This is a genomic window from Type-A symbiont of Plautia stali (assembly GCF_059731155.1).
Genome location: NZ_AP035891.1, coordinates 1,656,903 through 1,714,573, shown reverse-complemented (window position 1 = coordinate 1,714,573; position 57,671 = coordinate 1,656,903). Strand labels below are relative to the sequence as shown.

General features: G+C 57.3%; 46 protein-coding genes and 5 pseudogenes (1 of these 51 only partly in view). 35 read left to right on the top strand and 16 right to left on the bottom strand.

What is annotated here, in order from left to right; translation table 11 throughout:
• The 12 genes and pseudogenes from aroA to AC6I8M_RS09180 form a co-directional block, all read left to right on the top strand.
• On the top strand, nt 1-805 hold the 3' portion of the coding sequence (gene aroA / locus AC6I8M_RS09235; protein ID WP_010618278.1) for a 3-phosphoshikimate 1-carboxyvinyltransferase. It extends 482 nt beyond the left edge of the window; the window shows 805 of its 1,287 coding nt (coding positions 483-1,287); its start codon lies beyond the left edge, outside the window; it ends in the stop codon at nt 803-805.
• A 198-nt stretch (nt 806-1,003) separates the two neighbouring features.
• Nucleotides 1,004-1,684 (top strand): (d)CMP kinase, encoded by a 681-nt coding sequence (cmk, locus tag AC6I8M_RS09230; RefSeq protein ID WP_010618277.1) that lies wholly within the window; start codon nt 1,004-1,006, stop codon nt 1,682-1,684.
• A gap of 122 nt (nt 1,685-1,806) precedes the next feature.
• Nucleotides 1,807-3,480 carry a 30S ribosomal protein S1 gene (rpsA, locus tag AC6I8M_RS09225; protein ID WP_498013803.1) on the top strand — a complete coding sequence of 558 codons (1,674 nt, stop codon included), beginning with the start codon at nt 1,807-1,809 and terminating at the stop codon, nt 3,478-3,480.
• 86 nt (nt 3,481-3,566) lie between these two features.
• The gene (ihfB, locus tag AC6I8M_RS09220) at nt 3,567-3,851 is read left to right on the top strand and encodes an integration host factor subunit beta (RefSeq protein WP_010618275.1); all 285 of its coding nucleotides are present in this window, start codon (nt 3,567-3,569) and stop codon (nt 3,849-3,851) included.
• Between the two features lie 232 nt (nt 3,852-4,083).
• Complete coding sequence (locus AC6I8M_RS09215) at nt 4,084-5,553, top strand: DNA internalization-related competence protein ComEC/Rec2 (RefSeq protein ID WP_318285128.1); 1,470 nt, start codon at nt 4,084-4,086, stop codon at nt 5,551-5,553.
• Complete coding sequence (locus AC6I8M_RS09210; RefSeq protein WP_318285127.1) at nt 5,480-6,343, top strand: DNA internalization-related competence protein ComEC/Rec2; 864 nt, start codon at nt 5,480-5,482, stop codon at nt 6,341-6,343. The genes AC6I8M_RS09215 and AC6I8M_RS09210 overlap by 74 nt, the downstream gene beginning before the upstream one ends.
• A gap of 3 nt (nt 6,344-6,346) precedes the next feature.
• Nucleotides 6,347-8,095, top strand: coding sequence for a lipid A ABC transporter ATP-binding protein/permease MsbA (msbA, locus tag AC6I8M_RS09205; protein WP_010618274.1), 1,749 nt, complete (start codon nt 6,347-6,349; stop codon nt 8,093-8,095).
• Entirely contained in the window at nt 8,092-9,093 is a 1,002-nt protein-coding gene (lpxK, locus tag AC6I8M_RS09200; protein WP_010618273.1) for a tetraacyldisaccharide 4'-kinase, read from the top strand. Before msbA ends, lpxK begins: the two co-directional genes overlap by 4 nt.
• Before the next feature lie 20 nt (nt 9,094-9,113).
• Nucleotides 9,114-10,308, top strand: a pseudogene (locus tag AC6I8M_RS09195) (winged helix-turn-helix domain-containing protein).
• A gap of 105 nt (nt 10,309-10,413) precedes the next feature.
• Entirely contained in the window at nt 10,414-10,596 is a 183-nt protein-coding gene (locus tag AC6I8M_RS09190; RefSeq protein WP_010618270.1) for a Trm112 family protein, read from the top strand.
• The gene (gene kdsB / locus AC6I8M_RS09185; protein ID WP_010618269.1) at nt 10,593-11,342 is read left to right on the top strand and encodes a 3-deoxy-manno-octulosonate cytidylyltransferase; all 750 of its coding nucleotides are present in this window, start codon (nt 10,593-10,595) and stop codon (nt 11,340-11,342) included. Before AC6I8M_RS09190 ends, kdsB begins: the two co-directional genes overlap by 4 nt.
• 109 nt (nt 11,343-11,451) lie before the next feature.
• Nucleotides 11,452-12,357, top strand: coding sequence for a YcbJ family phosphotransferase (locus AC6I8M_RS09180; protein WP_022547565.1), 906 nt, complete (start codon nt 11,452-11,454; stop codon nt 12,355-12,357).
• Here the strand turns inward: AC6I8M_RS09180 and elyC are convergent.
• Nucleotides 12,337-13,123 (bottom strand): annotated as a pseudogene (gene elyC / locus AC6I8M_RS09175) (envelope biogenesis factor ElyC). The gene AC6I8M_RS09180 and the pseudogene elyC overlap by 21 nt on opposite strands.
• A gap of 124 nt (nt 13,124-13,247) precedes the next feature.
• On the opposite strand from elyC, the gene cmoM reads away from it, so the two are divergent.
• The 7 genes from cmoM (at nt 13,248) to AC6I8M_RS09140 (ending at nt 23,920) form a co-directional block, all read left to right on the top strand.
• On the top strand, nt 13,248-14,018 hold the full coding sequence (gene cmoM / locus AC6I8M_RS09170) for a tRNA uridine 5-oxyacetic acid(34) methyltransferase CmoM (RefSeq protein WP_010618783.1): 771 nt from the start codon (nt 13,248-13,250) through the stop codon (nt 14,016-14,018).
• A gap of 11 nt (nt 14,019-14,029) precedes the next feature.
• Nucleotides 14,030-15,352 (top strand): chromosome partition protein MukF, encoded by a 1,323-nt coding sequence (gene mukF / locus AC6I8M_RS09165; protein ID WP_010618782.1) that lies wholly within the window; start codon nt 14,030-14,032, stop codon nt 15,350-15,352.
• On the top strand, nt 15,333-16,061 hold the full coding sequence (gene mukE / locus AC6I8M_RS09160; RefSeq protein ID WP_041387086.1) for a chromosome partition protein MukE: 729 nt from the start codon (nt 15,333-15,335) through the stop codon (nt 16,059-16,061). The genes mukF and mukE overlap by 20 nt, the downstream gene beginning before the upstream one ends.
• On the top strand, nt 16,058-20,524 hold the full coding sequence (mukB, locus tag AC6I8M_RS09155) for a chromosome partition protein MukB (protein ID WP_058948798.1): 4,467 nt from the start codon (nt 16,058-16,060) through the stop codon (nt 20,522-20,524). The genes mukE and mukB overlap by 4 nt, the downstream gene beginning before the upstream one ends.
• 156 nt (nt 20,525-20,680) lie before the next feature.
• Entirely contained in the window at nt 20,681-22,513 is a 1,833-nt protein-coding gene (gene ldtD / locus AC6I8M_RS09150; protein WP_498013766.1) for a L,D-transpeptidase, read from the top strand.
• Nucleotides 22,514-22,702: 189 nt separating this feature from the next.
• Nucleotides 22,703-23,254: a peptidoglycan L,D-endopeptidase MepK gene (gene mepK, locus AC6I8M_RS09145; RefSeq protein WP_010618778.1), complete on the top strand. Its 552-nt coding sequence runs from the start codon at nt 22,703-22,705 to the stop codon at nt 23,252-23,254.
• A gap of 36 nt (nt 23,255-23,290) precedes the next feature.
• Nucleotides 23,291-23,920, top strand: a complete 630-nt coding sequence (locus AC6I8M_RS09140; RefSeq protein ID WP_010618777.1) for an MBL fold metallo-hydrolase — start codon at nt 23,291-23,293, stop codon at nt 23,918-23,920.
• Between the two features lie 32 nt (nt 23,921-23,952).
• Here the strand turns inward: AC6I8M_RS09140 and AC6I8M_RS09135 are convergent, their stop codons facing one another.
• The 4 genes from AC6I8M_RS09135 to pncB form a co-directional block, all read right to left on the bottom strand.
• A complete protein-coding gene (locus AC6I8M_RS09135; protein ID WP_010618776.1) occupies nt 23,953-25,143 on the bottom strand; it encodes an amino acid aminotransferase in 1,191 nt (396 codons plus the stop codon).
• A gap of 200 nt (nt 25,144-25,343) precedes the next feature.
• Nucleotides 25,344-26,456, bottom strand: a complete 1,113-nt coding sequence (gene ompC, locus AC6I8M_RS09130) for a porin OmpC (RefSeq protein WP_010618775.1) — start codon at nt 26,454-26,456, stop codon at nt 25,344-25,346.
• Between the two features lie 301 nt (nt 26,457-26,757).
• Nucleotides 26,758-28,158, bottom strand: coding sequence for an asparagine--tRNA ligase (gene asnS / locus AC6I8M_RS09125; RefSeq protein WP_010618774.1), 1,401 nt, complete (start codon nt 28,156-28,158; stop codon nt 26,758-26,760).
• 155 nt (nt 28,159-28,313) lie between these two features.
• Nucleotides 28,314-29,519 (bottom strand): nicotinate phosphoribosyltransferase, encoded by a 1,206-nt coding sequence (gene pncB, locus AC6I8M_RS09120; protein ID WP_041387460.1) that lies wholly within the window; start codon nt 29,517-29,519, stop codon nt 28,314-28,316.
• A 245-nt stretch (nt 29,520-29,764) separates the two neighbouring features.
• Between pncB and pepN the strand changes: the two genes are divergently transcribed.
• Both pepN and AC6I8M_RS09110 read left to right on the top strand, forming a co-directional pair.
• On the top strand, nt 29,765-32,380 hold the full coding sequence (gene pepN / locus AC6I8M_RS09115) for an aminopeptidase N (RefSeq protein WP_022547572.1): 2,616 nt from the start codon (nt 29,765-29,767) through the stop codon (nt 32,378-32,380).
• Between the two features lie 256 nt (nt 32,381-32,636).
• Nucleotides 32,637-33,521 carry an IS110 family RNA-guided transposase gene (locus AC6I8M_RS09110; protein ID WP_498013404.1) on the top strand — a complete coding sequence of 295 codons (885 nt, stop codon included), beginning with the start codon at nt 32,637-32,639 and terminating at the stop codon, nt 33,519-33,521.
• Nucleotides 33,522-33,654: 133 nt separating this feature from the next.
• Here the strand turns inward: AC6I8M_RS09110 and ssuB are convergent, their stop codons facing one another.
• The 6 genes from ssuB to ssuE form a co-directional block, all read right to left on the bottom strand.
• Complete coding sequence (gene ssuB, locus AC6I8M_RS09105) at nt 33,655-34,446, bottom strand: aliphatic sulfonates ABC transporter ATP-binding protein (protein ID WP_010618037.1); 792 nt, start codon at nt 34,444-34,446, stop codon at nt 33,655-33,657.
• Nucleotides 34,443-34,880 carry an ABC transporter permease subunit gene (locus tag AC6I8M_RS09100; protein ID WP_318285177.1) on the bottom strand — a complete coding sequence of 146 codons (438 nt, stop codon included), beginning with the start codon at nt 34,878-34,880 and terminating at the stop codon, nt 34,443-34,445. The genes ssuB and AC6I8M_RS09100 overlap by 4 nt, the downstream gene beginning before the upstream one ends.
• Before the next feature lie 183 nt (nt 34,881-35,063).
• Nucleotides 35,064-35,234: a hypothetical protein gene (locus AC6I8M_RS09095; protein WP_010618035.1), complete on the bottom strand. Its 171-nt coding sequence runs from the start codon at nt 35,232-35,234 to the stop codon at nt 35,064-35,066.
• 10 nt (nt 35,235-35,244) lie between these two features.
• Nucleotides 35,245-35,823 carry an LLM class flavin-dependent oxidoreductase gene (locus tag AC6I8M_RS09090; protein WP_010618034.1) on the bottom strand — a complete coding sequence of 193 codons (579 nt, stop codon included), beginning with the start codon at nt 35,821-35,823 and terminating at the stop codon, nt 35,245-35,247.
• Between the two features lie 11 nt (nt 35,824-35,834).
• On the bottom strand, nt 35,835-36,794 hold the full coding sequence (locus AC6I8M_RS09085; protein WP_022547576.1) for a sulfonate ABC transporter substrate-binding protein: 960 nt from the start codon (nt 36,792-36,794) through the stop codon (nt 35,835-35,837).
• Nucleotides 36,795-36,804: 10 nt separating this feature from the next.
• Entirely contained in the window at nt 36,805-37,359 is a 555-nt protein-coding gene (gene ssuE, locus AC6I8M_RS09080; protein ID WP_010618032.1) for an NADPH-dependent FMN reductase, read from the bottom strand.
• A 732-nt stretch (nt 37,360-38,091) separates the two neighbouring features.
• On the opposite strand from ssuE, the gene AC6I8M_RS09075 reads away from it, so the two are divergent.
• The 7 genes and pseudogenes from AC6I8M_RS09075 (at nt 38,092) to AC6I8M_RS09045 (ending at nt 43,330) form a co-directional block, all read left to right on the top strand.
• Nucleotides 38,092-38,520: a hypothetical protein gene (locus AC6I8M_RS09075; RefSeq protein ID WP_153005950.1), complete on the top strand. Its 429-nt coding sequence runs from the start codon at nt 38,092-38,094 to the stop codon at nt 38,518-38,520.
• Between the two features lie 3 nt (nt 38,521-38,523).
• A complete protein-coding gene (locus AC6I8M_RS09070; RefSeq protein WP_010618030.1) occupies nt 38,524-38,886 on the top strand; it encodes a hypothetical protein in 363 nt (120 codons plus the stop codon).
• 102 nt (nt 38,887-38,988) lie between these two features.
• Nucleotides 38,989-39,816 (top strand): oligosaccharide flippase family protein, encoded by an 828-nt coding sequence (locus AC6I8M_RS09065; protein ID WP_010618029.1) that lies wholly within the window; start codon nt 38,989-38,991, stop codon nt 39,814-39,816.
• On the top strand, nt 39,780-40,505 hold the full coding sequence (locus tag AC6I8M_RS09060; protein WP_010618028.1) for a hypothetical protein: 726 nt from the start codon (nt 39,780-39,782) through the stop codon (nt 40,503-40,505). Before AC6I8M_RS09065 ends, AC6I8M_RS09060 begins: the two co-directional genes overlap by 37 nt.
• A pseudogene (locus tag AC6I8M_RS09055) lies at nt 40,502-41,506 on the top strand (glycosyltransferase family 2 protein). Before AC6I8M_RS09060 ends, AC6I8M_RS09055 begins: the two are co-directional and overlap by 4 nt.
• A 120-nt stretch (nt 41,507-41,626) precedes the next feature.
• Nucleotides 41,627-42,637 carry a quinone-dependent dihydroorotate dehydrogenase gene (gene pyrD, locus AC6I8M_RS09050; RefSeq protein WP_010618025.1) on the top strand — a complete coding sequence of 337 codons (1,011 nt, stop codon included), beginning with the start codon at nt 41,627-41,629 and terminating at the stop codon, nt 42,635-42,637.
• Between the two features lie 150 nt (nt 42,638-42,787).
• Nucleotides 42,788-43,330: a cell division protein ZapC gene (locus AC6I8M_RS09045; protein WP_010618024.1), complete on the top strand. Its 543-nt coding sequence runs from the start codon at nt 42,788-42,790 to the stop codon at nt 43,328-43,330.
• A 3-nt stretch (nt 43,331-43,333) separates the two neighbouring features.
• Here AC6I8M_RS09045 and AC6I8M_RS09040 read toward each other — a convergent pair.
• Nucleotides 43,334-44,443 (bottom strand): annotated as a pseudogene (locus AC6I8M_RS09040) (YcbX family protein).
• Nucleotides 44,444-44,539: 96 nt separating this feature from the next.
• Here AC6I8M_RS09040 and rlmKL point away from each other — a divergent pair.
• The 6 genes from rlmKL to rmf all read left to right on the top strand — a co-directional run bounded on the left by rlmKL (nt 44,540) and on the right by rmf (nt 52,483).
• On the top strand, nt 44,540-46,657 hold the full coding sequence (rlmKL, locus tag AC6I8M_RS09035; RefSeq protein WP_010618023.1) for a bifunctional 23S rRNA (guanine(2069)-N(7))-methyltransferase RlmK/23S rRNA (guanine(2445)-N(2))-methyltransferase RlmL: 2,118 nt from the start codon (nt 44,540-44,542) through the stop codon (nt 46,655-46,657).
• 5 nt (nt 46,658-46,662) lie between these two features.
• Nucleotides 46,663-48,570 (top strand): ABC transporter ATP-binding protein, encoded by a 1,908-nt coding sequence (locus AC6I8M_RS09030; RefSeq protein WP_010618022.1) that lies wholly within the window; start codon nt 46,663-46,665, stop codon nt 48,568-48,570.
• 16 nt (nt 48,571-48,586) lie between these two features.
• On the top strand, nt 48,587-49,870 hold the full coding sequence (gene pqiA, locus AC6I8M_RS09025) for a membrane integrity-associated transporter subunit PqiA (RefSeq protein WP_022547584.1): 1,284 nt from the start codon (nt 48,587-48,589) through the stop codon (nt 49,868-49,870).
• Nucleotides 49,842-51,485, top strand: coding sequence for an intermembrane transport protein PqiB (gene pqiB / locus AC6I8M_RS09020; protein ID WP_010616568.1), 1,644 nt, complete (start codon nt 49,842-49,844; stop codon nt 51,483-51,485). Before pqiA ends, pqiB begins: the two co-directional genes overlap by 29 nt.
• Nucleotides 51,482-52,048 carry a membrane integrity-associated transporter subunit PqiC gene (gene pqiC / locus AC6I8M_RS09015; RefSeq protein WP_010616567.1) on the top strand — a complete coding sequence of 189 codons (567 nt, stop codon included), beginning with the start codon at nt 51,482-51,484 and terminating at the stop codon, nt 52,046-52,048. The genes pqiB and pqiC overlap by 4 nt, the downstream gene beginning before the upstream one ends.
• A 267-nt stretch (nt 52,049-52,315) precedes the next feature.
• Complete coding sequence (gene rmf / locus AC6I8M_RS09010) at nt 52,316-52,483, top strand: ribosome modulation factor (RefSeq protein WP_013508548.1); 168 nt, start codon at nt 52,316-52,318, stop codon at nt 52,481-52,483.
• 64 nt (nt 52,484-52,547) lie between these two features.
• Here the strand turns inward: rmf and fabA are convergent, their stop codons facing one another.
• Together fabA and AC6I8M_RS09000 are read right to left on the bottom strand one after the other, a co-directional pair.
• On the bottom strand, nt 52,548-53,066 hold the full coding sequence (gene fabA, locus AC6I8M_RS09005; RefSeq protein ID WP_498013765.1) for a bifunctional 3-hydroxydecanoyl-ACP dehydratase/trans-2-decenoyl-ACP isomerase: 519 nt from the start codon (nt 53,064-53,066) through the stop codon (nt 52,548-52,550).
• A gap of 67 nt (nt 53,067-53,133) precedes the next feature.
• Nucleotides 53,134-54,997: pseudogene (locus AC6I8M_RS09000) on the bottom strand (AAA family ATPase).
• Nucleotides 54,998-55,050: 53 nt separating this feature from the next.
• Between AC6I8M_RS09000 and matP the strand changes: the two are divergent.
• Entirely contained in the window at nt 55,051-55,518 is a 468-nt protein-coding gene (matP, locus tag AC6I8M_RS08995) for a macrodomain Ter protein MatP (RefSeq protein WP_022547588.1), read from the top strand.
• A 69-nt stretch (nt 55,519-55,587) separates the two neighbouring features.
• On the opposite strand, the gene ompA is transcribed toward matP, so the two are convergent.
• Nucleotides 55,588-56,658: a porin OmpA gene (ompA, locus tag AC6I8M_RS08990; RefSeq protein WP_010616563.1), complete on the bottom strand. Its 1,071-nt coding sequence runs from the start codon at nt 56,656-56,658 to the stop codon at nt 55,588-55,590.
• A 349-nt stretch (nt 56,659-57,007) separates the two neighbouring features.
• A complete protein-coding gene (sulA, locus tag AC6I8M_RS08985) occupies nt 57,008-57,499 on the bottom strand; it encodes an SOS-induced cell division inhibitor SulA (protein WP_498013764.1) in 492 nt (163 codons plus the stop codon).
• Between the last annotated feature and the right edge of the window lie 172 nt (nt 57,500-57,671).

Genomic DNA, 57,671 nt, shown 5'->3' with positions numbered 1-57,671 from the left:
CGAAGTCAGTGTCGATGGCAGCGTTTCCAGCCAGTTCCTGACGGCGCTGCTGATGACCGCGCCGCTGGCACAGAACGACACCACGATCACCATTAAAGGCGAGCTGGTTTCCAAACCTTACATTGATATCACCCTGCACCTGATGCGTTGCTTTGGCGTGGACGTTGATAATCAGCACTACCAGCGCTTTGTGATGAAAGGTCAGCAGCAGTATCAGTCGCCGGGTGATTATCTGGTGGAAGGCGATGCGTCGTCAGCGTCCTATTTCCTTGCCGCTGCGGCAATCAGAGGCGGCACGGTGCGCGTTACCGGGATTAGCCGCAACAGTGTGCAGGGCGATATCCGTTTTGCCGACGTGCTGGAGAAGATGGGAGCGGTGATCGAGTGGGGCGACGATTATATTGCCTGCACGCGCGGTGCGCTGAACGCCATTGATATGGACATGAACCATATTCCGGATGCGGCAATGACAATCGCTACCACCGCGCTGTTTGCTAAAGGCACCACGCTGATGCGCAACATCTACAACTGGCGCGTAAAGGAAACCGATCGCTTGGCGGCCATGGCAACCGAGTTGCGTAAAGTCGGGGCGGAAGTGGAAGAGGGGCACGATTTTATTCGCGTCACACCGCCTGCGCAGTTACTGCACGCCGATATCGGAACGTACAACGATCACCGTATGGCGATGTGTTTCTCGCTGGTTGCACTGTCCGACACGCCGGTAACCATTCTCGATCCCGGCTGTACGGCAAAAACCTTCCCGGATTACTTCCAGCAGCTGGCAAAAATCAGCCACGCATCCTAATCCGCCCGTCCGGTACCGCTGTGCCGGGCTTCTGAACCCTCTGCTGGCCTCACTGGCGGGAAATTGTTCTGAAACTGTCGAAATTTCTGGCACTGTCTACGCTAAAGGGTAACCAAGCGGACGCGGGCAGCGTATAATGCCGCGCAATCCAGACAGCCAAGAAGGCTGATCATCAGCACGCAGCAACAGGAGAGAACAATGACGGCAATCGCCCCGGTAATTACCATTGATGGCCCAAGCGGCGCGGGTAAAGGGACTTTATGTAAAGCGATGGCGGAGTCGTTGCAGTGGCACCTGCTGGATTCAGGGGCTATTTATCGCGCACTGGCTCTGGCCGCGCTGCATCATCAGGTGGATATCGAGTCCGAAGACGCGCTGGTGCCAATGGCGGCGCACCTTGACGTGCGCTTTCTGTCGGTAGACGGTGAAATGCAGGTAGTGCTGGAAGGTGAGGATGTCACCGGCGAAATCCGCACCCAGGAAGTGAGCAATACGGCGTCGCGCGTGGCGGCATTTCCGCGCGTGCGTGAAGCCTTGCTGCGCCGACAGCGTGCTTTCCGCGAGGAGCCGGGTTTAATCGCCGATGGACGTGATATGGGCACCGTGGTTTTCCCGGACGCGCCCGTTAACATTTTCCTTGATGCCAGCTCCGAAGAGCGTGCGCATCGCCGTATGCTACAGTTGCAGGAAAAGGGCTTTAGTGTTAACTTTGATCGCCTTTTATCCGAGATAAAGGAACGCGATGACCGCGATCGTAACCGCGCCATCGCGCCTTTAGTGCCAGCCGCTGATGCTCTGGTGCTGGATTCAACCAGCATGACCATTGATCAAGTGATTGAAAAGGCACTAGATTATGCCCGCCAGAAGCTGGGCATTTGATCTTTTCGGCGACCGAATTGTAGTAACCCTGTGCCAGGGAAGCGGTGCAGGGCATGTGAAACAACCCCATCCGACAATGACGTCAGGTGGACGTTAAATTGAAGAATCCTAAGATTATCAATATGACTGAATCTTTTGCTCAACTCTTTGAAGAGTCCCTGAAAGAAATCGAAACCCGTCCGGGTTCCATCGTTCGTGGTGTCGTTGTTGCTATCGACAAAGACGTCGTGCTGGTTGATGCGGGTCTGAAATCTGAATCTGCTATCCCTGCAGAACAGTTCAAGAACGCAGCCGGCGAACTGGAAATCCAGGTGGGCGACGAAGTTGACGTTGCTCTGGATGCAGTAGAAGACGGCTTCGGTGAAACCCTGCTGTCCCGTGAGAAAGCTAAACGTCACGAAGCTTGGATCACGCTGGAAAAAGCTTACGAAGACGCTGAAACTGTTACCGGTGTTATCAACGGCAAAGTTAAAGGTGGCTTCACAGTTGAGCTGAACGGTATTCGTGCGTTCCTGCCAGGTTCACTGGTTGACGTCCGTCCGGTCCGCGACACGCTGCACCTGGAAGGCAAAGAGCTTGAATTCAAAGTAATCAAGCTTGATCAGAAGCGTAACAACGTCGTGGTTTCTCGCCGCGCGGTTATCGAATCTGAAAACAGCGCTGAGCGCGATCAGCTGCTGGAAAACCTGCAGGAAGGCATGGAAGTCAAAGGTATCGTTAAGAACCTCACTGACTACGGCGCATTCGTTGACCTAGGTGGCGTTGACGGCCTGCTGCACATCACCGATATGGCGTGGAAGCGCGTTAAGCATCCAGGCGAAATCGTCAACGTGGGCGACGAAATCACTGTTAAAGTGCTGAAGTTCGACCGCGAGCGTACTCGTGTATCTCTGGGCCTGAAACAGCTGGGCGAAGATCCATGGGTAGCTATCGCTAAGCGTTATCCGGAAGGTACCAAACTGACCGGTCGCGTGACCAACCTGACTGACTACGGCTGCTTCGTTGAAATCGAAGAAGGCGTTGAAGGCTTGGTACACGTGTCTGAAATGGACTGGACCAACAAGAACATCCACCCATCTAAAGTTGTCAACGTAGGTGACGTGGTTGAAGTTATGGTTCTGGACATCGACGAAGAGCGTCGTCGTATCTCCCTAGGTCTGAAGCAGTGCAAATCTAACCCATGGCAGCAGTTCGCAGAGACCCACAACAAAGGCGATCGCGTTGAAGGTAAAATCAAGTCAATCACTGACTTCGGTATCTTCATCGGCTTGGACGGTGGCATCGACGGTCTGGTTCACCTGTCTGACATCTCCTGGAACGCGACTGGCGAAGAAGCCGTTCGTGAGTACAAAAAAGGCGACGAAATCGCTGCCGTTGTACTGCAGGTTGACGCAGAGCGTGAGCGTATTTCTCTGGGCGTGAAGCAGCTGGCTGAAGATCCATTCAACAACTACATCACCCTGAACAAGAAAGGCGCAATCGTGACTGGTAAAGTCACTGCAGTTGACGCTAAAGGTGCTACAGTAGAATTAGCTGACGGCGTAGAAGGTTACCTACGCGCTTCTGAAGCTTCTCTGGACCGCATCGAAGACGCCACTCAGGTTCTGAGTGTAGGCGACGACGTTGAAGCGAAATTCACCGGCGTTGACCGTAAGAACCGCGTTGTGAGCCTGTCTGTTCGTGCTAAAGACCAGGCTGACGAGAAAGAAGCTATCAACACTGTTAACACCAAACAGGAAGATGGCAGCTTCTCTAACGCAATGGCTGAAGCGTTCAAAGCGGCTAAAGGCGAGTAATCGACCCGAAGCACCGGACGGTCAAAATCGTCCGGTTTCGGTAAAAGCTGTCATACCTTTCCAAACAGGGATTAACCGGAGGTTACATGACCAAGTCAGAACTGATTGAAAGACTTGCCGGCCAGCATACTCATATCCCGGCGAAAGTCGTTGAGGATGCGGTCAAAGAGATGCTCGAGCACATGGCCACTACGCTGGCCCAGGGCGAGCGCATTGAAATCCGGGGATTCGGCAGCTTTTCTTTGCACTACCGCGCACCGCGCACTGGTCGTAACCCGAAAACGGGTGACAAAGTGGAACTGGAAGGTAAATACGTTCCCCACTTCAAGCCAGGCAAAGAATTGCGTGACCGTGCAAATATCTACGGCTAAGCCGTTACCGAACGATAAAAACGACACCTTTAGGTATCGTTTTTTTTTGCCTCGCGTTCAGGTTTGCGATCCTGCTTCCATGTTGCTGTTCATCCCCTGCAACAACCATAAACTGCGCGTAATCCCTCTCTGAAATCGAAATTTAGCCGCATGCTTTTGCCTCTGCCAGCACGCACAATCCGGGGCAATGACAGAAGAGGGCGTGCGCGTGACAATAACAGTGGTAGCCAGAATGATGCTCCTCGCGGCGCTGCCGCTGGGTATGCTGCCGCAGATCCCCGCTTACAGCACCATTGTGCTGCTGTTAATAAGCGCACGGTTGCTGGCATGTACGTCAGTAATGCTCTTGCGCTACGCTGGCCTGGGCTTGCTGCTGTTGAGCTGGGCATTGATCGAGGCGCGTCAGACGGTCGATAACCTTGAGCAACTGACCGTGGCACCGGTGGCGGCCACGCTCAAGATAACTGCAGTGAATCCCGCGAAGAACCAGCTCACGGCGCAGATAATCCGGGCAGGTGATCGCTACATCTTTCCACCGTTGTTTGTCACGCTGCGTAATGTCAGTGATGAGGTCGTCTGGTGTGCGGGACAGCGCTGGCAGATGCAGCTGCGGCTACGTGCGGTGCACGCCCGGCTCAACGAGGGCGAATTTGATCTGCAACGTTTTGCCATTGCTAACCACAGCGCGCTGCAGGGGCGTATTGTCAGCCAGCAGGCTGAGTCTCTGCGCTGCAACTGGCGGACGCGTTTTATCGATCATCATCTGGCTCGTTTCACCGGATTAACGCAGCCCGCGATAATACAGGCACTGGCCTTTGGCGTGCGTGATGCGATGACCCCGGCCCAGCGAACATTGCTGCGCGAAACCGGTACCGCGCACCTGATGGCAATCTCCGGCATGCAGATCGCGCTGGCGGCCAGCGTAGGCTGGCTACTGGCGCGCGTCATCCAGTTAGTGTTACCTGCCAGGCAGATCGGCTATCTGATGCCGCTGCTGATCAGCGGGTTAACGGCGGCAGCCTATTGCTGGATCTCCGGCAGTCATCCGCCGGCACAGCGCGCGATGCTGGCGTTAACGCTGTGGCTGGCGACGCGTATAGCTGGCTGGCAACTGAGCAACTGGCAGGTGTGGGCGCTCTGCGTGGGGAGTTTGTTATGGCTTGATCCGCTGACGGTGCTGTCAGAGAGCTTCTGGCTGTCGGCGCTGGCCGTGGCGATGCTGATACTGTGGTTTCAGTGGTTTCCTCTGCCGCCGCGTTTCCGCCAGCCGCGCCGCTGGCTAGTGCTGCGACTGCTGCACCTGCAATTGGGCATGATGATTCTGATGGCGCCGCTGCAGATCTTTCTGTTCCACGGGCTCAGCCTGAGCGCACTAGTGGCCAACCTGCTGGCGGTGCCGGTGGTGTCGCTGATTACCGTACCGCTGATTCTGCTGGCGATGCTGTTGCCGCTGCCTGCAATCGCCATTCCGCTATGGCAGCTGGCCGATCTGTCGGTCAGCCTGGTGATGCAGGGGCTGGCGTGGCTGCCCGCCGGCTGGTGGCGCTGGAGCGATACGCTGCCGGCGGTGCTGCTGCTCTGGGCCGGGCTGGCGCTGTGGGCCCAGCGGCTTGCTCGCGAGGGCGCTGATGCCTTGCTGCGCGCTGTTGCTCTCGCTGTGGTTCTGGCGCAGCAATGCCCAGCAGGACGACTGGCAGATTGACATGATCGATGTCGGACATGGTCTGGCGGTGGCGATCAGTCAGGGAAATGAGGTGATGCTGTATGACAGCGGACCCGGTTGGGCAGAGGACAATGCGGGCGGGCGCGTTCTGTTACCCTGGCTGCACTACACCGGGCGCCAACTGCAAGGGGTGATCCTGAGCCACAAGCATCTCGATCACCGTGGTGGATTAGCCGCGCTGCAACAGGCGCAGCCTGGTCTGCGGGTACGCAGCGCGCTCGGCGAGCCCGGGCATCTGCCGTGCTATCGCGGCCAGCAGTGGCAGTGGGGACGTTTGCACTTTCACGTGCTATGGCCGCCGCACGCGCAGACCGCCGGGCAAAATAACGACTCCTGCGTGGTGCGCGTGGATGATGGTCAGTTCAGCCTGTTACTGACCGGGGACATTGAGCTGGAGGCGGAGCGCAAGCTGGTCGCCCTGGAAAAGGACGGCTTACAATCCACTGTTATCCAGGTGTCCCATCATGGCAGCCGGAGCTCCTCCGGCGCTTTACTGTTACGGAGTGTTGCCGGGCAGGCGGCGCTGGCTTCGCTGGTGCGCTATAACGCCAGGCGTATGCCCGCCGTCGCCGTGGTCCAGCGTTACCGTGAGCAGGGCTATCGCTGGTATGACACTGCGCAATCAGGCCAGATTCACATCGCGATACGGCAGGGTCGCTGGCAGATTAAGGAGTTAAGAGAGCAAATAATCCCCGCTGGTATCATCAGTGGTTTGGCGTCAAACGCGATTCCAGGTAGAATGAGCGGCTATTTCAAACAGCGTGAATAAATAATGCATCAAGACAAAGACCTCTCAACGTGGCAGACATTTCGCCGACTCTGGCCGATGATTGCACCGCACAAGGCTGGCCTGATTGTGTCCGCCGTGGCGCTGATACTCAATGCGGCAGGCGACACCCTAATGCTCTCCCTGTTGAAACCTTTACTGGATGATGGTTTCGGCAAAGCCGACAAATCCGTTCTGCTGTGGATGCCGCTGGCAGTCATCGGCCTGATGCTGATCCGCGGCGTAACCAGTTATATCTCCAGTTACTGCATCTCATGGGTCTCCGGCAATGTGGTGATGAACATGCGCCGTCGCCTGTTCGACCACATGATGGGCATGCCGGTTGCGTTCTTTGACCAGCAGTCTACCGGTACGCTGCTGTCGCGTATTACCTACGATTCTGAACAGATGGCCTCTTCCTCCTCCAGCGCGCTGGTGACGGTGGTACGCGAAGGCGCGTCGATTATTGGCCTGTTCATCATGATGTTCTACTACAGCTGGCAGCTGTCACTGATTCTGATCCTGCTGGCGCCGCTGGTCTCTTTTGCCATCCGCACCGTCTCCAAGCGTTTCCGCAGCATCAGTAAAAATATGCAGAACACCATGGTGCAGGTGACCACCAGTGCTGAGCAGATGCTGAAAGGGCATAAAGAAGTGCTGATTTTTGGCGGACAGGAAGTGGAAGCTGAGCGTTTCTCGCAGGTGAGCAATAAAATGCGCCAGCAGGGTATGAAACTGGTCTCGGCCTCTTCGATTTCCGATCCGGTAATCCAGCTGATCGCATCGCTGGCGCTGGCTTTTGTGCTGTATGCGGCCAGCTTCCCGAGCGTAATGGATACCCTGACTGCCGGTACCATTACCGTGGTGTTCTCGTCGATGATCGCCCTGATGCGTCCGCTGAAATCGCTGACCAACGTCAACGCCCAGTTCCAGCGCGGCATGGCGGCATGTCAGACGCTGTTCACCATTCTGGATAGCGAGCAGGAGATCGACAACGGCAAACGCGAAATCACGCGTGCGAAAGGGGATGTTGAATTCCGCAACGTGACCTTTACCTATCCGGGCCGCGACATTCCGGCGCTGCGTGATATTAATCTCACGCTGCCCGCGGGTAAAACCGTGGCGCTGGTGGGCCGTTCCGGCTCGGGTAAATCCACCATGGCCAGCCTGCTGACGCGTTTTTACGATATCAACGAGGGCGAGATTCTGCTGGATGGCCACGACCTGCGGGAATATACCCTGCGCTCGCTGCGTAATCAGGTGGCGCTGGTCTCGCAGAACGTCCATCTGTTCAACGACACCATCGCCAATAACATCGCTTATGCGCGCAACGGTGAATACACCCGCGAGCAAATCGAGCAGGCGGCGACCATGGCGCACACCATGGACTTCATCAACAAGATGAATAACGGTCTCGATACGGTCATTGGTGAAAACGGCGTGCTGCTGTCTGGCGGCCAGCGTCAGCGTATCGCCATTGCCCGTGCGCTGCTGCGTGACTGCCCGATTTTGATTCTGGACGAAGCCACTTCGGCGCTGGATACCGAATCCGAACGCGCCATCCAGTCGGCGCTGGACGAGCTGCAAAAGAACCGTACGTCGCTGATGATTGCGCACCGTCTCTCCACCATTGAAAAGGCCGACGAAATCGTGGTGGTCGAGGATGGGCGTATCGTGGAACGCGGCACCCATGAGGTGCTGCTGGCGCAGAAAGGCGCTTACGCGCAGCTGCACAAACTGCAGTTCGGTCAATGATTGAACGTATCTGGAGCGGACGCTCGCCGCTGTGGCTGCTGTTGTGGCCGCTGAGTCTGCTGTATGGCGCTATCACCTGGCTGATTCGCCTGAGCTATCAGCGCGGCTGGCGTACCCGCTGGCGCGCGCCCTGTCCGGTCATTGTCGTTGGCAACCTGACCGCGGGCGGCAACGGCAAAACACCGCTGGTGATTTGGCTGGTGCAGGCGCTGCAACAGCAGGGGCTGCGTCCGGGCGTGGTGTCGCGTGGTTACGGCGGTAAAGCGGAACGCTATCCGCTGCTGGTCAATCAGGATACCGCGACGGAACAGGCTGGTGATGAACCGGTGCTGATCGCCCAGCGCACCCAGGTGCCGGTCGCAGTAGCACCGCAGCGCCGGCTGGCAATCGAGGCCCTGCTGGCGGCGCATCCGCTGGATGTGATTGTGACGGATGATGGCCTGCAGCACTATGCGCTGCAGCGTGATCGCGAAATCGTCGTCGTGGATGGCGTGCGCCGCTTTGGCAACGGCTGGTGGTTACCGGCCGGACCGATGCGTGAACGCGCGTCACGGCTGGAGCAGGTCGATGCCGTGGTGGTCAACGGGGGCAGCGCGCAGGCTGGCGAGATCGCCATGACGCTGCAGCCGGGTCTGGCGGTCAATCTGCTGACCGGCGAACAGGCTGCGCTAACGCAGCTGCCGGCCATTGTCGCGATGGCCGGCATCGGTCATCCGCCGCGTTTCTTCACTACGCTGCAGCAGCTGGGCGTGCAGCCGGTGGCAGAGATTGCCTTTGCCGATCACCACGCTTATAGCGAAGAAGAGTTACGCAGCCTGACCCAGGATGCACAGTGCCTGCTGATGACAGAAAAAGACGCGGTCAAATGCCGCCATTTTGCCCGCGCTAACTGGTGGTATCTGCCGGTGGATGCGCATCTGGCGGGCGCGCCGCTGGCCGCATTGCTGGCCAATCTGACTCAACTCTGTACGGCTGCGCGCGACGCCCGGTCGCGCTAACAATCCAAAGGGACGACGTAATGACCAGCACGCATTCCCTCTCTCTGCAAACCGCCCGCAACCTGCACCTCTCTGCCCAGGTGCCTGCTACGCCCGCCGCGCCGCCAGGCGCGTTTTGCCGATATTCACGCCTGTGTGCGGCAGATATGTCGCTGCTGCAAATCGATACCATTAATGTGGCCGCGCGCAGTCCGTATCTGGTTGCTGTTCAGCCGCCTAGGCGCTTTTCCTGCTGAGTGGCTGGAGCAAACGCTGGCGGCGGGCGCGCTGTTTGAATACTGGGCGCATGAAGCCTGTTTTATCCCTTTTGAAGATTATCCGCTGCTGCGTCACCGGATGCTGGCACCGCAGCGCCTGGGCTGGAAATACAATCAGCAATGGGTGGATCAGCATCAGCAGGAGATCGCCGATCTGCTGCAACATATCGCCGCCACCGGTCCGGTACGCGCCGCTGATTTTGCCAGCGACAAGCACACCAAACCCGGCTGGTGGGCGTGGAAGCCGCACAAGCGACATCTGGAGAACCTGTTTAGCGCCGGTGAACTGATGGTTGTCGAGCGCCGTAACTTCCAGCGCGTCTACGATCTGCGTAGTCGGGTGATGCCGCGCTGGCGCGACGAGGAGCATGCGCTGAGCGAGAACGAGGCGGTGATGCAGATGCTGGATCACAGCGCGCGCAGCCTCGGCATTTTCCGTGCCAGCTGGCTGGCCGATTACTACCGTCTGAAACGCGCGCCCATCGCAATCTGGCTGGCGCAGGCCGCTGAGCAGGGCGTTATTCAGCGCGTTGAGGTTGAGCAACTGGGCGAGATGTGGCTGCACCATACGCTGCTGCCGCAACTGGCGCAGCCGCAGGCCGCCACGCACAGCGCGCTGCTGTCACCGTTTGATCCGGTGGTATGGGATCGCCGCCGCGCGCTTGAGTTGTTTAATTTTGACTACCGCATCGAGTGCTATACGCCGGAGCACAAACGCAAATACGGCTATTTTGTCCTGCCGCTGCTGCACCGCGGCGTACTGAAGGGGCGCGTCGATGCCAAAATGGATCGCTAGGCGCAGCGCCTGATTTTGCGGGCCTTCTGGCTAGAGCCCGGCGTGCGCGTGAGCCAGCAGTTTCTCGCCGATGTGCATAAAGCCATCAACCGCTTCGCCGCTTGGCAGGGCGCCAGCGAAGTGGTGCTGGAAAACGCGCCCGATGCGCTGCGGGCCGCCTAGTCCACGCGCTGGCACGTCAGCATATAAGCCGATGGCGGCGCGCCGTCCCTGATTGCGCTATGGTATGCTAATCCTCTGACGTATCGGTCCTGAAAGGAGAAAAGTATGGATCACCGTTTACTTGAGATTGTGGCCTGTCCGGTCTGCAACGGAAAACTGTATTACAACAAAGAGCAGCAGGAGTTGATCTGCAAACCTGACGGCCTGGCATTCCCGGTGCGTGACGGTATTCCGGTATTGCTGGAAGTAGAAGCGCGCACCCTGTCCGTTGAAGAGATTCATCCATGAGTTTCGTGGCGATTATTCCGGCACGCTACGCCTCCACGCGCCTGCCGGGCAAACCGCTGCTGGATATTCACGGTAAACCGATGGTGGTGCACGTGATGGAGCGTGCACGTGAGTCCGGCGCCGAGCGGGTCATTGTGGCCACCGATCATCCTGACGTGGCGGCGGCGGTGACCGCTGCCGGTGTGGAAGTCTGCATGACGCGTGCCGACCATCACTCTGGTACCGAGCGTCTGGCCGAGGTGATTGAAAAGTATCAGTTTGCTGACGATACCATCATCGTGAACGTGCAGGGCGACGAGCCGATGATACCGGCGGAGATTGTGCGTCAGGTCGCGGAAAATCTGGCCCAGGCGGATGCCGGCATGGCCACGCTGGCGGTACCGATTCATGAGGCAGAAGAGGCGTTCAATCCCAACGCGGTAAAAGTGGTCACCGATGCCAGCGGCTATGCGCTCTATTTTTCACGTGCGACCATTCCGTGGGATCGCGAACGTTACGCGCAGTCGCGTGAGCAGATTGGCGACACGCTGCTGCGCCACATCGGTATCTATGCCTATCGCGCCGGTTTCATCCGTCGCTATATGGCATGGCAACCCTGTGCGCTGGAGCAAATCGAGTTGCTGGAGCAGCTGCGCGTGCTGTGGTACGGCGAAAAGATCCACGTGGCGGTAGCGGCCACCGTGCCGAGCGTTGGTGTGGATACGCCGGACGATCTGCTGCGCGTGCGTGAAGCGATGCAGGCGTGATTGTCAGCGGCCAGCGACCCGGCTGGCCGCAAAGTTTGATCTGGCGCTAAGTTTCGCGCCGTCATGACCTCCAGGATGGTGCAATGAGTTAACTCCGGAGAACTCTTCCATGGAACAACTTCGTGCAGAACTGGCGCTGGTGCTGGGCGAAGGCGTTAGCCGGCTGGAAACCATCAGCGAACAGGCACAATCGCGTTTTTACGCCCTCTATGATGACCACGGTAAGCCGATGCCGCTGGTAGCGAAATATTTTCGTCATCAGGGACGCGCCGCGCTCGAAGCGAAAAAACTCACCATGCTGGCGCATGAAGGGCTGATTACGCTGCCCACGGTATACGGCCTGGTTTTGAGTCAGCAACCACCGGCGCATGAAATGCTGCTGCTGGCGCGCTTAAATGGTGTATCGGCCGAAGCGCCAGCGCGCACGGCAGCGCGCTGGGAGCAGCTGTGTGAACAGATTGTCGAAGGGCTGCTGGCGTGGCACCGCATTGACAGCCATGGCTTGGTCGGCAGCGTTGACAGCGTGCAGGAAAATCGCTGGCCGGCGTGGTATCGCCAGCGGGTGGAAGTGCTGTGGTCCACGCTGGGCTATTTGTCGCTCCCCTCCCCCCCCCCCGGATTTACCCCTGCCGATCGCCAGATTCTGTTTCGCAGCCGCGAACAGCTGGCGCAGCTGTTTGCTGGCTTTGACGACCCGTGTGTGCTAATGCACGGCAATCTGCGTCTCGCCAGTATGCTGAAAGACCCGCACAGCGATCAGCTGGTGGCGATGACCCAGCCGGGCACCATTTTGTGGGCACCGCGTGAGTATGAGCTAATGCGCCTGGCGGAAAACGGTGCTGAAGCATCGCTGCTGCAGCACTATTTACAGTGCGCGCCGGTGGATGAAGGTTTCGTCTGGCGCCGCTGGTTCTATCAGCTGTGGGATTGCGTTGACACGCTGGTCAGCAGCGGCCAGTTTGACCGCCCGCGCTTTGACCATGCCCGCGCGCAGCTACTCCCCTGGCTCGGCTGAATGTTCGCCACTGCCGCGCAGCCGCTGCCAGATCAGCCCCAGTGTTTCATATACCGCGCGCTGGCTATGGCTGAGCCACAGCAGTGAGGGCAGCGTGCGATCCCAGACGCTGATCGGTGAGGTGATCGCCAGCTGGTTAGCCGGTGCCGGTAGCGGATTCAGGCCGGCGCTCTGGAAAAAGTGCATGGCGCGTGGCAGATGGTTGGCAGACGTCACCAGCAGAAACGGCTGCTGCCCGATGGTCTGCTTCACCGCCAGCGCTTCTTCGCCGGTGTCATGCGGTTGATCCAGCACGATAATGGCATCGTCGGGCACGCCAAGGCTGCGCGCCACATCGGCGGCAACGCTGGCGTTGCTGCGCGGATTGTAGCCCGCAGCGGCACCGGTGAAGATCATTTTGGCCTGAGGATAGCGCCGCCACTGGCAGACGCCTTCGGTCACGCGCGGCAAGGCTGTTGTTCAGCAGGTTGGAGCTCGGTGCCCACTGCCGATTATAGGTGTAGCCCCCGCCCAGCACCACGATATAGTCCACCGGCTCGCTGCCATTCCACGTAGCATACTGGTTTTCCAGCGGTGCTAGCAGCCGATCGGCCACCGGTTGCAAACTCAGCAGTAACAGCATCAGCCAGCTCAATAAGATAAGGATTTTGCCGCTTTTTTGCCAGCGGCTGAACCAGAGCAGTAAAAGTTCTGCCGCCATAAGCGTTAACAGCAATGGCAAAGGCAGTAGCATCGCGCCAATCCATTTTTTTAAGGCAAAAAACATCGAAAGCGTCTCCTTTTGTCCGAAAAAACAGCAGCCAGACAGTTACTGCGGCATGAAAGGTTCATTCTTGTTGAGCCTGTGACAAAATAGCACAAGTTGAATGCAGCAAAGCGGAGCCATCACCATGCAGGATCGTAACTTTGACGATCTGGCGGATAAATTCTCGCAAAATATTTATGGCACCCGTAAAGGCCAGGTACGTCAGGCGATCATCTGGGATGAGCAGGACGCCATTCTGCCGACGCTGCCCGCCGGCCCGCTGACGGTGCTGGATGCCGGTGGCGGCGTCGGACAGATCTCCAGCGGCCTCGCCGCGAAGGGGCATCAGGTACTGCTGTGCGACCTGTCGGGCGAGATGCTCAAGCTGGCCGCCGCCCATGCGCACAGCGCAGGTGTGAGCCACAGCATGCAATTCAAACAAATTAGCGCTCAGCAGGTTGGCGAACATTTGGATAAGCCGGTGGATCTGGTATTGTTTCACGCTGTGCTTGAGTGGGTGGAGGATCCGCTGGCGGTGCTGCAGGCGCTGTGGCATACGCTGAAACCCGGTGGTGTGCTGTCGCTAATGTTTTATAACGCGCACGGCCTGACGTTCCGCACCCTGACGCTCGGCAATTTCGGCTATCTGCGCGCCAACATGAACAAGCGCAAAAAACGCACGCTGTCGCCGGATTTCCCCCGCGATCCTGACGATGTACAGCGCTGGCTGACGCAATGCGGATTTATCACCGAGCAGCGTGCCGGTATCCGCGTGTTCAGTGACTACATGAAGCCGCAGCCCGGCGCCGGGAAGAGCGTTGAGGAAATTATTGAGATGGAACGGCGCTACTGTCGTCAGGAGCCCTTTTTGAGCTTAGGGCGCTATATCCACGTGACTGCGCGCAAACCTAGGTAGAAGGATCAACTATGAGCGAATTTTCCCAGACGGTCCCCGAACTGGTGGCATGGGCGCGCAAGAATGACTTTTCCCTTGCGCTGCCGGTAGAACGTCTGGCGTTTTTGCTGGCCATCGCCACCCTCAACGGGGAGCGCATGGACGGCGAGATGAGTGAAGGTGAGCTGATTGACGCCTTTCGTCACGTCAGCAAAGCGTTTGAACAAACCCACGAAACCGTTCAGGTCCGTGCCAATAACGCCATCAACGACATGGTGCGTCAGCGCCTGCTTAACCGTTTTACCAGCGAGCTGACCGAAGGTCACGCCATCTATCGTCTGACGCCACTGGCGATCGGCATCACCGACTATTACATCCGCCAGCGCGAATTTTCCACGCTGCGCCTGTCGATGCAGCTGTCGATTGTCGCGCAGGAGCTGAAGCGCGCCGCCGACGCCGCCGAGGAAGATGGCGACGAATTTCACTGGCACCGCAACGTCTTTGCGCCGCTGAAATATTCGGTCGCGGAAATCTTCGACAGCGTCGACATGACGCAGCGCCTGATGGACGAACAGCAACAGGCGGTAAAAAGCGACATCGCCGATCTGCTGAACAAAGACTGGCGCGCGGCCATCTCCAGCTGCGAGCTGCTGCTGTCGGAGACCTCCGGCACGCTGCGCGAACTGCAGGATACGCTGGAAGCAGCAGGCGACAAGCTGCAGGCTAACCTGCTACGGATTCAGGACGCCACGCTGAGCAGCCCGGATCTGGGCTTCGTCGACAAGCTGGTGTTTGACCTGCAAAACAAGCTCGATCGCATTATCAGCTGGGGCCAGCAGGCCATCGATCTGTGGATCGGTTACGACCGCCACGTGCATAAATTTATTCGTACCGCCATCGACATGGATAAAAACCGCGTGTTCGCGCAGCGTTTACGCCAGTCGGTGCAGAACTATTTCGATCAGCCGTGGGCGCTGACCTACGCCAATGCCGACCGTCTGTATGACATGCGCGATGAAGAGATGACGCTGTGTAACGACGAGGTGATGGGCGAGCTGCCGCCGGAGATGGAGTACGAAGAGTTTAACGAAATCCGCGAGCAGCTAGCAGCGATGATTGAAGAAGCGCTGCAGATTTATAAGCAGCAGCAGAAGCCGCTGCATCTCGCCACGGTGATGCGTGACTATCTGGCGCAGTATCCCCGCGCGCGCCACTTCGACCTCGCACGTATCGTCATCGATCAGGCGGTGCGACTCGGCGTGGCCGAAGCCGATTTAGCCGGTCTGCCTGCGGAATGGCAGACCATCAATGATTACGGAGCCAAGGTGCAGGCACATGTCATCGACAAATATTGAACAAGTGATGCCGGTCAAACTGGTGCTGGCACTGGCAAACCCGATTTTTTCCGCGCTTGATAGCCAGTTACGCGCCGGCCGCCACATTGGTATTGAAGAGCTGGATAATCACGCTTTTCTGATGGATTACCAGCCGTTTTTAGAAGAGTTTTATGCGCGCTACAACGTTGAGTTGATCCGCGCACCGGAAGGTTTTTTCTATCTGCGTCCGCGCTCAACCACGCTGATCCCGCGCTCGGTGCTGTCCGAGCTCGACATGATGGTGGGTAAAATTCTCTGTTATCTCTACCTGAGCCCGGAGCGGCTGGCCAACGAGGGCATTTTCACCCAGCAGGAGCTGTACGACGAGCTGCTGTCGCTGGCGGATGAAAGCAGGTTGCTGAAGCTGGTTAACCAGCGCTCCACCGGGTCGGATCTGGATCGCGCCAAACTGGAGGAGAAGATGCGTGCTTCGCTCAGCCGTCTGCGCCGTCTCGGCATGGTGTGGTTTATGGGCAACGACAGCAGCAAGTTCCGCATTATGGAGTCCGTTTTCCGCTTTGGTGCGGATGTGCGCAGCGGTGACGACGCACGTGAAGCGCAGCTGCGCCTGATTCGTGACGGTGAAGCGATGACGCTGGAGAACGCACCGGTCGCCAGTGAGAGCGACGAGGCAGAAAATGACAGCGAAAACGACGCGAGCGAGCGCGCGGAGGATGAACAGGCATGATTGAACGCGGTAAATTTCGATCGCTCACGCTGATCAACTGGAACGGTTTCTTTGCCCGCACCTTTGATCTAGATGAGCTGGTCACCACGCTGTCCGGCGGTAACGGTGCCGGTAAATCGACCACCATGGCGGCGTTTGTTACGGCACTGATTCCGGACTTAACCCTGCTGCATTTCCGTAATACCACCGAAGCCGGTGCCACGTCCGGCTCGCGCGACAAGGGCCTGCACGGCAAACTGCGCGCGGGCGTCTGCTATGCGGTGCTGGACGTGGTCAACTCGCGCCATCAGCGCGTGGTGGCTGGCGTGCGCCTGCAGCAGGTGGCCGGACGCGATAAGAAAGTCGACATCAAGCCGTTCAGTATTCACGGGCTGCCGACCGATACGCTGCCAACCGATATGCTGACCGAAATTCTCGGCAGCCGTCAGGCGCGCGTGCTGCCGCTGGCAGAAGTGAAGGAGCGGGTGGAAGCGCAGGAGGGCGTGCAGTTCCGCCAGTTCAACTCGGTCACGGACTACCACGCCATGATGTTTGAGCTCGGCGTGGTACCGCGTCGCCTGCGCACCGCCGGCGATCGCAGCAAATTCTACCGTCTGATCGAAGCCTCGCTGTATGGAGGTATCTCCAGCGCCATTACCCGGTCTCTGCGCGATTACCTGTTGCCGGAAAACGGCGGCGTGCGTAAAGCGTTCCAGGATATGGAAGCGGCGCTGCGCGAAAACCGCATGACGCTGGAAGCGATTTGCGTCACGCAGTCGGACCGCGATCTGTTTAAGCATCTGATCTCTGAAGCCACCAGCTACGTTTCTGCCGACTATATGCGCCACGCCAACGAGCGTCGCATCCATCTCGACGGTGCGCTGCAGCTGCGTAACGAGCTGTTCACCAGTCGCAATCAGCTGGCATTGGAACAGTATCGTCACATCGAAATGGCGCACGAACTCTCTGAGCACAACGGCGCAGAGAGCGATCTGGAAACCGATTATCAGGCGGCGAGCGATCACCTTAATCTGGTCCAGACTGCGATGCGTCAGCAGGAGAAGATCGCGCGTTACGACGCCGATCTGGAAGAGCTGAACTATCGCCTCGAAGAGCAGAATGAAGTGGTGGCCGAAGCGCGTAAGATGCAGGAAGAGAACGAAGCGCGCGCAGAAGCGGCGGAAATTGAAGTCGACGAGCTGAAAAGCCAGCTGGCCGATTTTCAGCAGGCGCTTGATGTGCAGCAAACCCGCGCCATTCAGTATCAGCAGGCGCTGCAGGCGCTGGAAAAAGCGCGGGCGCAGTGCCAGCTACCGGACCTCACCATCGACAACGCCGCAGAGTGGCAGGAAACCTTCCAGGCGCGCGAAGAAGAGGCCATCGAACGGCTGCTGCGCTTGGAGCAGAAGCTGAGCGTGGCGGAAGCGGCGCACAGCCAGTTTGAACAGGCGCTGGCGCTGGTCACCAGCATTGCCGGTGAGGTAAGCCGTCAGGATGCGTGGCAGGTCGGGCGTGAATTGCTGCGTGATGCCGCCAACCAGCGCCATCATGCCGAGCAGCTCTCTTCGCTGCGTCTGCGTCTCAACGAACTGGAAACCCGCCTGCGCGAGCAGCATGACGCCGAGCGTCTGCTGGCTGACTTCTGTAAACGTCAGGGCCAGCAGTATGACGCTGACGCGCTGGAAGGCCTGCAGCGTGAACTGGAAGCGCAGATAGAGCAGCTGAAAGAAAGCGTGGCCGACGCCGGTGAACGCCGCATGCTGATGCGCCAGGAGCTGGAGCAGCTGCGCGAGCGCATCACTGCGCTGAGCGCGTGGGCACCGCACTGGCTGGCGGCACAGGAGATTCTCACCCAGCTGAGCGAGCAGACCGGCCAGACGCTGAGCAGCAGCCAGCAGATCACCGAATATATGCAGCAGCTGCTGGAGCGCGAGCGTGAAACCACCGTCGAGCGTGATGAAGTGGCGGCGCGCAAGCGTGAAGTTGAGCAGCAGATTGCGCGACTCAGCCAGCCGGGCGGCGCGGAAGATGCGCGCCTGACCCAGCTGGCGGAGCGGTTTGGCGGCGTGCTGCTGTCAGAAATTTACGATGACGTCACGCTGGATGATGCGCCGTACTTCTCCGCGCTGTATGGCCCATCACGTCACGCCATTGTGGTACCGGACCTGTCGCTGGTGCGCGGGATGCTCGACGGCCTTGAAGAGTGTCCGGAAGATCTCTATCTGATCGAAGGCGATCCGCAGTCGTTTGATGACAGCGTCTTCAGCGTCGACGAACTGGAAAATGCGGTCGTCGTCAAAGTGGCGGAGCGCCAGTGGCGTTATTCGCGCTTCCCGAAAGTGCCGCTGTTTGGTCGCGCGGCGCGGGAAAATCAGCTGGAGCTGTTGAACAATGAGCGCGACCAGCTGGCCAAACGTTTTGCCACGCTGTCGTTTGACGTGCAGAAAACCCAGCGACTGCATCAGTCGTTTAGCCGCTTTATCGGCAGCCATCTGGCGGTGGCCTTTGACGAAAATCCGGAAGCGCAGATGCGCCAGCTCAATAGCCGTCGTGGCGAGCTGGAGCGTGCGCTGGCGCAGCACGAGAATGACAACCAGCAGCAGCGTGCCCAGTTTGAGCAGGCAAAAGAGGGCGTGGCGCAGCTCAACCGCCTGCTGCCGCGCGTTAACCTGTTGTTTGACGACTCGCTGGCCGACCGCTGCGAAGAGATTCGTGAGCGGGTGGAAGAAGCCCAGGAAGCCGCGCGCTTCCTGCATCAGCACGGCGCGAAACTCAGCAAGCTGGAGCCGCTGGTGGCGGTGCTGCAGAGTGATCCGCAGCAGCACGAACAGCTGACGCGTGAATATCAGCAGGCGCAGCAGCAGCAGCGCGAAGCGCGTCAGCAGGCATTTGCCCTGACCGAAGTGGTGCAGCGCCGCGCGCACTTCAGCTATGAAGATTCGGCCGGCATGCTGATCGGTAACAGCGATCTCAACGAAAAACTGCGCCAGCGTCTGGAGCAGGCGGAAGGCGAACGCAGCCGCGCGCGCGAACGCCTGCGCGAACATCAGGCACAGCTGACGCAGTATTCCCAAGTGCTGGCGTCACTGAAGAGTTCGTACGACGCTAAGCGCGACATGCTGAAAGAGTTGCAGCAGGAGATGCAGGATATTGGCGTGCACGCCGATGCCAGCGCCGAGGAGCGCGCGCGCAGCCGGCGTGACGAACTCTACACGGCGCTCAGCCACAACCGTGCGCGTCGCAATCAGCTGGAGAAACAGCTCACCTTCTGCGAAGCAGAGATGGATAGCCTGCAGAAGAAACTGCGCAAGCTGGAGCGCGATTATCACCTGATGCGTGAGCAGGTCGTCAGCGCCAAAGCGGGCTGGTGCACCGTGCTGCGCCTGGTGAAAGAGAACGGCGTCGAGCGCCGTCTGCATCGCCGCGAACTGGCTTACCTGAGCGGCGACGAGCTGCGCTCGATGTCGGATAAAGCCCTCGGTGCGCTGCGCCTGGCGGTCGCGGATAATGAACATCTGCGCGATGTGCTGCGCATGTCGGAAGATCCAAAACGGCCGGAGCGCAAGATTCAGTTCTTTATCGCCGTCTATCAGCATCTGCGTGAACGTATCCGTCAGGACATTATTCGTACCGACGATCCGGTTGAAGCCATCGAGCAGATGGAGATTGAGCTGAACCGTCTGACCGAAGAGCTGACGGCGCGTGAGCAGACGCTGGCGATCAGCTCGCGCAGTGCGGCCAATATTATCCGCAAAACCATTCAGCGCGAGCAGAACCGCATCCGTCAGCTGAACCAGGGCTTGCAGGCGGTGAGCTTTGGCCAGGTGCGCAGCGTGCGGCTGAACGTCAATGTGCGCGAAACGCACGCCATGCTGCTGGATACACTGTCGGAAGAGCATGAGCAGCATCAGGATCTGCTTACCAGCAATCGCCTCACGTTCTCGGAAGCGCTGGCGAAGCTGTATCAGCGTCTCAATCCGCATATTGATATGGGCCAGCGTACGGCGCAGACCATCGGTGAAGAGCTGCTCGACTACCGCAACTACCTTGAGATGGAAGTGGAAGTGAACCGCGGCTCCGACGGCTGGCTGCGTGCCGAAAGTGGGGCGCTGTCGACCGGTGAAGCGATCGGTACCGGCATGTCGATTCTGGTGATGGTGGTGCAGAGCTGGGAAGAGGAGTCACGGCGTCTGCGCGGTAAAGATATTTCACCTTGTCGCCTGCTGTTCCTGGATGAAGCCGCGCGTCTTGATGCGCGCTCCATTGCCACGCTGTTCGAACTGTGCGAGCGTCTGGAAATGCAGCTGGTGATCGCCGCGCCGGAGAATATCAGCCCGGAAAAAGGCACCACTTATAAGCTGGTACGTAAAGTCTTTAACAATACGGAGCATGTGCACGTGGTCGGACTGCGCGGTTTCTCCGCCGATCCGACGCCGGTGAAACAGGAAAATCCCGGCGCAGGCGTGGCCACTGAAAATAGCTAGCAGCAAATCTGGTTAAAAATTCAGGCTGCGGTTAATCTGTAAACGGCATCGGCCCTGCGAGGCGGATGCCGTTTTTTATTTTATACTCAACCATAAGAGTACAGGCGGTACACGGCGTTTTCAGGATGCTGTGCCTTTGGTAAGAAGGGGGCAGGGATGTTGCTGAACAAGAAGAGCAGAGTTAATCGTGCTGCAATAGCACTCAGTTTGTCACTGATGGCGGCACCGCTGGCTATTAGCCAGGCGGCAGACGTCGGTGCGCTGCGGCACAGCACGCTGTCAGTGGCTGCCAGCCAGCAGCAAATTCAGCAGGCATTTAGCCCCAGCGAACGACCCTTTTATCTGCCCGGCCTCGCCGGCATCTATGCGGCACGCAACATGGCGCCGCTGTGGCAGGATCGCGACGCCGTGCAGGCTTTCCAGCAGCAGCTGGCAGAAGTGGCGCTCTCCGGCGTACAGCCGCAGTTTACCCGCTGGGTAGAGTTGCTCATCAATCCTGATATTAAAGGCTTCGCGCGGGACGTGGTGCTGAGCGAGGCCATGCTTGGCTATCTGCAGTTTGTTGCTAACGTACCGACCCAGGGCGAAACCTGGCTGTACAGCAATGTGCCGTACAAGCTGACCATGCCGTCACTCTCCGCCATTAATCAATGGCAGAACGCGGTGAACGGCGGAGGCAGCCGCGCCTTTGTGGTGTCGCTGCAGCCGCAGCATCCGCAGTACGCACCGATGCACAGCGCGTTAAAAGCGTTGCTGACCGATAACCGGCCGTGGCCGCAGCTGCGCGATAAGGGCACGCTGCGCCCGGGGCAGATCAGCGATGATGTGCCGGCGCTGCGTGAGATTCTGCAGCGCACCGGTATGCTGACCGGCACGCACAGCGCGACGCCCACGCCAGCCGACGATGCCGTCTCGACGCCCACGCCAGCCGACGATGCCGTCTCGACGGCCCCGCAGCCGGTGAGCCAGAGCGATGAGCCAGTGGCCGTCAGCCCGTCGGCCACCAGCGTCAGCGATCTGCCGGCGCAGGTTCCGCAGGCCAGCGGCAACATCAGCACGGTGACCCCGTCTGCCAGCAACAACGTCTACGACAGCACGCTGGTGGAGGGGGTAAAACGCTTCCAGCACTGGCAGGAACTCGCAGACGACGGAGCCATCGGTCCGCGCACCCGCGAGTGGCTGAATGTTTCCCCGCAGATGCGTGCGGCGCTGCTGGCGCTGAATATCCAGCGTCTGCGTCTGCTGCCGGATGACATGCACAACGGCATCATGGTGAATATTCCTAACTATTCCCTGACCTACTACAACAACGGCAATACCATTCTGTCATCGCGGGTGATTGTTGGTCGTCCGGACCGCAAAACGCCGCTGATGCGCAGCGCGCTCAATAATGTGGTGCTCAATCCACCGTGGAACGTGCCCACCACGCTGGTGCGTCAGGATATCGTGCCGAAGGTGAAGCAGGATCCGAGCTATCTGTATAAGCACGGCTACACGCTGCTGTCGGGCTGGAGCGCCGATGCGGAAGTGATCGACCCGTCGGTGATTGACTGGCACATGGTGTCCGCCGCCAGTTTCCCGTATCGCATTCGTCAGGCGCCGGGTGCCAGCAACTCGCTGGGCCGCTATAAATTCAACATGCCGAGTTCAGACGCGATTTATCTGCACGATACGCCGAATCATGGCCTGTTCCAGCGTGATATCCGCGCGCTCAGCTCCGGCTGCGTGCGTGTTAACAAAGCTTCTGAGCTGGCCGATCTGCTGTTGCAGGACGCGGGCTGGAACGACAGCCGTATCTCTGACACGCTGAAGCAGGGCGATACGCGCTACGTGCCGATTCGCCATCGCATTCCGGTCAATCTCTACTACCTTACGGCCTGGGTGGCGGACGATGGCCAGCCGCAGTATCGTACAGATATTTACAATTATGATAACCCGGCGCGTTCCGGCAGCCAGGTGCTGACCAAAGCGGGGCAGCTGCTGCTCTAAGCGTTTATTTCCCTGTTATCCTTCCTTCGAAGAAAATGGCAAGACCGGTATGGAAAATTGATTTCAGACCGGTTTTGCGAATTCTGTGACAGATTGCGGGTTGACTGCTCTCCAAGCTGCGGTTACTGTTCGGCCTTGTGTACTTTTTGCACATACTTTTTATCGTTTTAGATTAGGTAACCCCGTTTCATGGCTAATTTTGATTCTCAACGTCGTCGTTTATTGCTGCTGGGTGGCGCAGCGGCTGGATTGTCACTGCTGCCGGGTGCAGCGCTGGCGTCAGTTTCCACCTCCCGCCCCCGGGTATTAACGCTCAGTAACATGCATACCGGTGAAACCCTCAAAACTGAGTTTTTTAACGGTAAGAGTTATGACAAGGATGAGTTAGCTCGCTTAAACCACTTCTTCCGTGATTACCGCGCCAATCAGGTTAAACACATCGATCCGCATCTGTTTGACCAGCTGTATCGTTTGCAGACGCTGCTCAACACGCGCAAACCGGTGCAGCTGATCTCCGGCTACCGTACGCTGGCGACCAATAATATGCTGCGTGAATCGGGCCCTGGCGTGGCTAAACACAGCTATCACATCAAAGGGCAGGCGATGGATTTCCACATTGAGGGCATTTCTCTGAGCAATGTTCGCAAAGCGGCGTTATCTATGCGCGCCGGTGGTATAGGATATTACCCGCGCAGCAACTTCGTACACATTGATACCGGGCCTGCAAGGCACTGGTCCTGATACTGGCAGCGCTGCGTGTGTCGGTCATGGAGCGCTATGAATTACCTGATTATTCCGGTCACCGCCTTTTCACAGAACTGTTCCGTTATCTGGGATGACGAGACGCAACAGGCTGCGCTGGTTGATCCCGGCGGCGATGCCGAAACCATTATTGCCGAGCTGGCGGAGCGAGGCTTAACGCCGTCGCAAATCCTGCTGACTCACGGCCATCTCGATCACGTCGGTGCTGCTGCGGAACTGGCGCAGCACTATCAGGTGCCGATCGTCGGGCCGCAGCCAGCAGATGCCTTCTGGCTGGACAACCTGCCCACTCAGAGCCGGATGTTTGGTTTGCCGGAGTGCGCGCCGCTGACGCCAGATCGCTGGCTGGAAGAGGGCGAAACGGTACAGCTGGGCAACGTGACGCTGGAGGTGTTGCACTGTCCAGGTCATACGCTTGGCCATATCGTGTTCTTTGACCGTGCTGGCCGTCTGTTGATCTCAGGTGATGTGATTTTTAACGGTGGCGTAGGCCGCACCGATTTTCCGCAGGGCAGCCACAGCGATCTGATTGCTGCCATTCGGGATAAACTTCTGCCGCTGGGTGATGATGTGACGTTTGTCCCCGGCCATGGCCCGATTTCCACCCTCGGCCATGAACGCGTCAGTAATCCTTTCCTGCAATAAAAAATGGGCCAGCAGGCCCATTCTTTGGTTCGTTACAGCACCGCGACCATGGCTTCACACAGTGCCGACATATTATCCGGCGTCATGCCTGCCACGTTAACGCGACCGGAATTCACCGCATACACGCCGAACTCTTCACGCAGACGCACCACCTGATCTTTGGTCAGACCGCTGAACGAGAACATGCCGTTCTGTTTGATTATGAAGCTGAAATCGCGCTGTGCACCTTTCTCCGCTAGGGTATTCACAAACAGCTGACGCATGCGCTGAATGCGCTGACGCATGTCGGTCAGCTCCTGCACCCAGATAGTACGCAGTGCGTCGTTGCCGAGAATGGTGGCGACTACGGCAGCACCGTGCGACGGCGGGTTAGAGTAGTTGGCGCGGATGCTGTATTTCACCTGGCTGAATGCCGTCTTCGCCACGTCGGCTGTTGCCGCCACCAGCGTCAGCGCACCGACACGCTCGTTGTACAGACCAAAGTTCTTCGAGTAGGAGCTGGCGACGATCAATTCCTGATGGGATGCAGCGAAAATGCGCAGGCCTTCAGCATCTTCATCCAGACCGCGTGCGAAGCCCTGATAGGCGAAATCGAACAGCGGCAGCCAGCCTTTCTCCTGCGACAGCTGCGCCAGCTGTTGCCACTGGTCAGCGGTAGGATCGATACCGGTCGGGTTATGGCAGCAGCCGTGGAACAGCACCACGTCGCCCGCCTGCGCTTCCTGCAGCGAGGCCAGCATGCCATCAAAGTCGAGGCTGTGGGTCGTCGCATCGTAATACTGGTAATCACACATTTCCAGACCGGCGGCGTTGAACACGTTTTTGTGGTTCGGCCAGCTGGGATTGCTCACCCAGATGCGTTTGACGTTGGTTTGCGTAGCGAGGAAATCCGCGGCGACGCGCAGCGCTCCGGTACCGCCCGGCGTCTGCGCGGTGCAGGCGCGACCAGCGCTAATTAGCGCGTTCTCTTTGCCAAACAGCAGTTCCTGCGTGCAGAGCGCGAAATCAGCCAGACCATCAATGCTGAGGTAGTTTTTGGTGGTCTCGTTCTCCAGCAGATACTGCTCAGCTTTTTTCACACTGGTCAGCACCGGAGTTTTGCCGGTTTCATCTTTATAAACACCAATGCCAAGATTGATTTTATTCGGGCGGTCGTCGGCGCGAAACAGGTCAGCCAGTCCCAGAATAGGATCGGCTGGTGCGGCAGAGATTGATTCAAACATGAGTCAGTTCCGTTTGGGTGAACTTTAGCAAAATGAGCTATCAGGTTAACGTCAGACGCAACGCTTGCCAACCGCTGACATAAAAAAGAAATAACTGTGGCGTATAAAGTAATGGCGCTAATCGGGAGCCCGATCACTGAAATGCAAAACGGAGCCCGAAGGCTCCGTTTCTGCGGTGTTACACAGTTCGAATCGGCAGATTAGAACTGGTAAACCATGCCAACGCCAACCACGTTGTCGGTAGAAGTACCGGTAGAACGGGTGAAGTCGTTGTCGTCCAGCAGGTTGATTTTGTAGTCAACATAGGTGGACATGTTTTTGTTGAAGTAGTAGTAGGTACCCACTTCGATGTATTTAACCAGGTCAGCATCACCGCCGCCGAAGGTACCTACAGAGTTCAGGTCCTTGCCTTTAGACTGCAGGTAAGCGATGGATGGGCGCAGACCGAAGTCGAACTGGTACTGAGCAACCACTTCGAAAGCCTGAGCTTTGTTAGCAGCGTAGTTGATTGCTACACCATCTGGAGTGGCGCTGGTGTTGCCATATTTAGTGGTGTTACGTGATTCGCCGTAGAAGGCAGCCAGGTATACATTGTTGGCGTCGTATTTCAGACCGAAACCGTATGCATCTGCTTTCTCACCGTTGCCATCCAGCTGCTGCTGATTGGTACGATCTGAAGAGAAGTATGCACCCACTGCGCTGATGCCCATGCCAGTGTCGTAAGATACAGAGGTACCCCAGCCGTCACCGTTGTCGTAACGTGGACCGCGGCCTTCGTTTTTGCCCTGATACTGAACAGCTAAGCCCAGACCGTCAACCAGACCGAAGAAGTTGCTGTTACGGTAAGTCGCCAGACCGTTAGAACGACCAACCATGAAGTTGTCGCTGTCCTGATTCAGGGTATCGTCACCGAATACTGGCAGCTGGTCAGTGTAAGACATTGCGTCGTACAGTACGCCGTAGTTACGACCGTAGTCGAAGGAGCCTGCATCACCAAATTTCAGACCGGCAAAGCCCAGACGAGTTTTAGAGCCTTTGGTGCCCTGAGATTCAGCAACGTTAGCCTGCACGTTGTATTCCCACTGGCCGTAACCGGTCAGCTGGTCGGTAATCTGAGTTTCACCCTTGAAGCCGAAATGAACGTAAGACTGATCGCCATCATCACCGGCGTTATCAGAGAAAGTGTGACGTGCATCAACTTTACCGTAGAGGTCCAGTTTGTTGCCATCTTTGTTATAGATTTCTGCTGCGTTTGCTGCACCGGCAGCTAACAGAGCAGGGATAACCACTGCAAGAATGTTGCGCTTCATCATTATTTATTACCCTCATTGGAGTTATTTGGACATCTGCCACTGCCGTCAAGAAACCTTTACGGGAACCTTGAAAGAAGGTTTGATGTCTCCTGTGTCTGCACGCATCTTTCCATCACTGGGTTGCTAATTCTAGCCCGAAAATGATTCAATTCTCGTAATTACGTATCGAAAAGCAAAATTATATTGCAATTTGCAAAATATCGGGAACTTTGTGAGAGAACTCAAAATTTACAAAAATAAAAAAAGGCCGGCAGGGCCGACCTCAATATATATATGAATTTCTTATATTTAATCTTAAATCTTAGAAATTAGCGTTACGTGGCGTGCGTGGGAACGGGATAACGTCTCTTACATTTTGTACGCCGGTGACATAAGCGATTAAACGTTCGAAACCTAAACCGAAGCCGGCATGCGGCACGGTGCCATAGCGACGCAGGTCACGATACCACCAGTAATCTTCTTTATTCAGTCCCATTTCTGCGAGGCGTGCATTCAGCACATCAAGACGCTCTTCACGCTGCGAGCCGCCGATGATTTCACCGATGCCTGGCGCCAGCACGTCCATCGCCGCCACGGTTTTGCCGTCGTCGTTCATACGCATGTAGAACGCTTTGATATCTGTCGGGTAGTTCTTCACCACCACCGGCGCTTTAAAGTGTTTCTCTGCCAGATAACGCTCGTGTTCGGAAGAGAGATCCATGCCCCATGACACCGGGTTCTCGAAGCTCTGGCCGCTTTTCAGCAGGATGTCGACGGCGTCGGTATAGTCTACCTGGGCGAAATCAGTGGTGATGAAGCGCTCCAGACGGGCGATGGCTTCTTTATCCACGCGCTCGGCGAAGAACGCCATATCATCAGCGCGCTCTTCCAGCACCGCTTTAAACACATAATTCAGCATCGCTTCCGCTAGGGCAGCCGCATCGTCCAGCGTGGCGAACGCCACTTCCGGCTCCAGCATCCAGAATTCCGCTAAATGACGGCTGGTATTAGAGTTTTCGGCACGGAACGTTGGGCCAAAGGTATATACTTTGGACAGCGCACAGGCGTAGGTCTCGGCGTTCAGCTGGCCGGAAACGGTCAGGAAAGCCTCTTTACCAAAGAAGTCTTTATCGAAATCAACGTTGCCCTGCGGGTCGCGCGGCAGGTTTTCCAGATCCAGCGTTGAGACGCGGAACATTTCGCCGGCACCTTCGGTGTCAGAGGCGGTGATCAGCGGCGTGGAGACCCAGAAATAGCCGTTTTCATGGAAGAAGCGATGCAGCGCCTGCGCCAGCGTATGACGTACGCGCGCTACGGCACCGACAATGTTGGTGCGCGGACGCAGGTGCGCCACTTCGCGCAGGTATTCGATGCTGTGACGTTTAGCCGCCATCGGATAAGTATCCGGATCGTCCACCCAGCCGGTGACTTCAACCTGGGTCGCCTGCAGTTCGAATGCCTGACCTTCACCCGGCGACTCCACCACTTTACCGGTGACGATCACCGAACAGCCGGTGGTCAGACGCAGCACTTCATCCTGATAATTATTCAGAGAATTATTGACGACGGCCTGAACGGGATTAAAGCAGGAACCGTCATAAACGGCGATGAAGGAAAGACCGGCTTTGGAATCTCTTCGGGTACGTACCCAACCACGTACGGTGACTTCACTGTCAACCGCGACACGGCCGTGCAGTACATCCGCTACAGGCACTACGCTCATAAAAATCTCTCTATATAAATGAAGATGGAGTGAAATAAGCCCCATTCCGGGGTTTAGCTATGTTACTTGCGAGCCACTAGGAAACAAGCAAAATTGCCGGGGAATAAAGAGATTTTCTGGCGCAGAGCAGGGCGCAGGCACCCTGCTCAGGCCAATTAGCTGGCGCGTTTGACCAGCGGCAGGTCGAAGGCTTTGCGCAGGGCGCGCACGAAGGCTTTATCCTGGCAGATGGTTTTACCGGGACTGTCGGAGAGTTTGGCCACCGGTTTACCGTTGCAGCTCACCAGTTTGATCACGATATTCAAAGGCGTGACGCCGGGAATATCGCAGGTGAGGCGGGTGCCGATGCCAAATACCACGTTCGCGCGCTGACCGAAATGACGATACAGCGCCAGCGCTTTATCGAGGTTGAGATTGTCGGAGAACAACAGCGTTTTGCTGAGCGGATCGATATTCAGCCGCTGATAGTGCGCAATGGCTTTTTCTCCCCACTCCACCGGATCGCCCGAATCATGGCGCAGGCCCTGATAGCGATGGGCAAAACCGGGGCCGAAATCACGCAGAAACGCGTCCATCGTGATGCAGTCGGTCAGGGCAATGCCGAGCTGGTTGTCGTACTCATCCAGCCACGACTGCAGCGCTGCGCGCTGGCTGCTGGCCAGTACCGGGCTGATCTGTTGATGCGTCTGGAACCATTCGTGTGCTTGGGTTCCGACCGGGTTAAGCTGCAACCGGCGCGCCAGATCGTAGTTACTGGTGCCCAGCAGCCAAGGGAATTCGCTTTTCAGCGTGCTGACAATCGCTTCCTGCACCGCGCGCGAATAACGACGCCGCGTGCCAAAGTCCATCAGCTGGAAGCGCGACATATCGAGATCGCCCACCTGCTCACGGAAGTGCACCAGCTTCTGCTGCAGATGCGCCACCGCCTGTTCCGCGCCGCTTTCCGGCGTCCGGTGGCGGTGCACCACTTCGCTGATCAACGCCAGCAGCGGCACTTCCCACAGAATCACTTCACGCCACGGGCCGCGAATCTGAATGCGCAGATGCCCGTGATTGTCGCGCACCTCAACCTGCGAGGCATCGAAGCGGAACTGGCGCAGCCAGTCGAGATAATCCTGCTGGAAAAACGGTAAGCTGCTGAGGTAACGATATTCGTCATCGCTCAGCGCCAGGGATTGCATGGCAGTAATGTGCGTGCGGATGGCGTCGGCATACTGGCCGAGCTGCTCATCGCTGCGGCAGCGAAATTCTGCCGTTACCGGGACATCGTAGTAACGATGATAAACGGCCTGCTGCATGTGAAGCTTATAGGCATCGGTATCAAGCAGCGTGGTCAAAATCGGGGAAGCTTGTCCAGTCATGGTGCGTTTCAGCATCCTCTTCCGCGGAGCAGAGCCCGGTATTCAACAAAGTCATAAAGACGCAGGAGTATAAAACAGTAATCACCGCGATCACACCATAATTGCAGGTGACAGGTCGAGGGTCATTTGTGCCATTGTTAATGAATTGTAGACTTTTGGCGCAAGGCACGCATTGTGCGTGGCAACCCAGGCGCAACCCGCTTAGACTCTGAGGGTTGACTATATTAACGATGCGAGAAGGATTTATGACGCAACAGCCGCATATTAAATATCGCCACGACTACCGGGCACCGGACTACACCATCACCGATATCGACCTGACGTTTGATCTTGATGCGGCGACCACGCGCGTCACCGCCGTCAGTCAGGTAAAACGCCTTGGCGCGCAGCAGGCTGAACTGCGTCTGGACGGTGAGGCGCTGACGCTGCTGTCGCTGGCGGTGGATGGCAATCCGTGGCCGCACTACCGCGAAGAGCAGGGCGCACTGATCATCAGCCAGCTGCCGGACAACTTTACCCTGACCATCATTAATGAAATCCATCCGGATAAAAATACCGCGCTGGAAGGGCTGTATAAATCCGGCGAGGCGCTCTGCACCCAGTGTGAAGCTGAAGGCTTCCGGCATATCACCTGGTATCTCGATCGTCCGGACGTGCTGGCGCGCTTCACCACCACCCTGATCGCCGACGCGGCTACCTATCCGTACCTGCTGTCCAACGGTAACAAGCTGGAGAGCGGTCAGCACGAGGATGGGCGTCACTGGGTGAAATGGCAGGATCCGTTCCCGAAAACCTGCTACCTGTTTGCGCTGGTAGCCGGCGATTTCGATGTGCTGCGCGACAGCTTTACCACCCGTTCCGGCCGTAACGTGGCGCTGGAAATTTTTGTCGATCGCGGCAACTTGGACCGTGCGGACTGGGCGATGACCTCGCTCAAAGCCAGCATGAAGTGGGACGAAGAGCGTTTCGGTCTCGAATATGACCTCGATATCTTTATGATCGTCGCGGTGGATTTCTTCAACATGGGCGCGATGGAGAATAAAGGCCTCAACGTCTTCAACTCCAAATACGTGCTGGCCAAAGCGGAAACCGCCACGGACAAAGACTATCTCGGCATTGAAGCCGTGATTGGTCACGAATATTTCCACAACTGGACCGGCAACCGCGTGACCTGCCGCGACTGGTTCCAGCTCAGCCTGAAAGAGGGGCTGACGGTCTTCCGCGATCAGGAGTTCAGTTCCGATCTTGGCTCGCGCGCGGTCAACCGCATTGATAATGTGCGCGTGATGCGCGGCGCGCAGTTTGCCGAGGATGCTAGCCCGATGGCCCATCCGATCCGTCCGGATCAGGTGATAGAAATGAACAACTTCTACACCCTGACGGTGTATGAGAAGGGTTCTGAAGTGATTCGCATGCTGCACACGCTGCTGGGTGACGAGCAATTCCAGCAGGGGATGCAGCTCTATTTCGAGCGTCACGATGGCAGCGCCGCCACCTGTGATGATTTCGTGCAGGCGATGGAAGATGCCTCCAACGTCGATTTGTCACAGTTCCGCCGCTGGTACAGTCAGTCGGGCACGCCGGTGCTGACGGTACGTGATGACTACAACCCGGAGCTGGAGCAGTACACGCTGTACGTCACGCAGCACACGCCACCGACAGCCGATCAAAAAGAGAAGCTGCCGCTGCACATTCCGCTGGATATAGAACTGTATGATGGCGAAGGCAAGGTCATTCCGTTGCAGCACAACGGTCATCCGGTTCATCACGTGCTGAACGTCACCGACGAGTTCCAGACCTTCATTTTCGACAAAGTCTATTTCCAGCCGGTGCCGTCGCTGCTGCGGGAATTCTCCGCACCGGTGAAGCTCGACTATAAATGGAGCGATGCGCAGCTGACTTTCCTGATGCGTCACGCGCGCAACGACTTCTCGCGCTGGGATGCAGCGCAAAGCCTGCTGGCGACTTATATTCGCCTCAACGTGGCGCGCCATCAGCAGGGCCAGCCGCTGTCGCTGCCGCTGCACGTCGCCGATGCTTTCCGCGTGGTGCTGCTGGATGAGCAGGGCGATCCGGCGCTGATGGCGCTGATCCTGTCGCTGCCGTCAGAGAATGAGATCGCCGAGCTGTTCGAGGTGATCGACCCGCTGGCGATCGCCGCGGTCCGTGCGGCGCTGGTGCGCACGCTGGCTAAGGAGCTAAGTGATGAATTCTATGCGGTGTATATCGCCAACCAAAGCAGCGACTACAAAGTCGAGCATGCCGAGATTGGCAAGCGCGCGCTGAAGAATGTCTGCCTGAGCTATCTGGCATTTGCGGACGCGGAGCAGGCCAGCAAACTGGTGCAGGCGCAGTACGACAAAGCCAGCAACATGACCGACGCGCTGGCCGCGCTGTCTGCGGCGGTGGCGGCGCAGTTGCCGTGCCGTGATGCGCTGCTGGCGGCGTACGACGAGCGCTGGCATCAGGATGGTCTGGTGATGGATAAGTGGTTTATGTTGCAGGCCACCAGCCCGGCGGCTGACGTGCTGAGCAAGGTACGTAGCTTGCTGACGCATCGCTCGTTCACCATGGGTAACCCGAACCGAATCCGTTCACTGATTGGCGCGTTTGCCTCGGCCAACCCGGCAGCCTTCCACGCCAAAGATGGCAGCGGCTATCAGTTCCTGGTGGAGATGCTGACCGATCTCAACCGCCGCAACCCGCAGGTGGCAGCGCGCATGATTGAGCCGCTGATTCGTTTGAAGCGTTATGATGCCGAACGTCAGGCGCTGATGCGTAAGGCGCTGGAGACGCTGAAAGGGCTGGAGAATCTGTCCGGCGATCTGTACGAGAAGATCACCAAAGCGCTGAACGCGTAATCCCCAGGTCGCCATAAATGGCGACCCTTATATCCCGATCATTCTCCTCCGGGTATGATGATCCCCGACTGATCATCGGGAAGTTGCTGGTGAGATGGGGGCGACCCCTGGGCATAAAGCCTGCTTTGTGGATTCATCCCCGGCAACTTAACTCCCGCCTTCAAGACCGGACGGTATCCTGTGCCCCGAGCACGCATCCATAAGGATGGTCATGGCGGTTTCCCTGTGCTGTTAAGGAGAATCTATACAAACCCGTATGCCTGTCGGCATTGATATTGCCTCCGGAAAGTTTGATGTGGCCGTCTGGAAAGGCGACACGTCTTACAAAACCAAAGTCTTTCCCAACACCCCTAAGGGCTTTATCGCCCTGAAAAAATGGCTGGAGCCGTTCGGCTGCTGCCATATCTGCATGGAGGCTACCGGCGCGTACAGTGAGCCGCTGGCCACCTTCCTGCACGACGAAGGCTATGATGTCAGCGTGGAAAATCCTGCGCGCATCAGGCGCTTCGGGCAGGCCGAGCTGAGCCGGAATAAGACGGATAAAGACGATGCGCGCATGATAGCGCGCTACTGTAAACTGCACGGCCCATCGCTGTGGCAGCCGGCGCCGCTGAATGAACGCAGGCTGAAAGCGCTGGTGAAGCGCCTGACGAATCTTCAGGAAATGCGGCAGATGGAAGAGAACCGGCTGGAGGTATCGGATGCGGTGGTGCAGCCCTCAATCCGCGTGGTCATTGCGGCGCTGGATGCGCAGATAGACGAAACGAAGCGGGCAATAAACGACCATATTGACAATGACCCGGGCCTTAAAAAGAACAGGGAACTGCTGGAGTCCATCCCGGGCGTGCTGGGCAGCACGATGCTGGCGTATATGGGGGACATGTCGAGGTTCAGCAGCAGCAAGGCTCTTGTGGCGTGGGTGGGGCTGAATCCGATGCGGCAGGAGTCCGGTGAGTGGAAGGGCAAAAGCAGGATATCGAAGATGGGCAACAGCGCGATGCGCAAGGCCCTGTACATGCCAGCGATAGTGGCGATGAAGTGGAATCCGGCGGTAAGTTTGCTGAAGAAGCTGCTGCAGCTGGCTTATGGTGTGCTGAAGTCGGGTCGTCCGTTCGATGCCGAAATATGTCTTGCCAGGTAACCGGCAAGACGGTATCTACAGTGCATCTGCGGTTTTTACAGGGTGTGCATTAATACGCATCAGGCAATTGACGGGGCGAACACCGTAGGGTGCGCATTTATGCGCACCTTGTCATTTATGCACACTTGTTCCTTCAGCGCTGCTGCGCGAACTGCAGGGGCTGCTCTGAGGTTCCCCGCTTCATCACCCGATCCAGCACCTCGGCCTCCAGCTCGGCAAGGCGCGCCGATCCTTTGCGGCGCGGACGCGGTAAATCCACCGCCAAATCCAGTCCGATCTGACCCTCTTCAATCAGCAGCATGCGATCGGCCATCGCCACCGCTTCGCTGACATCGTGCGTCACCAGCAACACGGTAAAATTATGCTGCTGCCACAGCGACTCAATCAGGCCCTGCATTTCAATGCGCGTCAGCGCATCAAGTGCGCCGAGCGGTTCATCGAGCAGCAGCAAGCCGGGACGATGAATCAGCGCCCGCGCCAGTGCCACCCGCTGTTTCTGTCCGCCGGAAAGCGCTGCCGGCCACTCATGTGCACGATCGGCCAGACCGACCGCCGCCAGCGCCTCAAGCGCGGCGCTGCGCCACTCGCGGCCTTTCAGACCGAGGCCAACGTTATCGATCACTTTCTTCCACGGCAGCAGACGCGCATCCTGAAACATCAGGCGGGTATCTTCGCGCGCCTCGGCCAGCGGCGCGTTGCCTGCCAGCAATTCACCGTGCGTCGTGCATTCCAGCCCGGCCAGCAGGCGCAGCAGAGTACTTTTACCGCAGCCGCTGCGGCCGACCACCGCGACAAACTGGCCGGCCGGGATGTGTAAATCAATATGATTCAGGATGGTGCGATTGCCGTACTGCTTGGTGACGCGATTGACGCCCACCGGGGTACCGCGGTTCAGGCGCGCCGGGCTTAGCGTTGCGTTGCTCATGCGTTCTCCTCTTTCAATTGGTAAGCCGGATGCCAGCGCAGCCAGACGCGCTCCAGCAGCTGCGCCGTAACGTCGGCCAGTTTGCCCAGCAGGGCATAGATAATGATGGCGACCACCACCACATCGGTTTGCAGAAACTCACGGGCGTTCATTGCCAGATAGCCAATACCGGAGTTGGCCGAGATGGTTTCGGCCACGATCAGCGTCAGCCACATCAGACCGAGGGCAAAGCGCACGCCGACCATGATTGACGGCAGCGCGCCCGGCAAAATCACCTGTATAAACAGGCTCCAGCCGGAGAGACCATAGCTGCGCGCCATCTCCATTAGGCCGCGGTCAATATTCCGTATGCCGTGATAGGTATTGAGGTAGATAGGGAACAGCGTGCCGAGCGCCACAAGAAAAATTTGGCTGACTCGTCGATGCCGAACCACAGAATCACCAGCGGGATCAGCGCCAGGTGCGGCACGTTACGCAGCATCTGCACCGAGGTGTCCAGCAACCGTTATCCGGTGCGTGACGTGCCGGTAATCAGCCCGAGAATCAGGCCAATCGAACCGCCAATGGCAAAGCCGATTGCCGCTCGCCAGCCGCTGATGGCGAGGTGTTGCCACAACTCACCGCTGGCCGCGAGATGCCAAAAGGTGATGACAATATTCTCCGGCGAGAGCAGGATGTCGCGTCGACAGCCAGCCGGCCTGTGAGGCAACCTGCCACACTACCACCAGCAGCACCGGTAGCGCCCACGGCAGCAGGGCATTGCTCAGCTGTTTATTGACCTTTGCCATATGCGACTCTTTAACTCTGCGCGACTTTTTGCGGGGTGAAATCATTGGCGACCGCTTCACCGTGCGCCTGCACCACGCGGGGTTGCGGGATTTCCGGAATGGCCAGGTCGAGATGCGGGAACAGCAGCTCGACCACGCGATAGGCCTCTTCCAGATGCGGATAGCCAGACAGAATGAAGGTCTCGATGCCGAGATCCTGATACTCCTGCATACGCGCCGCTACTGTCGGACCGTCGCCCGCCAGCTCTTCCGGATCGCCGCCGGTGACCAGGTTAAACAGCGCGCGTCCGTTGGAAAGACGATCGAGCGTGGCGGCCTGCCGTGCGGCCTGCGTCGGGGAAATCACCCCCGGGCGCAGCGCCACCAGAAAACGCAGGCGCTGCGTCACCGGAATCAGGGATGCGGCCACCAGCCACGCATCTTCACACGACCGGCAGGTGGGGATCAGCACGCCACCAAAACCGAGGCGATCGGCGGCCTTCGCCACCTGTTGCAGATAACCGTGGTCCACCGGGCGCGCGCCTTCGGCCGTACCGAGATAGTGGCCGTCGCCGTGGGTGGGAAGAAACCAGAATACGGATACGCTCATGATAAATTTCCTTATGGCCGGGCCGGCTGTGGCTGCCAGATGCGATCGGCAATGGTGACTTTGACCGGCATTAAATGGTTGGCATAAAACAGATCGGCAGTTTGCTGTTTGGCCTGCGCCGTGTGTGTGCTGACCGGCGTAATGGTGGTCGGAGGACGATGGTCAAGGTAGCTGGCAATCACCGGCTGCGGCAGGCCCATCGTCTGTGCCACCCGATCGATACTTTGCTGGCGCTGGCTGCGCGTCAGCGCATCGGCTTCGCTAAAGGTTTGCAGCACCTGCTGCACGAAGTCACCGTGATCGGTAGCAAAGCTGCGCGTGGCGAGGTAGAACGAACCGGTCTGGTTCAGCTTACTGCCGTCCACCAGCACACGGACGTTGCCCTGCAGTAGCGCAGCGGAATAGTAGGGATCCCAGATCGCCCAGGCGTCAACATCACCCTGCTGAAACGCGGAGCGCGCATCGGCTGGCGTCAGATAGGTGGGCTGAATATCGTTAAAACTCAGTCCGGCCTGTTCCAGCGCGCGCAGCAGCAGATTGTGCGAACTGGAGCCTTTCTGGTACGCCACTTTATGGCCTTTCAGTTGCGCCACGCTGTGGATGGGACTGTCCTTCGGCACCAGAATCACCTCGGCCTGCGGCTTAGGTGGCTCCGAGCCGACATACAGCAAATCCGCCCCGGCGGCCTGAGCAAACAGCGGCGGGATGTCGCCGGTGCTGCCTAAGTCAATGCTGCCCACGTTCAGCGCCTCAAGCATTTGCGGACCGGCCGGAAACTCGATCCACTGAATGTTGGTTGCCGGGAAGCGCTGCTCCAGCAGCCGATGCGATTTGGCCAGCACCATGCTGACCGATCCTTTCTGATAGCCGATACGGAATTGTGCTGGCGCTTCTGCAGCCTGAGCCGTGAGGGTCAGGGCAAACAGCGCGGTAACGGTCGGCAGCAGCCAGCGGGTTAACATCCTTTTCATCGCGTTTCCTTTATACAGCCTGAGCATAGGGTTGATGACGAAGGTGCAGCGCCTGCCAGAAGGTTTCCAGCGCCTCATCAATAATGCGCTCGCTCAGCAGCGCATCCAGCTCAGGCTGGCGGTCGTAATGGGTGATTTGCGTATCGTTGGCGAACACGCCGTGCAGAACTTCCTGCGCTTTCAGCGCGTTCAGCACCGGTTTCAGCGCGTAGTCAACGGCCAGCATGTGCGCCACGCTGCCGCCACTTGCCAGCGGCAACACCACTTTATGTTCCAGCGCGCGTTCTGGCAGCAGGTCGAGCAGGGTTTTCAGCGCGCCTGAGAAAGAGGCTTTATAAATCGGTGTGGCGACGATCAGCCCCTCCGCAAGGGCTAAATCCGCTTTCAGCGCGGTCAGTGCCGGTGAGTCAAAGCGTGCATACAGCAAATCTTCCGGCTGAAAGTTGTGAATATTCCACGGAATCACCTCAACGCCACGTGCTTCCAGCGCCCGCTGGCACACGCTCAGCAGCGCCGTAGAACGTGAAGGAAAACGCGGACTCCCCGCCAGCGTAATAACCCGCATGGTCACTCCTTATAACTGAAAATTATTGGTTAGCAATTATTGAGAACTGATGCGTTCAATCCTGACAGAGCAAGCGGCGAGGCGTAAATGATTTATCCGGCAATCCATAGCTGCCAGGCGGCAATAGAGAGGTTTGTTAAAGCAGAGCTAAAGTGCGTCTAAGGTTAATCTGAATTGCGACCCGTGGCAGCCGGCTTCTCATTAGCCGCCACCGTCGCGAACAGCGCGGTAATGATTAAAAACTCTGTTGCCTGGCTAAATCAGAGGTGTAACCGCCGACACACATCGCCGGGCGCGACATTGTCATCAGGCTTAAGAAAAAATAGATGAGGTAATTTAAGCTGTAGCAAAGAAATGGAGGCTTAAGTTAAAAGTTATCACTAGGATTTTTCTCACCTGCTGTTTTGGCTGCTCTATTTTAAGTTGGCCTTAAATTGAAGGGGAAGTGTGTCAAAACGTGGCGTTTTATTAAAGTTGAGCCATGTCTCAACGTTTCCTGTTACGAGTATTGCTAATTTCCTCTGCGCTTAAGTGGTTCTTTCTTTAGTGGCGCTTAACAATGAACGGCAAATAAGCAGCCAGCCTAGCAAGGGCGAATAGTAATGCCGTCTGCGGGCTGTTTATAATCGATTGAGTTTTCTTACGCTAAAAAAAAGTCACTGCCTTATTTTCGCCTTTATTGAGCGGGTTTCTGTCTGGCTATTATTCAGTATTATTTTTAGGGAGAGGAATATGGGAAGGTCTGCTCTGTTAGTGCATCCGGCTGAGCCGGTTGCCGGTCAGCCCGCGCGCATCGCGGCTAATACCGTTAATCCACTGTTGTGTTATCAGCTGCAGCCGGATGCCGCGCACAGCGCTTTTAGCGCTGTGCCGCACGCGCCAGCGGATAACGTCAGCGACGAGGCGTTTTTGCTGTTTGCCGCCGACGGCTTTGTGCCCTCCGCCACACTGTTGCAGGAAGTGGCAAAGCTTAGCCATCAGCGACCAGAGCTCAACTGCCTGCTGGTTTCACTGGCACCGCGCGCACTGAGCAGCGGCCTGCAGCCGTCGCTGCAGCTGTTTCAGCAGCTGCAGGCGCAGTGCCTGTGGCAGCAGAATAACTATGCGGTCATCCTGCGCGCCGCGCTGGTGAAAAATGCCGCTCCGCTGGTACGCATTTAGGATGTGATGCTGGCCGGCCTGTTAAATACGCAAACGGTGTGGCTGCTTGATGCCCGTGCAGATCATGACGTCACCACCGTCAATCCGCCGCTCAGCTATCAGCAATTTATGACGGAGTATGAAAAGGTCACCCGTTTGTCACACTTTATTCCGGAGCGAAACCGCTATCGCCAGAGTTATTTACGCAGTGGTTTATTACAGCTGGTGCAGCAGGAATTAAACGCTGAGACGCAGTTCTCTAATAATGTGCGGCACGCGGTGCGCTACTTTGCCGATCAGTTTTCACCGCAGAGCACAATGGAAAAACTGTTACTGAAACAGCCCGACCTCTATTTCTCACTGATGAAAATGAGAAAAAGCCGCTGAGATAGCGCCAGCGTTAATTTTAATAATTACTCCCGTGGGCGCGGAGGTATTTTTGTGTCACGCTGTTAACACTGAGAAAAATACCCAGACGCCAGAGTTTTTATGTCTATCAAACGTAACGCGATTGCCAACTATGTTGGCCAGATCTATCTGACGCTGTCAGGTATTTTAGTGGTTCCTCTGTATATTCAGCATTTAGGTATGGAAGCTTACGGTCTCGTTGGCTTCTTTTCTATATTGCTGACCTGGCTGCAGCTGCTGGACGCGGGCGTTTCAACCACGCTGATGCGCGAGGCGGCACACTACCGGGCGAATCAGGCAGAATTTGTCTGGTTTCCGGCGCTGTTTGCCACGCTGACCCGCTTCTTCCTGTTTTCCACCCTGGTGCTGGTGGTGCTCGGCTGGCTGGCGACGCCATGGATCGCCACGCACTGGCTGGATGCGCAGCACTTACCCGCCAGCGATGTAGTGGTGGCCATGGCGATCATGGTCATCACCGCCGCGATTCGCTGGCGTACCAGCCCGTATCGCAGCGTGATTGTCGGTTTTGAGCATCAGGTCTGGCTCAACGGCGTGAACCTGATCATTACCACGCTGCGTACTTTTGGCGGGGTGCTGGTGATCCAGCTGTTCCCGAATCCGCTGCTGACCTTCTTTATCTGGCAATTGCTGGTCTCGATTGCCGAAGCCGCCTGCTGTATCTGGAAATCCTGTCAGCTGGTGCCCCGCGCAGCGCGGAAAGAGAAGCGCGACGATCTGAAAGGCGTGCTCAAACCCTTTATTCGCTTTGCACTGAGCGCCGCCTTCTCCAGCGCCGTGTGGACCTTTATTTTGCAGATTGACCGGCTGGTGCTGTCAAAAACCCTGCCGCTGAGCGAGTACGGCTCGTTCCCGTGGTCGCCACGGCAGCGACCGGTATCCTGCTGCTGAGCAGTCCGATTATGCAGGCGATTGTGCCGCGCATGACCGGCATGAAAACCCGTCAGCAGGGCGATGCCGAATCGCTGAAGCTCTATCGCTATACCACCCAGGCGGTGGCGATTTTTATGGCACCGCTCAGCATCATGATTGCCTGCTATGCCGGACCGCTGCTGTGGGCGTGGACGCAGAAACCGCAAATTGTCGAAGAGATGGCGTTCGTGCTTAGCCTGTATGCGCTCGGGAGCGGCATCCAGGCAATCTGCGGCCTGCTGTATCACCTGCAATACGTCAACGGCAATCTGAAACTGCATATGCAGGGATTCACCTGTTTTGCCGTCGTGCTGGTGCCGCTCAACATCTGGTGTGCCGTCCATTACGGTGCGCTGGGCACCGGCTGGCTGTGGCTGGGGCAGAACATCTTCTATTTAGTTGGCTGGGCGTGGCTGGTGCATCGCCGCTTTGCGCCGGGCATCCATTTCAGCTGGCTGACGCGCGACGTGGCGCTGATTTGGGCGGTGTCAGCGTTAATTGCCTGGCTCAGCACGCTGCTGCCCATTGAGTGGAACGAGAATCGCTGGATCAACCTGCTGTGGCTGGGGCTGATCGGGGCCTTTAACCTTGGCGTGTGCTGTCTGTTACACAGCCTGGTGCTAAAACGCCTGCGCGCGCCGCTTGTTAACGCAGAGGAAAGAGGATGAGCATGACATCACGCCGCACGCCGACGGTTTCGGTAATTATCCCTAACTGGAACTGCGCGCCCTGGCTGCCGGAAACCCTGGGGTCGCTGCTACGCCAGTCATCGCCGCCGGAAGAGATCATCATTATTGATGATGGCTCAAGCGATGACAGCGTTGCCTAGCTGACGGCGTTTGCTGCGCAGCATCCGCAGGTGACGCTGCTAAGTGGCGGACGCGGCGGCGTCAGTGCCGCGCGCATGAAGGGGCTGGCCGCAGCCAGCGGCGATTTCGTCTATTTTATGGATGCCGACGACTTCGTCTCGACCGAACTGTTCGCCGATTTCCGCCGCGTGCAGGCGCGTCACCCGGAGATTGATCTGTTCTGCTTTGGCGCGAAGATGTTTTTCGACCTGCCAGCGCCGCAGCGCCATTATCAAACCATCCATCAGCGTCACGTCAGCGGCCTGCTGCCGGGCGGCAGCGCCACGCTGCGTACGCTGATTCAGAATCAGTCGGCGCATCGGGTGATCTGGAGCAGCATCATCTCGCGTCGGCTGATTGACCAGCTCGATCTGCAGTTTCTGCCGATCCAGAACCATGAAGACGCGCCCTTTATGTTTGCCCTCTACCTGCAGGCGCGCGCGCTGTACTGCACCAGCCAGAGCTACTACTACAAACGCTTTATGCTGAGTTCACTGTCGCAGAGCACGCGCGACTTCTCGTGGGTGAAAAATTACTTTATCGTCTGCGCCGGCAGTGAGCTGTTCCTGCAGCAGCAGCAACTGCCGCATGATGAGGCGCTGCTGGATGACTATTACCAGACGGTGATGCACGGCTGCCTGACGCAAATCCGCAAAAATCACATGACGGTGCCCGCCGAGTGGCAGCCGCAGGTGAATCAGCTGGTGCGTAAAGTGTTACAGCACAACGCGCGGCTGAAACTGCTGTGGTATTGCCCGGCGATTTACAGCGGCTTACAGGCCTGCCGCGATCGTCTGGGACGCTATTCCGCCCGACGCTGATACCGATCAAATTGTTGCATCCCAGAGTAATTTACTTTTGCGCCAGAGCACCTTACCATTCTGGCGCACAAATTCCCGTGCACCCGACTTTCACGAAGCTTCCGCCATTCAGGAGAGTGCATGCTATATCCTATCGTCCGGCCGGCGCTGTTTAAGCTCGATCCAGAGCGCGCGCACGAACTCACCTTTCAACAGTTACGCTTTATCAGCGGCACGCCGCTGGAAGGCCTGATTCGTCAGTCGCTGCCGTCACGCCCGGTGACCTGTATGGGGCTGACCTTTCCGAACGCGCTGGGTCTGGCTGCGGGGCTGGATAAGAACGCGGAGTGCATTGATGCCTTTGGCGCCATGGGCTTTGGCTTTGTCGAGGTGGGCACGGTGACGCCACGCGCGCAGCCGGGCAATGACAAACCACGCATGTTCCGGCTGGTGGCTGCGGAAGGTATCATCAACCGCATGGGGTTTAATAATCTCGGCGTCGATCATCTGGTAGAAAATGTGAAAAAGGCGCGCTTTAAATGCGTGCTTGGCATCAATATTGGCAAAAATAAAGACACGCCGGTGGAGCAGGGCAAAGACGATTATCTGACCTGTATGGAAAAGGTGTATGCGCACGCCGGTTATATTGCCATCAATATTTCCTCACCGAATACGCCCGGATTACGTTCGCTGCAATATGGCGAAGCGCTGGACGATCTGCTGTCGGCGATTAAATTAAAACAGCGGGCGTTGCAGGAAAGGCATCTGAAATATGTGCCGGTGGCGGTGAAGATCGCACCGGATCTTTCTGAAGAAGAATTGATCCAGGTTGCCGACAGTTTAGTGCGCCACGAAATAGACGGCGTGATCGCCACCAATACCACGCTCGATCGTTCGCTGGTGAGCGGGCTGAAATATGCCGACGAAGCGGGGGGATTAAGTGGCCGTCCGGTACAGTCGCGCAGCACCGAGGTAATTCGCCGTCTGGCGCAGGAGCTGCAGGGACGTCTGCCCATTATTGGCGTCGGTGGCATTGATTCGCTGGTCGCGGCACGGGAAAAAATGGCGGCTGGCGCAACGCTGGTGCAGATATACTCTGGCTTTATTTATAAAGGTCCGGGTTTAATTAAAGATATCGTGACCCAGCTCTAAGACATTTCTCACTTTCCCTGGCCGGGGGGTTTATTTCTCCCTCCGGCTCGTTTATATTTTGTCCTGTTCGTACAATTTTCAGCTTTTTCCTTAAAGCCATATTTTAAATTTCAGCGCCGTTTAGCGCAGCGTAAATCCACAGGGCACCTCATGAAAATCAAACCCGATGACAACTGGCGTTGGTATTTTGACGCAGAGCATGACCGGATGATGCTGGATCTGGCGGATGGAATGTTATTTCGCTCGCGCTTCTCGCGCAAAATGCTGACGCCCGATGCCTTTAATTACAGCGGTTTTTGCGTTGATGACGCTGCGCTTTATTTTACTTTTGAAGAGCGCTGTCGCCAGAGCGGTTTAAAAAGCGATCAGCGCGCCGAGCTGGTGCTGAACGCGCTGGTGGCCAGCCGTTTCCTTAAGCCGCTGATGCCGAAAAGCTGGCACTTTACCAGCCATGCGCACAGCTGGCAGCCCGTCGCGGGCGATATGGTGGCGGTAACGCTGGCCGACAGCGATGAACAGGCACAGCTGTTGGTGGTCGAGAGCGGAGAGAATGCCGCGCTCTGTCTGCTGGCGCAGAGTGCGCTGACGGTGGCGGGCAAAGGGATGCAGCTCGGCGATGCCATCAAGATCATGAACGATCGCCTGCAGTCGCAGTTGCAGGAGAGCAGCGCGCCCTTCGCCCGCGCGGTGTAGCGCTTACGCCAGTTCTATATCTCCGTTCGGAATACAGCTGCAGCTGAGAATGGTGCCGTCGCCGCGTACCGCGCTCTGCTTCAGCGCCTTCACGTCACCCGACACCAGCGTCATTTTGCAGCTGCCGCAAATTCCGGCACGACACGAATAGGGAATGCGAAAGCCCTGCATCTCCAGCTGTTCCAGTAATACCTGCTGATTATCGCCTGCAAACTGCTGACCCTGATAGCCAATGGTCACGGCGGCCGGCGCGCTGCTGGCGGCCTGCAGCGTTTCCACCACCTCACCGGCACCGTAAGCGCGCGGCGTCTGCCGTTCCAGCACTTCAACCGTATCGCCGACGCGAACGATACCGCTGTTAAGCGCAATCAGATTCAGGCCGAAATCGATATCACCGCTGCCGTCCTAGGCGCTGCGAAAACGCTGCAGCGTGGCGAACGGTTCGCCCTGCGGATGCTTGCGACTGCTTTCGGTGCCGATGGTGGTAAACACGCAGCGGCTGCACGGCTTTGGCATCTCGAAGGTGATCTCGCCGATCTTAATACGTTTCCAGCTGTCCTCGTCCTAGGCGCTGGCGCCGCTGACGATCAGATTGGGGCGGAACTGTTCCAGCCGCACGCTGGCCGGATAGCGCTGCTGCAGATCCTGCAGCGACGCCATGTTGACCAGCAGGTAAGGGAAGCCGTCGGCGAACCCCAGCGGTACCTGGTCGAAGCGTTTTAACCGGCGTGACGGCTCAGGGCCAACCCAGCGCAGCTGCACCGGACGCGGGAAAAAGCCGCTCAGCCACTGGTTGATGGTCTCAGGCGCAATGCGGGCAGTGAACTGGTTTCCCCACACTTCCGTCGGTGCCGGCTGGGCGCTGAAATCGCTGAAGCGGATCAGCGCCTGGCTGCCGTCCGGCGCGGTGATGAATAGCCCGTCGGGCAGCAGGGCGGGCGTAAAACGCACCATCTCCGGAAACTGGCGGGCGGTAATAAAGGTCGCGTCCGCTTCGGTCACCATAAAGATGCGATCGAAGGCCAGACCGCTTTCCAGCACCTGCGCGTGTGACAGCTGCAAACCACGCATCGATTTAACCGGGTGAATATACAGGCGAGACAGGGTAATCATCACAACTCCGTACAGACAAAAAGAAGCTAACTTTATGACATAGGACGCTGATTCGCTATAATGCGCAACAATTTTAGCAAGAGTAAAAGTGACGATATGAATTCTCTGTTTGCCAGTACGGCGCGTGGGCTCGAAGAGCTGTTGAAAACTGAGCTGGACGCGCTGGGTGCGCAGGATTTGCAGGTGGTGCAGGGCGGCGTCCACTTCCGAGCCGACGACCGCGTAATGTACCAAAGCCTGCTGTGGAGCCGACTGGCTTCACGTATTTTGCTGCCGCTGGGAGAATTCGGCGTCTGGAGCGATCTCGATCTCTACGTCGGCGCGCAAAGCATCCCGTGGAGCGAGCTGTTTGACAGCAACACCACTTTCGCCATCCACTTCAGCGGCACCAATGAGGTTATTCGCAACAGCCAGTTTGGTGCGCTGCGCATCAAAGATGCGATTGTCGATAGCTTTACCCGGCAGAATCTGGAGCGTCCGAGTGTCGATCGCGAGCAGCCGGGCATCCGCATCAACGCGTGGCTGAACAAAGATCGCGTTAGCATTGCGCTGGATCTGAGCGGCGCTGCACTGCACCAGCGCGGCTATCGCCAGCAAACCGGCCAGGCACCGCTGAAAGAGAACCTGGCGGCGGCGATTGTGATGCGCTCCGGCTGGCAGAACGGCACGCCGCTGGTCGACCCGATGTGCGGCTCCGGTACGCTGCTGATTGAAGCGGCGCTGATCGCCTGCGATCGTGCGCCGGGCCTGCTGCGTTCGCACTGGGGCTTCAGCCGCTGGAAACGCCACAACAGCGCGCTGTGGCAGGAGGTGCGCAGCGACGCTCTGCAGCGTGCGCGCGCCGGCACGGCCGCCACCACGTCACGCTTCTTTGGCTATGATAATGATGGTCGCGTGCTGGAATGGGCACGTGCCAACGCGCGCCGCGCCGGCGTGTTTGATCTTTTCACCTTTTCGCAGCAGGATGTGCTGCAGCTGAAAAATCCGCTGTCGGGCGAAGCGATCCGCGGTACGGTGCTGAGTAACTCGCCGTACGGTGAGCGTCTGGAGAGCGAGCCGGCGCTGATTGCGATGCACAGCCAGCTGGGCCGCATCATGAAACACCAGTTTGGTGGCTGGAATTTGTCGCTGTTCAGCGCCTCACCAGAGCTGCTCAGCTGCCTGCAGCTGCGCGCCGATCGCCAGTTTAAAGCGAAAAACGGTCCGCTGGAGTGCGTACAGAAGAACTACCAGCTGGCGGAGAACAGCGCCGAAGGCGGTGCACAGATTGCCGAAGACTTTGCTAACCGCCTGCGTAAGAACAGCAAAAAACTGGACAAGTGGGCGCGCCAGTCGAATATTGACTGCTATCGCCTGTATGACGCCGATCTGCCGGAGTATAACGTGGCGGTTGATCGCTACGCCGACTGGGTAGTGATTCAGGAGTACGCACCGCCGAAAACCGTGGATGCGACCAAAGCGCGTCAGCGCCTGTTTGACGTGATCGGTGCCACGCTGAGCGTGCTGGAGATACCGGCCAATCGCCTGGTGCTGAAAACCCGCGAACGGCAGAAGGACAAAAACCAGTACCAGAAGCTGAGCGAGAAGGGTGAATTCTTTGAAGTGCAGGAATTTAACGCGCGGCTGCTGGTAAACCTGACGGATTATCTTGATACCGGCCTGTTCCTCGACCACCGTATCGCGCGCCAGATGCTGGGCCAGATGAGCCAGGGGAAAGATTTCCTTAACCTGTTCTCCTATACCGGTAGTGCCAGCGTGCACGCCGGGCTGGGCGGCGCCAAATCCACCACCACGGTCGATATGTCGCGCACCTATATGGAGTGGGCCGAACGTAACCTGCGCCTGAACGGATTAACCGGGCGCCAGCATCGCCTGATGCAGGCGGACTGTCTGAGCTGGCTGCGCGAAAGCGATGAGCAGTTCGATCTGATCTTTATCGATCCGCCGACCTTCTCCAACTCCAAACGTATGGAAGATGACTTCGATGTGCAGCGCGACCACCTGATGCTGCTGCAGAACCTGAAGCGCATGCTGCGTCGCGGCGGCACCATTATGTTCTCCAATAACAAGCGCGGCTTCAAAATGGATCTGGATGGCTTGCAGCGTCTGGGTCTGCAGGCGCAGGTAATTACGCAAAAAACGCTGTCGCAGGACTTTGCGCGCAACCGTCAAATTCACAACTGCTGGCTGGTAAGCCATGCTGGTAAGGAATAAGTTTTATGTCACTGATCAGTATCCATGGCGCTTACCTGTCGTTCAGCGATGCGCCGCTGTTGGATAACACCGAACTGCATATCGAAGAGGGCGAGCGCGTCTGTCTGGTTGGGCGCAACGGCGCCGGTAAATCGACGCTGATGAAAATCATCAACGGCGAACAGCCGCTGGATGACGGCCGCATTATTTATGAGCAGGATTTGGTGGTCGCGCGGCTGCAACAGGATCCGCCACGCAATATCACCGGTTCGGTGTACGACTTCGTCGCCGAAGGCGTGGCCGAACAGGCTGAACATCTCAAGGCCTACCACGCCATATCGCACTTAGTGATGGAAGATCCGAGCGAGAAAAACCTCAACGAAATGGGGCGACTGCAGACGATTCTCGACCATCACAACCTGTGGCAGCTCGACAGCCGTATCAACGATGTGCTGCAACAAATCGGGCTGCAGCCGGACACCGAACTGTCGTCACTCTCCGGTGGCTGGCTGCGTAAAGCCGCGCTGGGCCGTGCGCTGGTCAGCAACCCGTGCGTGCTGACGCTCGACGAACCGACTAACCACCTCGATATTGAAACCATCGACTGGCTGGAAAGCTTCCTGAAAACCTTTAACGGCAGCATCGTGTTTATTTCGCACGACCGCTCGTTTATCCGCAACATGGCGACGCGCATCGTCGACCTCGATCGCGGCAAACTGGTGTCATGGCCGGGCGATTACGATCAGTTCCTGCTGGGCAAAGAGGAAGCGCTGCGCGTTGAAGAGATGCAAAATGCCGAATTCGACCGCAAGCTGGCGCAGGAAGAAGTGTGGATTCGCCAAGGCATTAAAGCGCGTCGCACCCGTAACGAAGGCCGCGTGCGCGCGCTGAAAGCGCTGCGTCGTGAACGCTCCGAACGGCGTGACGTGATGGGCAAAGCCAATATGCAGGTCGGTGAAGCGGCGCGTTCCGGCAAAATCGTCTTTGAGCTGGAAAACGTGGATTACGGCGTTGACGGCAAAACGCTGGTGAAGGATTTCTCAACCCAGGTTCAGCGCGGCGACAAAATCGCCCTGATTGGCCCGAACGGCTGCGGTAAAACCACGCTGCTGCGCCTGATGCTCGGCCAGCTGAAGGCGGATGCCGGTCGCGTGCACTGCGGCACCAAACTGGAAATCGCCTACTTCGATCAGCACCGCGCGGAGCTCGATCCGGATAAAACCGTGATGGATAACCTGGCGGAAGGCAAACAGGAAGTGATGGTCAACGGCAAGCCGCGTCACGTGCTCGACTGTCTGCAGGACTTCCTGTTCCACCCGAAACGCGCCATGACGCCGGTGCGTGCGCTGTCCGGCGGCGAGCGTAACCGTCTGCTGCTGGCGCGTCTGTTCCTTAAGCCCAGCAACCTGCTGATCCTTGACGAACCGACCAACGACCTCGACGTCGAAACGCTCGAGCTGCTGGAAGAGCTGGTGGATAGCTACCAGGGCACCGTGCTGCTGGTGAGCCACGATCGTCAGTTTGTGGATAATACCGTGACCGAATGCTGGATCTTTGAAGGCAACGGCGAGATCGGTACCTTCGTGGGTGGCTACCATGATGCGCAGCAGCAGCGCGCCGCTTACAAACAGACCAAAGCTGCACCGGTCAAAAGCGCAGCGACTAAACCGGCAGAAAAAGCCGACGCCCCCAAACGCAGCGCAGGCAAGCTAAGCTATAACCTGACGCGTGAACTGGAGCAGCTGCCGCAAAAGCTGGAGCAGCTGGAGACGCGCATCGGTGAGCTGCAGGCGCAGATGAGTCATCCGGACTTCTTCAGCCAGCCGCACGACAAAACGCAGCAGGTGCTGGATGCGCTGGCGCAGGCGGAGCAGGAGCTGGAAACCACCTTTGAACGGTGGGAAGAGCTGGAAGCGCTGAAAAACGGCGCATAACGCAGAGGGAGTCAGCATGTGTGCCACGCATCAGACGCAGCACTGGATGCTCTGTCCGCAGTGTGATTTAACCGTAAAACTGCCCGCCGTACCGGTGGGCAGCCGTGCGCGCTGTCCGCGCTGTCACACCACGCTGGTGGCCAACTGGCACGAACCGCGTAAACGTCCGACTGGCTATGCGCTGGCGGCGCTGTTTATGCTGTTGCTGGCCAATCTGTTTCCGTTTATCAGCATGCATGTGGCCGGTCTCAGCAGCCAGATCTCGCTGATGGCTATCCCGCAGGTGATGGATCGCGAGGATTATCGCAGCCTCGCCACGCTGTTCCTGCTGTTTGTGCAGGGCATTCCGGCTTTCTGCATGATCGCCATCCTGCTGCTGGTGAATCCGGTGCGCCTGCCGCACAGCCTGCGACTCGGGCTGGCACGCATTCTGTTTCAATTGCGCAGCTGGGGTATGGCCGAAATTTTCATGGCCGGCGTGCTGGTCAGCTTCGTCAAACTGATGGCGTACGGTGAAATTGGCCTTGGCAGCAGCTTCTGGCCGTGGTACCTGTTTTGTCTGCTGCAGCTGCGTGCGTTTCAGTGCGTCGATCGCCGCTGGGTCTGGCAGCGTATCGATACGCTGCCGCCGCTGGCGCAAACGCCGCAGGCCGGCATCAGCGGACTGAAGCAGGGGCTGCGTAGCTGTCCGTGCTGCACCGCGATTCTGCCGGCCGCAGAGAAAACCTGTCCGCTCTGCGGCGTGAGCGCCGCGCCGCGCAGGCAGCACAGCCTGCAGTGGACGCTGGCGCTGCTGATCACCTCGGTGATGCTGTATATCCCGTCTAATATTATGCCGATCATGGTGACCGAAACACTCGGCTCGCAGTATCCGTCCAACATTATGGCCGGCGTCATTTTGCTGTGGAGCGATGGCTCCTGGCCGGTCGCGCTGGTGATTTTTATCGCCAGTATTATGGTGCCTTCGCTGAAGATGGTGGCGATTGGCTGGCTGTGCTGGCACGCCAGCGGCCGCGGCCGGCGCGACAGCGAGAAGATGCACCTGATTTATGAGGTGGTGGAGTTTATTGGCCGCTGGTCAATGATTGATGTATTTGTGATCGCTGTGCTTTCTGCGCTGGTGCGCATGGGCCAGCTGATGAGTGTTTACCCTGCGCCAGGCGCGCTATTGTTTGCGCTGGTGGTGATCCTGACAATGTTCGCCGCCATGACGTTTGATCCGCGCCTGATTTGGGATCGCCTACAGGAAACTGAACGTAAGGAGCCGCGTCTTGACGGACAACCAACACGGCATTGCTAACGTCGACCAGATTAAACGCTGGTCGCCGGTGTGGATCGTACCTATCGTCACGCTGTTAATCGGCGGATGGATTCTGTTTTATCACTTCAGCCATCAGGGACCGCAGGTTACGCTGATCACAGAAAACGCCGAAGGCATTGTTGCCGGTAAAACCACCATTAAAAGCCGTAGCGTCGATGTGGGCACCGTCGAAAGCGCGGTACTGACGGACGATTTGCACCATGTGGAGATCACCGCGCGCCTGAATGCCGGCATGGAAAAACTGCTGCATAAAGACAGCGTGTTTTGGGTGGTGAAGCCGCAGATTGGCCGGGAAGGGGTGACGGGCCTCGGTACGCTGCTCTCCGGCGCCTATATTGAACTGCAGCCCGGAGCCAAAGGGGATAAGCCAGAGCACTATCAGCTGCTCGACGCGCCGCCGCTGGCACCGCCGGATGCCAAAGGTATTCGCGTCATCCTCGACAGCAAAAAAGCCGGCCAGCTTAATCCGGGCGATCCGGTGCTGTTCCGCGGCTATCGCGTCGGCACGGTGGAAACCAGCACCTTTGATACCGACAAGCGCATGATGAACTATCAGCTGTTTATCGCGGCGCCTTACGATCGGCTGATTACCACCAATGTGCGCTTCTGGAAAGACAGCGGCATTGCGGTAGATATGTCCGCTTCCGGCATGCGTGTCGAAATGGGATCGCTGACCACCCTGTTCAGCGGTGGTGTGAGCTTTGACGTGCCGGACGGCTGGGAACTTGGCGAGCTGGCAAAAAACCAAGACGACTACCATCTGTATGATGACCAGCGCAGCATTCAGGATTCGCTGTACACCAAGCACACTGATTTCCTGATGTTCTTCAGTGATTCAATTCGTGGTCTGCAGGTCGGCGCACCGGTAGAGTTCCGCGGTATTCGTCTCGGTACCGTGGCTCAGGTGCCTTACATGATCCCGGGCGTGAATCAGGCGCTGAACACTGATTACCGCGTGCCGGTGCTGATCCGCATCGAGCCGGACCGCTTTATCAGCCGTCTGGGTGGCGACTTCAATCTTAAACAGCATCTGCAGGATGGTAAGAAACGCGGCCTGAGCGCCATGCTGAAAACCGGCAACCTGCTGTCCGGTGCGCTGTTTGTCGATCTCGACTTCTATGACAATGCACCGGCTTACAAAGGACCGAACAAAGTGGCGGGGCTGGAAGTGATTCCGACCGTGAGCGGCGGCCTGAGCCAGATTCAGCAGAAACTGATGGCGGCGCTGGATAAAATCAATGCACTGCCGCTCAACCCGATGATCAACCAGGCCACCGGCACGCTGAAAGAGAGCCAGCGCACCCTGCAGCAGCTGCAGAAAACGCTGGATAACCTCAATAAGATCACCGCCAACCCGGCGATGAAAACGCTGCCGGCCGATATGCAGCAAACCCTGCGCGAGCTTAATCGCAGCATGAAGGGGCTGCAGCCGGGATCGCCAGCCTATAACAAACTGGTGGGAGATATGCAGCGCCTCGACCAGGTGCTGCGCGAATTGCAGCCGGTGCTGAAAACGCTCAACAGCAAGAGCAACGCGCTGGTATTTGAAGCCAAACCGGGTCAGGATCCGCAGCCAAAGAGGGCGAAACAGTGAAAAAAGGGCTGATTATCGGTGCTGTGTTGCTGCTGGCGGGCTGCAGCAGCACCATCGACACCACCTATTACCAGCTGCCTGCGGGCAGCAATATGGCGCGCGTCAGCAGTGACGCCACAGCCAGCCAGCCGATGATTTGGGTTGAACAGGTGAGCGTGCCGGATTATCTCGCCAGCAACGGGCTGGTTTATCAAACCAGCGACGTGAAGTACGTGATTGCCGCCAATAATCTGTGGGCCAGTCCGCTCGACCAGCAGCTGCAGCAGACACTGGTGAGTAACCTCGGCCAGGCGTTGCCCGGCCGGCTGGTGGCCAGTCAGCCGCTGGGTGACACGCACGATACGCTCAGCGTGCACGTTACCGGCTTCCACGGCCGCTATGACGGCAAGGTGGTAGTAAGCGGTGAATGGCTGTTACAACATCAAGGCCGACTTATCAAACATGGCTTTAATCTGACGCTGCCGCAGACCGAAGATGGCTACGATGCGCTGGTGCGCACGCTGGCGCTGGGCTGGCAGCAAACGGCACAGCAAATCGCTAATAACGTGGTGACGCTAAATTAGGATTTGTTCGATGCTTATGCTAAGTCCCTGATTTGCCGTTGTGTGACGGCGCGCAAATCAGGGACTTTTTTATTGCGGAATCAGCCAGATATGGCGGCGGCACTGAGGGATTTGTGTCGATTTCACGGCAAATTGATGACATTGGCGTGAATTTTGCGCATTGACCTTTCACCCACCACAGGTTAGAATATTACTGTGGTTGAACAGTAATTCACCACTCTTTCTTTCCACCAGATTCCACCAGACCTGAAATGAGGGAAACGAGGTATGAAGAGACAGAAGAGAGACCGCTTGGAACGAGCACATTCACGAGGCTATCAGGCAGGCATTACCGGCCGCTCAAAAGAGATATGCCCTTATCAAATGATCGATGCCCGGTCTCACTGGTTGGGAGGTTGGCGACAAGCCATGGAGGATAGGTCGGCGGTGGCTTAGGCACCGTCGGATGTCTGTAAATAGGAAAAAACCTCCACTGCGTGCGGAGGTTTTTGTTGGTGGGTCAGAACACTGAAGTGTCTTTAAACAAACCCACTTTCAGGTCGGTCGCAGTGTAGATCAGGTTGCCGTCGACGAACACTTCGCCATCGGCCACGCCCATCACCAGCTTGCGGTTGATGACGCGTTTGAAGTGAATTTTGTAAGTAACCAGCTTCGCCGTCGGCAGAACCTGGCCGGTGAATTTCACTTCACCCACACCCAGCGCACGGCCTTTACCTTCCGCACCCAGCCAGCCGAGATAGAAGCCAACCAGCTGCCACATAGCATCCAGACCCAGACAGCCTGGCATCACCGGATCGCCTTTAAAGTGGCAATCAAAGAACCACAGGTCAGGGCGGATATCCAGTTCTGCTTCCACATAACCTTTATCGAATTTGCCGCCGTCTTCGGTCATTTTGACCACGCGGTCCATCATCAACATGTTGTCAGACGGAAGCGGTGGGCCATTCTCGCCAAACAGTTCGCCGCGACCAGAGGCAATCAGGTCTTCTTTGCTATAGGATTCGCGTTTATCTACCATGTTCTCAATATGCCTTCTTTTAGTGAAGCCCGAATATTAGCGAACAGTTGTACGCTGGGCAATGTAATCAGCTGTGGTTGAACCAGTTGAGCCAGCGTAATGGCCAGGGCCGCGGTCGGTTTTCCTGCTGATTGAGCTGAGTAATGCGCTCCTGAATGGTGCTCAGCAGCGAGTCGCCGCTTTCGCTCTGCCAGGCAATACCAGTTAACAGCGGCAGCGCTTCGTCAACGCGCTCAATCGCCCAGATATGGAACTGGCCCTGCTGTACCGCTTCTACCACGTCGTCGCTAAGGCTGAGATGACGGACGTTGCTGGCAGGCAGAATCACGCCCTGTTTGCCAGTCAGTTCACGCGACTGGCAGATATGGAAGAAGCCTTCGATTTTCTCATTCAGACCACTCACCGGCTGCACATTACCAAACTGGTCCACCGAACCGGTAACGGCAATCTGCTGGTTCAGCGGCTGGTTTGCCAGCGCGCTGATCAGCACACACAGCTCTGTCAGCGAGGCGCTGTCACCGTCGACTTCGGAGTAGGACTGCTCAAACACCAGCGATGCCGAGAAGGGCAGCTGCTGTTCCAGCTCCAGCTCAGAGATCTGGTACGCCTGCATGATCATCATGCCTTTGGCGTGGATGTTGCCGCCAAGCTCCGCTTTGCGCTCCACGTCGGTAAATTCGCCATTGCCCGGGTGCACAACACAGGTGATGCGTGACGGCTCGCCCCACGGACGTGGATGGCCGGGGAATTCAATCACCGACAGGCCGTTGATCTGACCGACCACTTCGCCTTCCGTTTCGATCATGATCTGATTCAGCAGGATCTCATCGCGCATACGGTCGGCAAGGAAACTCTCGCGCCACTGGCGTGCTTCCAGCGCCTCTTTCAGCGCCTCACCATTCAGCGTCTCACCGTGCAGCGCGGCTTCCTGCAGCTGACGGCGCAGCCAGCGGGGACACAGCGGCAGCGTGTCCTGATCGCCGGTCAGACGCACCGCTTCCTGGATCAGCAGCGGCCAGAAATCAGCTTCGGGTGGCGTCAGACCGGCCAGTTCCGCTTGGCATAGCGTCCAGCGGCACCAGTTGGCCATGTCATCATCATGAACCAGCTGCAGATTCTCTTCGAACTCGCTATAGAGCGTCATTTCGTGCACTTCAACGTCCAGTTCCTGAAAGCTGGCCAGCGCCTCGCGATCGCCACATAAAATCAGACGCAGCTGCAGCGGCAGTGGGGGAATGGTCACCGGCAGGGGGCGGCGCTCGTCCGGTGAGTACCAGTCAAAGTGGCCCAGCTCGATCACTTTGCGCAGGCGTAGCCACAGCAGCGGCTTCGCCAGCAGGGTATTGATGGACAGAATCAGCGTGCCACCGTTAGCCTGATGCAGCAGACCGGGCTCCAGCTGTACGCGATCTTTATACTGATCGCACGCAGCCAAATAGCTGTTCGGACTCAATCCAGTCGGCGTAATGCACTCCGCCCGTGCTGGTGAAGGGACGGCTGGCGTCGACAGGCGGTTGCAGGCTGACGTTGTCGCCCATCACATGGTAATCACCCCCGTACAGCGCGTCCTCATCAGGCTGAAAGCGCTGCGCCGCCTCGGCAATCCACGCCAGATAATCACTGTTTTCCTGGCTGCGTAACAGCAGCAGCGGAAAGCCCAGCGTTTGATGATGTAAATGCGCCAGCGCATTCAGCAGACGCGGCTGAACCGCGGCAAGCGTATCGCTATCTTCCAGAGAGACGGTTGAGAAAAGTGATTGGTAGCGTGAGCTATCCGGCTGCAGGGCTTGCCACGTAAGTTGAGTGCTGGTCAAAATATTCGCATTAGTCTGGTTCAGGAAAAGCGCGATTATACAGGATTCAACCCGGTTAAGCACGGCGCACTTCCGGCCTGAACTATGATGGCCGCAACATGTTTTTCCTTGCTGCATCCGGGAAAAAAGCTGTTATTCTTAGTTTGTTACGTGATCACGATGAGATTCCGATGAAATACCAGCAACTCGAAAATCTTGAAAGTGGATGGAAGTGGAAATACTTGGTGAAAAAGCATCGGGAAGGTGAGCTGATCACCCGGCATATTGAGCTGAGCGCTGCGCAGGCGGCGGTAGAGACGTTGCTGGCGATGGAGAATAACCCGGTTGAGGTCGGTGACTGGATCGCAAAGCATATCAATCCGGAGCTGGAAAACCGTCTGAAGCAGACCATACGCGCGCGGCGCAAACGCCATTTCAACACAGAGCATCAGCACACGCGGAAAAAATCGATCGATCTGGAGTATCTGGTGTGGCAGCGTCTGGCCGGTCTGGCGCAGCGTCGTAACAGCACTTTGTCAGAGACCATTGTTCAGCTGATCGAAGATGCAGAACGCAAAGAGAAGTATGCCAGTCAGATGTCGACGCTGAAGCAGGATCTGCAGGCGATTCTTGGCAAAAACGGCGCGGATAACGAATAGCAAAAAATTGCGTGTGATAAAAAGCCAAAAAAAACCCCGCCGAAGCGGGGTTTTTTATTGCGCGATAACTTAAGCCTGTGGCTGAGTTACAACGTCTTTGATACCTTTCACGTCGATTTCTACGCGACGGTCTGGCGCCAGGCAGTCGATCAGGGCATTGCGGCCTTTCACGCTGTCACAGGTGTTGCCAGTAACTGGGTTAGATTCACCCATGCCACGTGCAGAGATCTTGTTAGCCGGGATACCTTTAGATACCAGGTAGTCGACAACAGACTGAGCACGTTTCTCAGACAGTTTCTGGTTGTACTGGTCTGAACCTATGCGGTCGGTGAAGCCCAGAACCACAACAGAACCGTCTTTCGGATCCATTGAGCTCAGCTGGCTGTACAGCTGATCCAGAGCCTGCTGGCCTTCTGGCTTCAGGGTAGATTTGTTGAAGGTGAACAGCACGTCAGACTTCAGAGTGAAACGCTTGGTTTCAACAACCGGAGCCGGAGCTGGCGCTGGAGCAACAACTGGAGCTGCAGCTTCGTCCTGACCGAAACGGTAAGAAACGCCGACGCTCAGCATGCTGTTGTCTGGACGCGCACCAACGGTACCTGCGTCACCGATGTTGTTAACCCACTGGTAGTCCAGGCGAGTAGCCCAGTTTTTGGTCAGTGCGTATTCAACACCAACAGCAGCCAGCGGAGAAACGCCGGTGTTGTGGTTGCTGATGCGACCGTTGTCTGGGTTGGTCTGAGTTGAATCAGCGCGCCATACCATGCCGCCCAGACGGGTGTATACGTCCAGATCGTCAGCAATTGGGTAGCTCAGTTTAGCTGCCAGCTGAACGCCCTGTGCTTTGAATGCGCCATTGGTCACGTTGCCTTTGTTCGGCATACGGCCCAGCCAGTCGTAGCCCAGCTCGAAGCCTAGGTATGGGTTAGCCTGGTAGCCCAGGAAAGCACCTGCGCCCAGCTGAGATTCGTGAGTTGGACCGTCGTTGTTTTCGTAACCGTTACCGTAGTAACCAGTATCGTGATACTGAGACCAGCCCAGTTTAGCACCGGTGTACCAGGTGTCATCTTTAGGAGCGGCCTGCGCTACGGTAGCGAAGCCAGCCAGTGCCACTGTAATTGCGATAGCTGTCTTTTTCATTTTGCGCCTCGTTATCATCCAAATAGGCAATGAGCAAAGAGGTTGCTCTTGGTTGTAATCCTTCGCCGGGTCTAAACGCTCGCTTATGACTCTACCGAAAAAACGGAGGTTATTGAGCACCCTAGCGAGGTAAAGTCTACAACGAGATTGGAAACTTACAAGTATGATGTGACGTCAGCGGATAAAAAAACAGGGATTTATACACATATTTTAACAAATGACATGGCAAAATTTTCGCTATCAGAAAAGAAAAATGCGGCTAAGCCATTGTCATAGCTGGCGGGAAAAGAATCAGTGGCTTAGCCGCAACTATTGTGAAAAAATAGCGTGAGAAAAATCTTAGTTTTACTTAATGAAACAAATCAGGGGGAATTTTTGCGCTGTTTGGCTGTCTGGACAGAGCAAGATCCCGCCCCTGAGGACGCATAATCAACCCCAGCGCTTCGCCTTCGGCGGCTGCCTGCTCAAGTTTCAGGCGCTCTTCATTGCTCAATTCATAAGGAATCCAAGCGAGTACCACGCTGTAGTTGCCGGTGCGCAACGCTTTCACCATGCTCTCAACCGTGCTTAAACGCTCGGATTCCGTGATATGCATACTCTTTTCCAGCGGTAATCCTGACTGCTGCATCCAGCTGCGGTTCAGTTTGTGCGCTGGCGTCAGCCACAGCTGCCAGCGTGACTGGGTGCTCAGTTGCTTGAGGACCGGCAGTAACAGCAGCGGCATGATGCCGGGCTGCTCGCTATAACGCAGTTCAGTAATACCACCCAGAGAAGGTTGCGTTAAGCCAGTCGCAGCGAAACGGTGAGCACGATCAGCAGGGCCAGAGTATTGAGTACGCATATTTTAATCACTCAGTAATGAACTGTATGAATATACAGTAATGAGTTCCTGGATAAAGATCAACCTCAATTTCTGAAAATGCCTCGCAAATTCCGCACAAGATCTGCGCGTTGCCGCTTTTATTCATTGAACAGATAAATCGTTTTTTCTATCTTCTAACCAGATGAATCTC

What these genes read in the sequence shown, in the direction of transcription:
- pncB (WP_041387460.1), bottom strand. Translation starts at nt 29,519, where the DNA reads ATGACTGGACAAGCTTCCCCGATTTTGACCACGCTGCTTGATACCGAT.
- lpxK (WP_010618273.1), top strand. Translation starts at nt 8,092, where the DNA reads ATGATTGAACGTATCTGGAGCGGACGCTCGCCGCTGTGGCTGCTGTTG.
- AC6I8M_RS09140 (WP_010618777.1), top strand. Translation starts at nt 23,291, where the DNA reads ATGAATTACCTGATTATTCCGGTCACCGCCTTTTCACAGAACTGTTCC.
- asnS (WP_010618774.1), bottom strand. Translation starts at nt 28,158, where the DNA reads ATGAGCGTAGTGCCTGTAGCGGATGTACTGCACGGCCGTGTCGCGGTT.
- matP (WP_022547588.1), top strand. Translation starts at nt 55,051, where the DNA reads ATGAAATACCAGCAACTCGAAAATCTTGAAAGTGGATGGAAGTGGAAA.
- pqiA (WP_022547584.1), top strand. Translation starts at nt 48,587, where the DNA reads ATGTGTGCCACGCATCAGACGCAGCACTGGATGCTCTGTCCGCAGTGT.
- ssuB (WP_010618037.1), bottom strand. Translation starts at nt 34,446, where the DNA reads ATGAGCAACGCAACGCTAAGCCCGGCGCGCCTGAACCGCGGTACCCCG.
- AC6I8M_RS09095 (WP_010618035.1), bottom strand. Translation starts at nt 35,234, where the DNA reads ATGGCAAAGGTCAATAAACAGCTGAGCAATGCCCTGCTGCCGTGGGCG.
- rmf (WP_013508548.1), top strand. Translation starts at nt 52,316, where the DNA reads ATGAAGAGACAGAAGAGAGACCGCTTGGAACGAGCACATTCACGAGGC.
- ompA (WP_010616563.1), bottom strand. Translation starts at nt 56,658, where the DNA reads ATGAAAAAGACAGCTATCGCAATTACAGTGGCACTGGCTGGCTTCGCT.
- mepK (WP_010618778.1), top strand. Translation starts at nt 22,703, where the DNA reads ATGGCTAATTTTGATTCTCAACGTCGTCGTTTATTGCTGCTGGGTGGC.
- AC6I8M_RS09135 (WP_010618776.1), bottom strand. Translation starts at nt 25,143, where the DNA reads ATGTTTGAATCAATCTCTGCCGCACCAGCCGATCCTATTCTGGGACTG.
- ssuE (WP_010618032.1), bottom strand. Translation starts at nt 37,359, where the DNA reads ATGCGGGTTATTACGCTGGCGGGGAGTCCGCGTTTTCCTTCACGTTCT.
- pepN (WP_022547572.1), top strand. Translation starts at nt 29,765, where the DNA reads ATGACGCAACAGCCGCATATTAAATATCGCCACGACTACCGGGCACCG.
- AC6I8M_RS09190 (WP_010618270.1), top strand. Translation starts at nt 10,414, where the DNA reads ATGGATCACCGTTTACTTGAGATTGTGGCCTGTCCGGTCTGCAACGGA.
- rpsA (WP_498013803.1), top strand. Translation starts at nt 1,807, where the DNA reads ATGACTGAATCTTTTGCTCAACTCTTTGAAGAGTCCCTGAAAGAAATC.
- AC6I8M_RS09215 (WP_318285128.1), top strand. Translation starts at nt 4,084, where the DNA reads ATGATGCTCCTCGCGGCGCTGCCGCTGGGTATGCTGCCGCAGATCCCC.
- AC6I8M_RS09110 (WP_498013404.1), top strand. Translation starts at nt 32,637, where the DNA reads ATGCCTGTCGGCATTGATATTGCCTCCGGAAAGTTTGATGTGGCCGTC.
- mukB (WP_058948798.1), top strand. Translation starts at nt 16,058, where the DNA reads ATGATTGAACGCGGTAAATTTCGATCGCTCACGCTGATCAACTGGAAC.
- AC6I8M_RS09090 (WP_010618034.1), bottom strand. Translation starts at nt 35,823, where the DNA reads ATGAGCGTATCCGTATTCTGGTTTCTTCCCACCCACGGCGACGGCCAC.
- rlmKL (WP_010618023.1), top strand. Translation starts at nt 44,540, where the DNA reads ATGAATTCTCTGTTTGCCAGTACGGCGCGTGGGCTCGAAGAGCTGTTG.
- pyrD (WP_010618025.1), top strand. Translation starts at nt 41,627, where the DNA reads ATGCTATATCCTATCGTCCGGCCGGCGCTGTTTAAGCTCGATCCAGAG.
- ihfB (WP_010618275.1), top strand. Translation starts at nt 3,567, where the DNA reads ATGACCAAGTCAGAACTGATTGAAAGACTTGCCGGCCAGCATACTCAT.
- msbA (WP_010618274.1), top strand. Translation starts at nt 6,347, where the DNA reads ATGCATCAAGACAAAGACCTCTCAACGTGGCAGACATTTCGCCGACTC.
- mukF (WP_010618782.1), top strand. Translation starts at nt 14,030, where the DNA reads ATGAGCGAATTTTCCCAGACGGTCCCCGAACTGGTGGCATGGGCGCGC.
- AC6I8M_RS09085 (WP_022547576.1), bottom strand. Translation starts at nt 36,794, where the DNA reads ATGAAAAGGATGTTAACCCGCTGGCTGCTGCCGACCGTTACCGCGCTG.
- kdsB (WP_010618269.1), top strand. Translation starts at nt 10,593, where the DNA reads ATGAGTTTCGTGGCGATTATTCCGGCACGCTACGCCTCCACGCGCCTG.
- AC6I8M_RS09210 (WP_318285127.1), top strand. Translation starts at nt 5,480, where the DNA reads ATGCCTTGCTGCGCGCTGTTGCTCTCGCTGTGGTTCTGGCGCAGCAAT.
- ldtD (WP_498013766.1), top strand. Translation starts at nt 20,681, where the DNA reads ATGTTGCTGAACAAGAAGAGCAGAGTTAATCGTGCTGCAATAGCACTC.
- cmoM (WP_010618783.1), top strand. Translation starts at nt 13,248, where the DNA reads ATGCAGGATCGTAACTTTGACGATCTGGCGGATAAATTCTCGCAAAAT.
- sulA (WP_498013764.1), bottom strand. Translation starts at nt 57,499, where the DNA reads ATGCGTACTCAATACTCTGGCCCTGCTGATCGTGCTCACCGTTTCGCT.
- fabA (WP_498013765.1), bottom strand. Translation starts at nt 53,066, where the DNA reads ATGGTAGATAAACGCGAATCCTATAGCAAAGAAGACCTGATTGCCTCT.
- AC6I8M_RS09030 (WP_010618022.1), top strand. Translation starts at nt 46,663, where the DNA reads ATGTCACTGATCAGTATCCATGGCGCTTACCTGTCGTTCAGCGATGCG.
- AC6I8M_RS09075 (WP_153005950.1), top strand. Translation starts at nt 38,092, where the DNA reads ATGGGAAGGTCTGCTCTGTTAGTGCATCCGGCTGAGCCGGTTGCCGGT.
- cmk (WP_010618277.1), top strand. Translation starts at nt 1,004, where the DNA reads ATGACGGCAATCGCCCCGGTAATTACCATTGATGGCCCAAGCGGCGCG.
- AC6I8M_RS09045 (WP_010618024.1), top strand. Translation starts at nt 42,788, where the DNA reads ATGAAAATCAAACCCGATGACAACTGGCGTTGGTATTTTGACGCAGAG.
- AC6I8M_RS09065 (WP_010618029.1), top strand. Translation starts at nt 38,989, where the DNA reads ATGTCTATCAAACGTAACGCGATTGCCAACTATGTTGGCCAGATCTAT.
- mukE (WP_041387086.1), top strand. Translation starts at nt 15,333, where the DNA reads ATGTCATCGACAAATATTGAACAAGTGATGCCGGTCAAACTGGTGCTG.
- AC6I8M_RS09180 (WP_022547565.1), top strand. Translation starts at nt 11,452, where the DNA reads ATGGAACAACTTCGTGCAGAACTGGCGCTGGTGCTGGGCGAAGGCGTT.
- ompC (WP_010618775.1), bottom strand. Translation starts at nt 26,456, where the DNA reads ATGATGAAGCGCAACATTCTTGCAGTGGTTATCCCTGCTCTGTTAGCT.